This window comes from Microbacterium sp. (assembly GCF_043427715.1).
GTDB lineage: Bacteria > Actinomycetota > Actinomycetes > Actinomycetales > Microbacteriaceae > Microbacterium.
The window spans coordinates 55,988-110,522 of the sequence record NZ_JBHWTD010000065.1; the positions used below are offsets into that span (position 1 = coordinate 55,988).

At 67.8% G+C, this 54,535-nt stretch carries 55 protein-coding genes (1 of these 55 only partly in view); 10 read left to right on the top strand and 45 right to left on the bottom strand.

Features of this window, described 5'->3' with window-relative positions:
• The 7 genes from ACHFGS_RS06755 to rpsB all read right to left on the bottom strand — a co-directional run.
• A protein-coding gene (locus ACHFGS_RS06755; protein WP_394279564.1) for a transglycosylase SLT domain-containing protein crosses the window boundary here: on the bottom strand, window positions 1-333 show its 5' portion. 222 nt of this gene lie to the left of the window's left edge; only the first 333 of its 555 coding nucleotides appear in the window; its start codon is at window positions 331-333; its stop codon lies beyond the left edge, outside the window.
• 218 nt (window positions 334-551) lie between these two features.
• Window positions 552-1,109 carry a DivIVA domain-containing protein gene (locus tag ACHFGS_RS06760; protein ID WP_394279563.1) on the bottom strand — a complete coding sequence of 186 codons (558 nt, stop codon included), beginning with the start codon at window positions 1,107-1,109 and terminating at the stop codon, window positions 552-554.
• Window positions 1,106-2,128 carry a phosphatidate cytidylyltransferase gene (locus tag ACHFGS_RS06765; RefSeq protein ID WP_394279562.1) on the bottom strand — a complete coding sequence of 341 codons (1,023 nt, stop codon included), beginning with the start codon at window positions 2,126-2,128 and terminating at the stop codon, window positions 1,106-1,108. Before ACHFGS_RS06765 ends, ACHFGS_RS06760 begins: the two co-directional genes overlap by 4 nt.
• Before the next feature lie 7 nt (window positions 2,129-2,135).
• Window positions 2,136-2,690 carry a ribosome recycling factor gene (frr, locus tag ACHFGS_RS06770; RefSeq protein ID WP_394279561.1) on the bottom strand — a complete coding sequence of 185 codons (555 nt, stop codon included), beginning with the start codon at window positions 2,688-2,690 and terminating at the stop codon, window positions 2,136-2,138.
• A 55-nt stretch (window positions 2,691-2,745) separates the two neighbouring features.
• The gene (gene pyrH, locus ACHFGS_RS06775) at window positions 2,746-3,465 is read right to left on the bottom strand and encodes a UMP kinase (protein ID WP_394289297.1); all 720 of its coding nucleotides are present in this window, start codon (window positions 3,463-3,465) and stop codon (window positions 2,746-2,748) included.
• An 85-nt stretch (window positions 3,466-3,550) separates the two neighbouring features.
• Window positions 3,551-4,378 carry a translation elongation factor Ts gene (tsf, locus tag ACHFGS_RS06780; RefSeq protein WP_394279559.1) on the bottom strand — a complete coding sequence of 276 codons (828 nt, stop codon included), beginning with the start codon at window positions 4,376-4,378 and terminating at the stop codon, window positions 3,551-3,553.
• A gap of 76 nt (window positions 4,379-4,454) precedes the next feature.
• Window positions 4,455-5,309 (bottom strand): 30S ribosomal protein S2, encoded by an 855-nt coding sequence (rpsB, locus tag ACHFGS_RS06785; RefSeq protein ID WP_394279558.1) that lies wholly within the window; start codon window positions 5,307-5,309, stop codon window positions 4,455-4,457.
• A gap of 294 nt (window positions 5,310-5,603) precedes the next feature.
• Here rpsB and ACHFGS_RS06790 point away from each other — a divergent pair, with 294 nt between their 5' ends.
• On the top strand, window positions 5,604-6,101 hold the full coding sequence (locus tag ACHFGS_RS06790; protein ID WP_394289298.1) for a murein hydrolase activator EnvC family protein: 498 nt from the start codon (window positions 5,604-5,606) through the stop codon (window positions 6,099-6,101).
• Window positions 6,102-6,137: 36 nt separating this feature from the next.
• On the opposite strand, the gene ACHFGS_RS06795 is transcribed toward ACHFGS_RS06790, so the two are convergent.
• From ACHFGS_RS06795 to ACHFGS_RS06835, 9 genes are all read right to left on the bottom strand, one after another.
• Window positions 6,138-7,034, bottom strand: a complete 897-nt coding sequence (locus tag ACHFGS_RS06795; RefSeq protein ID WP_394279556.1) for a tyrosine recombinase XerC — start codon at window positions 7,032-7,034, stop codon at window positions 6,138-6,140.
• A gap of 44 nt (window positions 7,035-7,078) precedes the next feature.
• On the bottom strand, window positions 7,079-8,251 hold the full coding sequence (gene dprA, locus ACHFGS_RS06800) for a DNA-processing protein DprA (RefSeq protein WP_394279555.1): 1,173 nt from the start codon (window positions 8,249-8,251) through the stop codon (window positions 7,079-7,081).
• The gene (locus ACHFGS_RS06805) at window positions 8,248-9,777 is read right to left on the bottom strand and encodes a YifB family Mg chelatase-like AAA ATPase (RefSeq protein ID WP_394279554.1); all 1,530 of its coding nucleotides are present in this window, start codon (window positions 9,775-9,777) and stop codon (window positions 8,248-8,250) included. Before ACHFGS_RS06805 ends, dprA begins: the two co-directional genes overlap by 4 nt.
• Window positions 9,774-10,136 carry a YraN family protein gene (locus tag ACHFGS_RS06810; protein ID WP_394279553.1) on the bottom strand — a complete coding sequence of 121 codons (363 nt, stop codon included), beginning with the start codon at window positions 10,134-10,136 and terminating at the stop codon, window positions 9,774-9,776. The genes ACHFGS_RS06805 and ACHFGS_RS06810 overlap by 4 nt, the downstream gene beginning before the upstream one ends.
• Window positions 10,137-10,235: 99 nt before the next feature.
• On the bottom strand, window positions 10,236-10,559 hold the full coding sequence (locus ACHFGS_RS06815) for a DUF2469 family protein (protein ID WP_036309185.1): 324 nt from the start codon (window positions 10,557-10,559) through the stop codon (window positions 10,236-10,238).
• Between the two features lie 41 nt (window positions 10,560-10,600).
• A complete protein-coding gene (locus ACHFGS_RS06820; RefSeq protein ID WP_394279552.1) occupies window positions 10,601-11,260 on the bottom strand; it encodes a ribonuclease HII in 660 nt (219 codons plus the stop codon).
• Window positions 11,257-12,003, bottom strand: a complete 747-nt coding sequence (gene lepB, locus ACHFGS_RS06825; RefSeq protein WP_394279551.1) for a signal peptidase I — start codon at window positions 12,001-12,003, stop codon at window positions 11,257-11,259. Before lepB ends, ACHFGS_RS06820 begins: the two co-directional genes overlap by 4 nt.
• Window positions 12,004-12,142: 139 nt before the next feature.
• On the bottom strand, window positions 12,143-12,490 hold the full coding sequence (gene rplS / locus ACHFGS_RS06830; protein ID WP_394279550.1) for a 50S ribosomal protein L19: 348 nt from the start codon (window positions 12,488-12,490) through the stop codon (window positions 12,143-12,145).
• Between the two features lie 161 nt (window positions 12,491-12,651).
• Window positions 12,652-13,125 carry an MFS transporter permease gene (locus tag ACHFGS_RS06835; protein ID WP_394279549.1) on the bottom strand — a complete coding sequence of 158 codons (474 nt, stop codon included), beginning with the start codon at window positions 13,123-13,125 and terminating at the stop codon, window positions 12,652-12,654.
• A 51-nt stretch (window positions 13,126-13,176) separates the two neighbouring features.
• Between ACHFGS_RS06835 and map the strand changes: the two genes are divergently transcribed.
• Window positions 13,177-13,959 carry a type I methionyl aminopeptidase gene (map, locus tag ACHFGS_RS06840; RefSeq protein WP_394279548.1) on the top strand — a complete coding sequence of 261 codons (783 nt, stop codon included), beginning with the start codon at window positions 13,177-13,179 and terminating at the stop codon, window positions 13,957-13,959.
• A gap of 23 nt (window positions 13,960-13,982) precedes the next feature.
• On the opposite strand, the gene trmD is transcribed toward map, so the two are convergent.
• From trmD to rpsP, 4 genes are read right to left on the bottom strand one after another with little or no spacing between them, the layout of a single operon-like run.
• Window positions 13,983-14,672 carry a tRNA (guanosine(37)-N1)-methyltransferase TrmD gene (trmD, locus tag ACHFGS_RS06845; RefSeq protein WP_394279547.1) on the bottom strand — a complete coding sequence of 230 codons (690 nt, stop codon included), beginning with the start codon at window positions 14,670-14,672 and terminating at the stop codon, window positions 13,983-13,985.
• A gap of 1 nt (window position 14,673) precedes the next feature.
• Window positions 14,674-15,297 (bottom strand): ribosome maturation factor RimM, encoded by a 624-nt coding sequence (rimM, locus tag ACHFGS_RS06850; protein ID WP_394279546.1) that lies wholly within the window; start codon window positions 15,295-15,297, stop codon window positions 14,674-14,676.
• Between the two features lies 1 nt (window position 15,298).
• Entirely contained in the window at window positions 15,299-15,529 is a 231-nt protein-coding gene (locus ACHFGS_RS06855; protein WP_394279545.1) for an RNA-binding protein, read from the bottom strand.
• A gap of 4 nt (window positions 15,530-15,533) precedes the next feature.
• Window positions 15,534-15,959: a 30S ribosomal protein S16 gene (gene rpsP / locus ACHFGS_RS06860; RefSeq protein ID WP_394279544.1), complete on the bottom strand. Its 426-nt coding sequence runs from the start codon at window positions 15,957-15,959 to the stop codon at window positions 15,534-15,536.
• Between the two features lie 184 nt (window positions 15,960-16,143).
• Between rpsP and ACHFGS_RS06865 the strand changes: the two genes are divergently transcribed.
• Window positions 16,144-17,304 (top strand): glutamate--cysteine ligase, encoded by a 1,161-nt coding sequence (locus tag ACHFGS_RS06865; RefSeq protein WP_394279543.1) that lies wholly within the window; start codon window positions 16,144-16,146, stop codon window positions 17,302-17,304.
• A gap of 3 nt (window positions 17,305-17,307) precedes the next feature.
• Here the strand turns inward: ACHFGS_RS06865 and ACHFGS_RS06870 are convergent, their stop codons facing one another.
• The 7 genes from ACHFGS_RS06870 to smc all read right to left on the bottom strand — a co-directional run bounded on the left by ACHFGS_RS06870 (window position 17,308) and on the right by smc (window position 27,466).
• Window positions 17,308-18,990, bottom strand: a complete 1,683-nt coding sequence (locus tag ACHFGS_RS06870) for a glycosyltransferase (RefSeq protein WP_394279542.1) — start codon at window positions 18,988-18,990, stop codon at window positions 17,308-17,310.
• A complete protein-coding gene (locus ACHFGS_RS06875; protein ID WP_394279541.1) occupies window positions 18,987-20,141 on the bottom strand; it encodes a hypothetical protein in 1,155 nt (384 codons plus the stop codon). Before ACHFGS_RS06875 ends, ACHFGS_RS06870 begins: the two co-directional genes overlap by 4 nt.
• A gap of 138 nt (window positions 20,142-20,279) precedes the next feature.
• Window positions 20,280-21,827, bottom strand: a complete 1,548-nt coding sequence (ffh, locus tag ACHFGS_RS06880; RefSeq protein ID WP_394289299.1) for a signal recognition particle protein — start codon at window positions 21,825-21,827, stop codon at window positions 20,280-20,282.
• 13 nt (window positions 21,828-21,840) lie between these two features.
• Complete coding sequence (locus tag ACHFGS_RS06885) at window positions 21,841-22,389, bottom strand: TetR/AcrR family transcriptional regulator (RefSeq protein ID WP_394279539.1); 549 nt, start codon at window positions 22,387-22,389, stop codon at window positions 21,841-21,843.
• Window positions 22,390-22,489: 100 nt separating this feature from the next.
• Entirely contained in the window at window positions 22,490-22,990 is a 501-nt protein-coding gene (locus tag ACHFGS_RS06890) for a DUF2004 domain-containing protein (RefSeq protein WP_394279538.1), read from the bottom strand.
• A 46-nt stretch (window positions 22,991-23,036) separates the two neighbouring features.
• On the bottom strand, window positions 23,037-23,909 hold the full coding sequence (gene ftsY / locus ACHFGS_RS06895) for a signal recognition particle-docking protein FtsY (protein WP_394279537.1): 873 nt from the start codon (window positions 23,907-23,909) through the stop codon (window positions 23,037-23,039).
• Window positions 23,910-23,965: 56 nt separating this feature from the next.
• Window positions 23,966-27,466, bottom strand: a complete 3,501-nt coding sequence (gene smc / locus ACHFGS_RS06900; RefSeq protein ID WP_394289300.1) for a chromosome segregation protein SMC — start codon at window positions 27,464-27,466, stop codon at window positions 23,966-23,968.
• A gap of 441 nt (window positions 27,467-27,907) precedes the next feature.
• Between smc and ACHFGS_RS06905 the strand changes: the two genes are divergently transcribed.
• The gene (locus tag ACHFGS_RS06905; RefSeq protein WP_394279160.1) at window positions 27,908-28,165 is read left to right on the top strand and encodes a hypothetical protein; all 258 of its coding nucleotides are present in this window, start codon (window positions 27,908-27,910) and stop codon (window positions 28,163-28,165) included.
• 59 nt (window positions 28,166-28,224) lie between these two features.
• The gene (locus ACHFGS_RS06910; protein WP_394279159.1) at window positions 28,225-29,307 is read left to right on the top strand and encodes a GNAT family N-acetyltransferase; all 1,083 of its coding nucleotides are present in this window, start codon (window positions 28,225-28,227) and stop codon (window positions 29,305-29,307) included.
• 40 nt (window positions 29,308-29,347) lie between these two features.
• On the opposite strand, the gene mutM is transcribed toward ACHFGS_RS06910, so the two are convergent.
• The 6 genes from mutM to ACHFGS_RS06940 all read right to left on the bottom strand — a co-directional run bounded on the left by mutM (window position 29,348) and on the right by ACHFGS_RS06940 (window position 34,481).
• Complete coding sequence (mutM, locus tag ACHFGS_RS06915) at window positions 29,348-30,241, bottom strand: bifunctional DNA-formamidopyrimidine glycosylase/DNA-(apurinic or apyrimidinic site) lyase (RefSeq protein WP_394279158.1); 894 nt, start codon at window positions 30,239-30,241, stop codon at window positions 29,348-29,350.
• A 9-nt stretch (window positions 30,242-30,250) separates the two neighbouring features.
• The gene (rnc, locus tag ACHFGS_RS06920) at window positions 30,251-30,937 is read right to left on the bottom strand and encodes a ribonuclease III (protein WP_394279157.1); all 687 of its coding nucleotides are present in this window, start codon (window positions 30,935-30,937) and stop codon (window positions 30,251-30,253) included.
• Between the two features lie 10 nt (window positions 30,938-30,947).
• Complete coding sequence (gene rpmF / locus ACHFGS_RS06925) at window positions 30,948-31,157, bottom strand: 50S ribosomal protein L32 (RefSeq protein ID WP_018188062.1); 210 nt, start codon at window positions 31,155-31,157, stop codon at window positions 30,948-30,950.
• A gap of 2 nt (window positions 31,158-31,159) precedes the next feature.
• Window positions 31,160-31,717 carry a YceD family protein gene (locus ACHFGS_RS06930; RefSeq protein ID WP_394279162.1) on the bottom strand — a complete coding sequence of 186 codons (558 nt, stop codon included), beginning with the start codon at window positions 31,715-31,717 and terminating at the stop codon, window positions 31,160-31,162.
• Window positions 31,718-31,790: 73 nt separating this feature from the next.
• Window positions 31,791-32,288, bottom strand: a complete 498-nt coding sequence (gene coaD, locus ACHFGS_RS06935; RefSeq protein WP_394279156.1) for a pantetheine-phosphate adenylyltransferase — start codon at window positions 32,286-32,288, stop codon at window positions 31,791-31,793.
• A gap of 39 nt (window positions 32,289-32,327) precedes the next feature.
• Window positions 32,328-34,481, bottom strand: coding sequence for an ATP-dependent DNA helicase RecG (locus tag ACHFGS_RS06940; protein ID WP_394289301.1), 2,154 nt, complete (start codon window positions 34,479-34,481; stop codon window positions 32,328-32,330).
• 50 nt (window positions 34,482-34,531) lie between these two features.
• On the opposite strand from ACHFGS_RS06940, the gene rsmD reads away from it, so the two are divergent.
• Window positions 34,532-35,089: a 16S rRNA (guanine(966)-N(2))-methyltransferase RsmD gene (gene rsmD / locus ACHFGS_RS06945; RefSeq protein WP_394278244.1), complete on the top strand. Its 558-nt coding sequence runs from the start codon at window positions 34,532-34,534 to the stop codon at window positions 35,087-35,089.
• Between the two features lie 2 nt (window positions 35,090-35,091).
• Here rsmD and thiL read toward each other — a convergent pair whose 3' ends face one another.
• A complete protein-coding gene (thiL, locus tag ACHFGS_RS06950; RefSeq protein ID WP_394278243.1) occupies window positions 35,092-36,060 on the bottom strand; it encodes a thiamine-phosphate kinase in 969 nt (322 codons plus the stop codon).
• Between the two features lie 22 nt (window positions 36,061-36,082).
• Between thiL and ACHFGS_RS06955 the strand changes: the two genes are divergently transcribed.
• Window positions 36,083-36,553, top strand: coding sequence for a DUF3515 family protein (locus tag ACHFGS_RS06955; protein ID WP_394278242.1), 471 nt, complete (start codon window positions 36,083-36,085; stop codon window positions 36,551-36,553).
• On the opposite strand, the gene ACHFGS_RS06960 is transcribed toward ACHFGS_RS06955, so the two are convergent.
• From ACHFGS_RS06960 to ACHFGS_RS07000, 9 genes are all read right to left on the bottom strand, one after another.
• Complete coding sequence (locus ACHFGS_RS06960; RefSeq protein WP_394278241.1) at window positions 36,550-37,629, bottom strand: D-alanine--D-alanine ligase family protein; 1,080 nt, start codon at window positions 37,627-37,629, stop codon at window positions 36,550-36,552. The genes ACHFGS_RS06955 and ACHFGS_RS06960 overlap by 4 nt on opposite strands.
• Complete coding sequence (locus tag ACHFGS_RS06965; RefSeq protein WP_394278240.1) at window positions 37,535-38,641, bottom strand: NAD(P)H-dependent glycerol-3-phosphate dehydrogenase; 1,107 nt, start codon at window positions 38,639-38,641, stop codon at window positions 37,535-37,537. The genes ACHFGS_RS06960 and ACHFGS_RS06965 overlap by 95 nt, the downstream gene beginning before the upstream one ends.
• A gap of 25 nt (window positions 38,642-38,666) precedes the next feature.
• Window positions 38,667-39,428: a lysophospholipid acyltransferase family protein gene (locus ACHFGS_RS06970; RefSeq protein WP_394278239.1), complete on the bottom strand. Its 762-nt coding sequence runs from the start codon at window positions 39,426-39,428 to the stop codon at window positions 38,667-38,669.
• Window positions 39,429-39,432: 4 nt separating this feature from the next.
• Window positions 39,433-40,797 (bottom strand): UDP-N-acetylglucosamine 1-carboxyvinyltransferase, encoded by a 1,365-nt coding sequence (murA, locus tag ACHFGS_RS06975; RefSeq protein WP_394278238.1) that lies wholly within the window; start codon window positions 40,795-40,797, stop codon window positions 39,433-39,435.
• A gap of 65 nt (window positions 40,798-40,862) precedes the next feature.
• Window positions 40,863-41,459 (bottom strand): 3-isopropylmalate dehydratase small subunit, encoded by a 597-nt coding sequence (leuD, locus tag ACHFGS_RS06980; protein WP_394278237.1) that lies wholly within the window; start codon window positions 41,457-41,459, stop codon window positions 40,863-40,865.
• 2 nt (window positions 41,460-41,461) lie between these two features.
• Window positions 41,462-42,907 carry a 3-isopropylmalate dehydratase large subunit gene (gene leuC / locus ACHFGS_RS06985; protein ID WP_394278236.1) on the bottom strand — a complete coding sequence of 482 codons (1,446 nt, stop codon included), beginning with the start codon at window positions 42,905-42,907 and terminating at the stop codon, window positions 41,462-41,464.
• Window positions 42,908-43,048: 141 nt separating this feature from the next.
• Window positions 43,049-44,311, bottom strand: a complete 1,263-nt coding sequence (locus tag ACHFGS_RS06990) for an aromatic amino acid lyase (protein WP_394278235.1) — start codon at window positions 44,309-44,311, stop codon at window positions 43,049-43,051.
• Entirely contained in the window at window positions 44,308-45,336 is a 1,029-nt protein-coding gene (locus ACHFGS_RS06995) for a hypothetical protein (protein ID WP_394278234.1), read from the bottom strand. Before ACHFGS_RS06995 ends, ACHFGS_RS06990 begins: the two co-directional genes overlap by 4 nt.
• A 115-nt stretch (window positions 45,337-45,451) precedes the next feature.
• Window positions 45,452-46,531, bottom strand: coding sequence for a TerC family protein (locus tag ACHFGS_RS07000; protein WP_394278233.1), 1,080 nt, complete (start codon window positions 46,529-46,531; stop codon window positions 45,452-45,454).
• Between the two features lie 202 nt (window positions 46,532-46,733).
• Between ACHFGS_RS07000 and ACHFGS_RS07005 the strand changes: the two genes are divergently transcribed.
• Both ACHFGS_RS07005 and ACHFGS_RS07010 read left to right on the top strand, forming a co-directional pair.
• Window positions 46,734-47,294 (top strand): RNA polymerase sigma factor, encoded by a 561-nt coding sequence (locus ACHFGS_RS07005; RefSeq protein ID WP_394278232.1) that lies wholly within the window; start codon window positions 46,734-46,736, stop codon window positions 47,292-47,294.
• Window positions 47,291-48,373, top strand: a complete 1,083-nt coding sequence (locus tag ACHFGS_RS07010) for a DUF4349 domain-containing protein (protein WP_394289302.1) — start codon at window positions 47,291-47,293, stop codon at window positions 48,371-48,373. Before ACHFGS_RS07005 ends, ACHFGS_RS07010 begins: the two co-directional genes overlap by 4 nt.
• 391 nt (window positions 48,374-48,764) lie before the next feature.
• On the opposite strand, the gene ACHFGS_RS07015 is transcribed toward ACHFGS_RS07010, so the two are convergent.
• Window positions 48,765-50,474 (bottom strand): DUF349 domain-containing protein, encoded by a 1,710-nt coding sequence (locus ACHFGS_RS07015; protein WP_394280437.1) that lies wholly within the window; start codon window positions 50,472-50,474, stop codon window positions 48,765-48,767.
• Between the two features lie 599 nt (window positions 50,475-51,073).
• On the opposite strand from ACHFGS_RS07015, the gene ACHFGS_RS07020 reads away from it, so the two are divergent.
• Window positions 51,074-53,974 carry a DNA methyltransferase gene (locus ACHFGS_RS07020; RefSeq protein WP_394280438.1) on the top strand — a complete coding sequence of 967 codons (2,901 nt, stop codon included), beginning with the start codon at window positions 51,074-51,076 and terminating at the stop codon, window positions 53,972-53,974.
• A 17-nt stretch (window positions 53,975-53,991) separates the two neighbouring features.
• On the opposite strand, the gene ACHFGS_RS07025 is transcribed toward ACHFGS_RS07020, so the two are convergent.
• Window positions 53,992-54,342, bottom strand: a complete 351-nt coding sequence (locus ACHFGS_RS07025; RefSeq protein ID WP_394280439.1) for a hypothetical protein — start codon at window positions 54,340-54,342, stop codon at window positions 53,992-53,994.
• Window positions 54,343-54,535 lie beyond the last annotated feature (193 nt).

A 54,535-nucleotide genomic window follows, 5' to 3' on the forward strand; every position in this document is an offset into this window, starting at 1 on the left:
CGCGACCAGGCAGGCGAATTCGTCGTCGTTCCAGCCGCGGGCCCGCACCATGTCGTAAGCGATGCCCTGTGCGCTTCCCGGATCAGGGGTCACGAACGGCGGCGACCAGACCTTCGACGAACCGCTTCCGGCCGAGCGGGCCTGCTCGCTGGGAGCGGGGGTCGGTGTCGGCGTCGGCGTGGGTGTGATGTAGACGCTGTAGTCGCTCTCTCGCTCGAGGCCCACGACCGCCGCATCGCCCGCGCTGTAGACCTGCGCGTCGGCGATCGCGGATGCGTACAGCGAGGTGGGGTCGAGTGTGGCGGCCTCGGCAGGCGCAGCCAACGAGGTCAACGGGACAATGTACGCCCCGATGAAAGCGGCGGAGGCGAGGGTCGCGAAGACACTCAGTACTCCGCGCCTCCGGGACCATCGGGGCGCAGGAGCGACGGGACGGCGGACGGGACTCGCATCCCGGGTCGCTACCGTCGCCGTTCGGCGCAGCATCTCGTTTCCCGAAGTCACAATGCGTCCGATCTTATCGCCGAGCGAAGACTGCCACCACGGTGCACTCAACCCACCGACAGCATCACATCGACGACCGCGTCCAGCACGGCGTCGACCTGGGCCTCGTCGTAGCCGCCGAGCTGCATGCGGAACGCGACCGTCCGTACCTGCTCGATGGAGAGCCCCTCCCCGGTCTCGAGGTAGCGGGCGATACGTCCGGCGACGAGGTCGACCTCCTCGATCCGATAGCCGAACCTCAGCAGGGGAACGCGGCGGAAGCGACGACGCGCCGGACGCGACAGACGATCGAGGACTTCCTGCGCGAGCTTCCGAGAAGCCCCCACCCACGCACGTGCTCCCTTGCGTGAGAGGGCATCGGCGCGCTCGCGACGCGCGAAGGCATCCTCGATGCGTGCCAGTGCGGCATCCACCGGAGCCACGTCATACCCGTCGCGGACGAGCGGGAAGGCGGCAGCCCGCACCTGCGCGGCCGACACCGAGGGTTCAGCGGACTCGAACGCCGCTCGTGCCTCGGTGAGGAAGGAATCCACAGCGTCGGGGTCGTACCCCTTCGAACGGCCGCTCACGCGGGGGAAGGAAGCGGTGTCCTGCGTGTCCGTCATGCCAGAGCGCTCAGCGGGGAGAGAAGGAAGAACAGCGCGATGCCCGGCACCATCGAGGGCAGGATCGAGTCGAGTCGGTCGAGCACCCCACCGTGGCCGGGGAGAAAGGAGCTCATGTCCTTGATGCCGAGGTCGCGCTTGATGAGCGACTCCCCCAGATCTCCGAGGGTTGCGGACGCGAGGATGGCCAGGCCGAAGACGACGCCCGCCCATACGGGGAGCTGGAGCATGAACACAGCCAGCAGGACACCGGCGATGAGACTCGCGACCACCGCGCCGGCGAAGCCCTCCCAGGTCTTGTTGGGGCTGACCCGGGGCGCCATGGGGTGCTTGCCGAAGGCGATGCCGCTCGCGTACGCGCCGGTGTCCACCGAGACGGCGACGACCAGCACGGACAGCAGCCACAGTTCACCGTGATCCTGCTTCATGATGGCGAGGGCCAGCGAGCCGAGGAAGGCGACGTAGATCGGGACGAACCCGCTCAGCAGGGCGTCGGAGATGACGTCGCCGTACCGGCGCCCGTCCCGCGCCGCCATCTGTGCGATGAGGCGCCAGATGACGACGAAGACGACCGCCGCGAACGTGACGAGCCAGTGCGTCAGGTACCCCGCGAACACGGCGGCCATGATCACCACGCCCGCGAACAGCTGCGGCACGATGTCGATCCGCCGCCCCGCGTGCTGGAGCGCGCGCGAGAACTCGAAGATGCCCAGCAGGCACAGCGGCGCCGCGAAGGCGATGAACGCCCACTTCACGAACAGCAGGGAACCGAGCACGAGGGCACCGATCCCCGCGCCGATGAGGATCGCCATGAGGAGGTTTCGCCCCGACCGCTGGTTGATGCGGTCGTTGGCTTCTTCGAACTCGACCCGTGCGCGCTCGATCTGCTGCTCGAACTCCGACCGCGCCGCGCGCACATGCGCGGAGAACCCGGGATCCGCATCGCCGGAACGGCGAGCCGAACCCCGGGCGGCCGGAACCTCGGGCGCGCGCCCGGGATCCGATCCTTCGTCACTCATGAGTGGGTCAGACCTCGAGAAGCTCAGCCTCTTTGCGCTTGAGTGCCTCGTCGATGAGGTCGACGTGGGTCTTGGTGATCCCGTCGAGCTCCTTCTCGGCACGAGCGAGGTCGTCGTCGCTGACCTCGCCCTTCAGCGCGTCCAGCTCGTCCTTCGCCTTGCGGCGGATGCCGCGGACGTGGACCTTGGCATCCTCGGCCTTCGACTTGACGAGCTTCACGTACTCCTTGCGGCGGTCGGCGGTCAGCTCGGGCATCGTCACGCGGACGAGGTTGCCGTCGTTGGTGGGGTTCGCGCCCAGGTTCGGCATGTCACGGACAGCCTGCTCGATGGCCTTCAGCGCCGACTTGTCGTACGGCGTGATGACGAGCGTGCGAGCCTCGAGCGCGTTGATCGACGCGAGCTGCGCGAGCGGCGTCGGGGTGCCGTAGTAGTCGACCTGCACCTTCTGGAACAGCTGCGGGTTCGCGCGCCCTGTGCGGACGGTCGCGAAGTCCTCCTTCGCCGCCTCGACGGCGCGGTCCATACGGCTCTTCGTGTCGGCCAGGGTCTCGGCGATCACGGTCACTCCATTCGTCGGTACGTCCGGTCAAGTCTAGTCGGGGGAAGCCCGATCCTCAGACGCTGACGAGCGTGCCGATCGACTCGCCCAGCAGTGCACGGGTCACGTTGCCCGCCGGCTCCATGCCGAAGACGCGCATGTCCATGCCGTTGTCCATGCAGAGGCTGAAGGCGGTCGAGTCGACGACCTTGAGGCCACGCTGGAGAGCGTCGCGGTAGGTGATCGTGTCGATCTTCTCGGCCGCGGCATCCTTCTTCGGGTCGGCGGTGTAGACGCCGTCGACGCCGTTCTTCGCGACGAGGACTTCCACGGCACCGATTTCGAGCGCGCGCTGGGCGGCGACGGTGTCGGTGGAGAAGTACGGGAGGCCTGCGCCGGCACCGAAGATGACGACGCGTCCCTTCTCGAGGTGACGCTCGGCGCGGCGCGGGATGTAGGGCTCGGCGACCTGCGTCATCGAGATGGCGGACTGCACGCGCGTGGCGGCCCCGGCCTGTTCGAGGAAGTCCTGGAGGGCGAGGGCGTTCATGACGGTGCCGAGCATGCCCATGTAGTCGGCGCGGCCACGGTCCATGCCGCGCTGGCTGAGCTCGGCGCCGCGGAAGAAGTTGCCGCCGCCGACGACGACCGCGATCTCGACCCGGTCCACCGCCGCGGCGATCTCGCGCGCGATCTGGCTGACCACGTCGGGGTTGACCCCGAGCTGGCCGGCGCCGAACGCTTCGCCGGAAAGTTTCAAGAGGACGCGTCGGCGTCCGGTGTTCTCCTCGATCACGGAAGATCCTCTCGTCTGGTGAAGACTATCGAACGGCATGGAAAAGGGGTTCGCATCGAGTGATGCGAACCCCTTCCCGGATGACTTACGCGCCGACCTTGAAGCGGGCGAAGCCGGTGACGGTGATGCCTGCGTCGGCAGCGACCTTGGCGACGGACAGCTTGTTGTCCTTCGCGTAGTCCTGGTCGAGCAGAGCGACCTGCTTGAAGAAGGCGCCGACACGTCCCTCGACGATCTTCGGCAGGGCGGCCTCGGGCTTGCCCTCGTTGCGGGAGATCTCGGTGACGATCTCGCGCTCCTTCTCGACCTCGGCCTCGGGGACCTCGTCGCGCGACAGGTACGTCGGGTTCGCGAACGAGATGTGCTGCGCGATCGAGCGAGCGGTCTCGGCGTCGTCACCCGTGTAGGCGACGACGACGCCGACCTGCGGGGGCAGGTCCTTGCTCGTCTTGTGCAGGTAGATCTGGAAGGCGTCGCCGCTCAGCGTGCGCACGCGACGCAGTTCGACCTTCTCGCCGATGATGGCGGCCTCATCGTTGATGAGCTCGGCGACCGTCTGGCCACCGGCGTCGGCGGCGAGAGCTGCCTCGGTGGAGTCGGCGGCGGCAGCTGCGGCGGCAGCGAGGACCTTCTCGGACAGCGCGATGAAACGTTCGTTCTTCGCGACGAAGTCGGTCTCGGTGTTCAGCTCGATCATCGTGACCTTGCCGTCCTGCTCGAGCGCGGCCACCAGGCCCTCGCTCGTCGAACGGTCGGCACGCTTCGCGTTGCCCTTCGCGCCCTTGAGGCGCAGGATCTCGACGGCCTTCTCGAGGTCGCCGTCGGCCTCCTCGAGAGCCTTCTTGGTGTCGACCATGCCCGTGCCGAGCTGCTCGCGCAGAGTCTTGATGTCGGCGATGGTGAAGTTTGCCATGGGTGGCGGCTCCTCAGTTTCGGTGGTTGTTCCGGCGGGTGGCCGTCCCGGGTCATCGGGACGGCCACCGGAAGGATTACTCCGCGGACTTCTCCTCGGCCGGAGCCTCGGTCTCAGCGGCGGGGGCCTCGGTCTCGGCGGCGGGCGCCTCAGCTGCGGGCGCCTCGGCCGGAGCGGACTCGAGCAGCTCGCGCTCCCAGTCGGCGAGGGGCTCGGCGTCGGCGGACTCGTCGGTCGGCTGGTGACGCTGGATGAGGCCCTCGGCGGCGGCGTCGGCGATGATGCGGGTCAGCAGGCTGACCGAGCGGATCGCGTCGTCGTTGCCGGGGATCGGGAACTGGAACTCGTCGGGGTCGGCGTTCGTGTCGAGGATGCCGATCACGGGGATGCCGAGCTTCTTGGCCTCGTCGATGGCGAGGTGCTCGCGCTTGGCGTCGACGACCCAGATCGCGGAGGGGGTCTTCTGCAGGTTGCGGATACCACCGAGCGACTTGTGGAGCTTGTCGAGCTCGCGCTTCTTGAGGAGGAGCTCCTTCTTGGTGAAGCCGCTCTCTGCGGGGTTCTCGAAGTCGAGCTCCTCGAGCTCCTTCATGCGAGCGAGACGCTTGCTGACCGTCGAGAAGTTGGTGAGGAGGCCACCGAGCCAGCGCTGGTTGACGAAGGGCTGGCCGACGCGGGTCGCCTGCTCGGCGATGATCTCCTGGGCCTGCTTCTTCGTGCCGACGAAGAGGACGGTGCCACCGTGGGCGACGGTCTCGCGGACGTACTCGTACGCCTTGTCGATGTACCCGAGCGACTGCTGCAGGTCGATGATGTGGATGCCGCTGCGCTCGGTGAGGATGAAGCGCTTCACCTTCGGGTTCCACCGACGGGTCTGGTGTCCGAAGTGGACGCCGCTGTCGAGCAGCTGGCGAATGGTGACGACGGCCATGGCCGTTCTCCTGTTCTTTGGGTTGATTACGCCGGACCGGTGGTCTCGGCGAGCCTGGTGCCCGGCACATGCACCCGCTCCGGTGAGGGAGACCTGAGGGTGGGATGCCGCGTGTACGACGCCGAGAAAATCGGTGTCGCGCCGCTGTGGGCACGCGTAGTCACCCCGACATGCGAGGTGCCCTGCCAGTGTAGCAACATCGCGGGCTTCTCCCCGACGCTCGCCACGGCCGACTTCTCCCCCCGTCCGCCCCGGATCGCTCATCGGGAACCCGGGGTCACCGAGGGTAGCTCCATGACCACCGCTCGGGCGCTCGCAGCAGCCTTCCTCGCCACCGCTCTCGCCGTGGCGAGCGCCTCCGCACCGGATACGGAACAGCCGGATGTCGAATGGCAGTGGCCGCTGGCGGAAGCCGTCGTGGTCGAGCCCTTCGCCGCCCCGGCGCACCGCTACGGGCCCGGTCACCGAGGAGCGGATCTCCGCCCCGGCGGTGGCGACGGTGCGGTGCGGGCGACCGCGGACGGCGTCATCGCGTTCGAAGGCGCCGTCGCCGGGCGGGGTGTGATCACGATCGACCATGGTGATGGACTGGTCACGAGTGTCGAGCCGGTCACCTCCACTGTCAGCGAGGGCGATATCGTCGCGCGCGGAGACGTGATCGGGCATGTCTCGGCGGGCGGGCATGTTGCAGCGGGCATTCTGCATGTCGGGGTGCGGCACCACGGCGAGTACGTCAATCCGGAAGGGTTGGTGCGCGAGATCCCGCGGGCCGTGCTCCTCCCCTGCTGTTGAGCCCCGTCACCCTCGAAAACATCACCCTCGGCGACATCACGCCCGGGGGTGGGCGAGACGGTACGCGGACGCCAGACGCTCCGTGGAGACGTGGGTGTAGATCTGCGTGGTCCCGAGGCTCGCGTGCCCGAGCAGCTCTTGCACCGCGCGGAGGTCGGCGCCGCCATCGAGGAGGTGGGTCGCTGCCGAGTGGCGGAGGGAGTGCGGGCCGATGTTGTCCGTGCCGACCTGCGCGGAGAGTGTGCGGCGAACCACGTCGTAGACGGTGCGGGGGTTGATCCGTCCTCCCCGAGTGCCGAGGAACAGCGCCGTCCCCGAAGCTTCCGTCACGAAAGCAGGTCTCGCTCGGACCCGGTACGCCTCGATGGCGCTGAGCGCGGGAGCGCCGAGCGGGACGACCCGCTCTTTGGATCCTTTGCCGATCACGCGGACGGTCGCGTTCGACGAGTCCACGGATTCGAGATCGAGGCCGCAGAGTTCCGACACGCGGAGGGCGCCGCCGTAGAGCGTCTCCAGGATCGCCGTGTCGCGGAGCGCGTGGGGGTCGCCCCCAGCTCCGGCGATCCGGCCGGCATCGAGCACCTCAGCGAGGGTGGGCGCCGTCGCGACGGTGGGGAGGGTCCGGCCGCGCTTCGGGGTCACGAGGCGCAGGCTCGGGTCGGTGGCGCGATGACCTTCCTCGACGGTCCATGCGCAGAAGCCGCGGACGCCCGCCGTGCGCCGGGCCAGGGTGGAGCGGGCCATCCCGCGCTGCGTCGCCGCCCAGAGCCAGTCCCGGAGATGCTCGATGTCGACCTCTTCGAGCTTTCGGTCTCCGATCGTGGCGACGAGATCGGTCAGATCGCTCCGGTAGGCACGAACCGTCGCCGGCGACAACCGACGCACCGTGGCGAGGTGGTCGGTGTAGGCGGAGACGGCCGCGGAGATCAGCACCGTTCCAGGATCCCTCCCCGTCGGCGCGCAGGGGATGCATGCGCTCAGGCGTGTCGGTCGGTCTCGGCGCCGCGGAGCCACCGATCGCCTTGCCGACGTGCGAGTCCGTCGAGTTCCGCGAAACCGAGGAGCGTCTGCGCCTCGTCCTCCGAGAAGCCGGCGCGGCGGGCGACATCGCTGGTCATCCGCCCCGAGCGCGCACTGAGCGCGTCGAGGAGCCGGGTGCGGTCGTCGGTCCGGTCGGACGGGTGCTCGGCATCCGCTCCCTCGTGCCCGAGAAGCTCGAGGACCTCGTCGGGCGTCGTCACGCATCGGGCGTCGTATTCACGGAGGAGTCGATGACACCCCGCCGACGCGGCGCTCGTGACGGGCCCCGGCACGGCTCCGAGGGGGCGTCCGAGTGCCGCGGCATGGCCCGCGGTGTTCAGGGAGCCGGAGCGCCACCCCGCCTCGACGACGACGGTCGCATCGGACAGCGCCGCGATCAACCTGTTTCGCTGCAGGAACCGCCACTTCGTGGGGCTCGTGCCGCACGGCACCTCCGCGGCCACCGCTCCGCCGGCCTCGCTGATGCGCGCCAGGAGGGAAGCGTGGCCCGCGGGATACGGCCTGTCGACCCCGCCCGCCACGAACGCGACGGTCACCCCGCCTCCCGCGAGCGCGGCCCGGTGAGCCATGCCGTCGATGCCGTAGGCGCCTCCGGAGACGACGGTGATGCCCGCCCCGCCGACACCCGCCGCGAGTTCTCCGGCGACGTGCTCGCCGTACCCGGTCGCCGCCCGCGCGCCGACGAGGGCGACGGCGGCGCCCGTCGCGAGAGCCGCGGGGCTTCCCTGCACCCAGAGACAGCGCGGCGCATGCACGCCGAGATCGTCGAGGTGCCGGGGCCATTCCGGATCTGCGGGGGTGAGCAGCCGGGCTCCGCAGGTGCGAGCCCGGTCGAACGCATCGGAGATGCCGCTCCACCGAGGTGCCCAGCGGCGAACGCCCGCGACCCACGTCTCGTCGGCCGGCGCGGCGGATCCCGATCGCGCGGCATCGAGAGCACCCGCCGCCCCGAGCGCCTGGATCGCCGCTCCCGCGACGGCGTCACCGGGCTCGGTGAGGCAGGACCAGGCTGCATACGCGTGGCGTTCTCGAAGCTCGTCGGTGTCGAGTTCGGAAGCACCGGGAACGAGCCCCTCCAGCGATGCGACGAGCTGAGTTCTGGAGGTCATCGAGTGACTCCCCGCTTGAGGAAGAGCGCGCGACCGATGTCTTCCCGTGTCAATCGCTCTCGTCCGGCGAGGTCGGCGACCGACCATGCGACGCGGAGGACCCTGTCATAGCCGCGGATGGTGAGGGCACCGCGCCGGAGAGCCGTGTCAAGCGGTGCCCGTACGGCGGGCTCGGGTGCCAGCGGCCCGCCGCGGAGCCAGTCGCCGGTGACGTCGGAGTTCGTCGCCCAGCCGGTGCCGGCGAGCCTGCGGCGTGCTCGGACCCGCGCCTCGGCGACGAGCTTCCGGGCAGCAGCGGTCGTGAGACGCTCCGCATCCGGCACCGTCGTGACCGCGACCCGGGGCAGCTGCACCTCCATGTCGACACGGTCGATGAGAGGGCCGCTCAGCTTGCCGAGATAGCGACGGATCGCGAGCGAGGGGCACACGCACGCACCGCCCGGGACACCGTAGTTCCCGCACGGGCAGGGGTTGGTGGCCATGATCAGCTGGAACCTGGTGGGAAAGCTCGCTCGGAACCCTGCGCGATGGATCTCGATGCTGCCGCGTTCGAGGGGCTGTCGCAGCGCATTGAGGGTGTGCCCGCCGAACTCGCCGGCTTCGTCGAGGAACAGCACGCCGCCGCTCGCGCGGGCGATCGCCCCGGGCGCCGCCGCTCTGGTCCCTCCCCCGATCAGAGATGCCGCACTCGCGGTGTGGTGCGGCGCCTCGAACGGTGGGGTGCGGTGCAGCGCGGAAACCGGCAGCCCTGACAGTGACCGGAGCGCCGCTACCTGCAACGCGGCCTCGTCGTCCAGTTCGGGAAGGATGCCAGGCAGCCGCCGTGCGAGCATCGTCTTGCCGGCGCCCGGGGGCCCGCTCATCAGCAGATGGTGACGTCCCGCCGCGGCCACCAGGAGCGCCTCCACGGCGTCACGCTGTCCGATGACGTCTGCCAGTTCCGGCACCTGGGCCTCGTCGTCTCCCACTGCGGATCCCGCCATCGGGACGGGCTCCTGCTCCACGTGGGCGACGTCGAGTCCGTGCAGGCGCGCGACATCTCGCAGGCTCACGCACCCGTGCACGGACACGCCCGCAACCAGTCGGGCTTCCGCCGCGTTCGCTTCGGGCACGACGATGTGCTCGAATCCCGCCCTCGCCGCCGCGACGACAGCGGGAAGGATGCCGGGGACGGGGCGGAGCCTGCCGTCGAGTCCGAGCTCCCCCAGGTGCACGGTCGACGCGAGGGAGGCGCCGTCCACACCGAGCTCCGTGGCGACCGCGGCGATGGCGACGGCGACGTCCAGGCCGGTGCCGCGCTTGGGGAGGTTGGCGGGCGACAGGTTGACCGTCACGTGCCGTCGCGGCAGCGGCAGGTCACTGTTGGCGCAGGCGTTGTGGACCCGTTGCTGCGCCTCCCCGACCGCCTTGTCCGCCAGGCCGATGATCGAGAATCCCGGCACCTGGTTCGAGAGGTCCGCTTCGACCTCCACGAGGTCACCGGCGAGCCCGGTCAACACCACCGACCAGGTACGGCTGACGCTCACCGGAGATCCTCAAGATGTTCGACGACGGCCGTCGATGGATCAGGCCCGGTGACGCCGATCACATCCAGGCGCAGGCGCCTCCCCCGCGCCAACTCGGGATGGGCGACCACCCAGGCGCACGCCAGCCGCCACAGCCGATCGCGCTTGCGCGCGTCGATCGCCGCGAACGGGTGGCCGAACCATTCCGACCGGCGCGTCTTGACCTCGACGACGACGAGATGGCGCCCGCGCGCGGCGACGATGTCGAGCTCGCCGTCGCGCACCCTCCAGTTGCGGTCGAGCACGCGGTACCCGGCTCGTTCGAGATGGACGCGTGCGCGCTCTTCCCCGGCGCGTCCGAGGTCGTCTTTGGCTGCCATGCCACGACACTGGCGTCCTCAAGACCGCAGCAGCGCGCGGTGGGATCCACCGTGCACAACCGCCGGAGAGGAGAAGCTGTGGAGAAGGCGCGCGCCCGATCAGCCGTCGAGCGAGAGCTCTTCGGGGAGCTGGAAGTCCCGACGCTGCAGCTCCTCGACGTTGACGTCCTTGAAGGTGAGCACGCGCACCGACTTGACGAAGCGGTCTGCGCGGTAGATGTCCCAGACCCAGACGTCGTTCATGGAGATCTCGAAGTAGAAGTCGTGCTCGGTGTCTCGGCGGACCACGTTGACCTCGTTGGCGAGGTAGAACCGTCGTTCGGTCTCGATCACGTACTGGAACTGCCCGACGACGTCGCGGTACTCCTTGTAGAGGGCGAGCTCCAGCTCGCGGTCGTAATCCTCGAAGACTTCGTCATCCATGGTGATCCCATCCTACGAGAGCGACGCCGGCCCGGGAGCCGTCAGAACAGCGTCGGTGCGGCGGCGATGGACCACGACGCGCGATGGTGCGCGCTCAGGCCGTGCTCGGTGATCGCGGCGCGGTGCTCTGCGCTCGCGTACCCCTTGTTGCGCTCCCAGCAGTAGCGCGGGTGCTCGCCGTGCAGGGTGAGCATGTACTCGTCGCGCGCGACCTTCGCGATGACGGATGCCGCGGACGCCGACGCGCAGTCTCTGTCGGCCTTGATGACGGGACGGACCCCGTTACCGATGCGGGCGATCGGGGTGATGTAGTCGTGATTTCCGTCGAGGATGACCAGCGCATCATCCACGGCGACACCCTGCTGCCGGAGGGATTCGATCGCGCGGACCGCTGCGAGTCCGAGCGCTGCGATGATGCCGCGCTCATCCACCTCCGCGGCACTGGCCCATCCGACGGCGCTCGCCGGCACCCACGAGCGTGCTCGCTCCGCAACGGCGGCGCGGTGACGTTCGACGATGAGCTTCGAGTCCCGCAGCCCTTCCGGCACCCTGCGCCTGCTGAGCGCGGCATCCGCCACCGCGGCGCCCACGGCGACCGGGCCGGCCAGCGCGCCCCGTCCCACCTCGTCGCACGCGATCACGAGGGTGTGCTCACGCAGGAGCCTGCGCTCCAGGGTCAGCCTCGGCGCGACGACCGTCACGGCACGTCCCGGTACGGCACGCCGCGGAAGACCTCGTGATGCCCGTCGATCGGACCGAGCCGGTCGAGCGGCCACGTCTTGACGAACGCGCGCCCCACGATGTTCTCCAGCGGCACGAATCCGCCGCCGGGCTGGTCCTGATGGAAGCGCGAATCCTGCGAATTGTCCCGGTTGTCACCGAGCACCCAGACCGAATCCTCCGGGACCGTCACCTCGTAGGTGACCTCGCGGGGAGCACTCTGCGCGTCGGTCAGCTTCAGGTAGGGGGTCTCGTCGATCGGGATGCCGTTGACCGTCACCTGGCCGAGGGCGTTGCAGCAGACCACGGTGTCGCCGGGCATGCCGACGATGCGCTTGATCAGGTGCTCCTCGCTGTCGGACGCGGTGAGACCCACGAGGCCCGTCACCCATTCCAGCGCCTCCGCCAGCGGCGGCTGGGGCGGGTCGTAGGTCACCGGCAGCCAGCCACCGGGGTCGCGGAAGACCACGACGTCGCCGCGGTCGTACCCGCCGAAGCGCGGGGTCAGCTCGTCCACGAGGATCCGGTCCTGCTCCTGCAGGGTGTTCTGCATCGAACCGGACGGGATGTAGAACGAGCGCACCAGGAAGGTCTTCACGAGGAACGAGACCAGGACGGCGATCACGAGGATGATCAGCACGTCTCGGAGGAACGGCCACACTCCGCGACGCGGGCGCGCCCCCGCGGGAAGCTCCGAAGCGGGCGACGGGGAGTCCGAGGTCATGCTGTCCTTCACCAGCCCTGCCCCGGTTGGGAGGGCACATTCCAGGGTCGCACACCGGAGGGCGGGGACACGCCGCGGAGCACGGAAACGACGGATGCCCCGAGACCGAGGTCCCGGGGCATCCGTTGTGGAAAGGCGCTCAGTTGGCGCGCTTCTCCTTGATCTTCGCCTTCTTGCCGCGCAGGTTGCGGAGGTAGTACAGCTTCGCGCGACGCACGTCACCGCGGGTGACGACCTCGATGTGGTCGATCACAGGGCTGTGCACCGGGAAGGTACGCTCGACGCCCACCTGGAAGCTGATCTTGCGAACCGTGAAGGTCTCGCGCACGCCGTCGCCGGAGCGACCGATGACGACACCCTGGAACACCTGGATGCGCGAACGGTTGCCTTCGGTGATGTTGACGTGCACCTTCACGGTGTCGCCGGCGTTGAAGTCGGGAATGTCGGAGCGGAGGGATGCCGCGTCGACGGAGTCGAGGATCTGCATGATCGTCACTTCCTGCGACCGCCCCAGGTCGACCGCGAGATAAAAGGGAAAAAGGAGGTGGCGCCCGCGACGTCGAAGCGACGCCGTGCTCCCCTGAGGCAGAGACCGGTCAGGGCACAAACAACCATTCTGCCATGGATCGAAGCCCGCTCAAAACGCGGTCAACGTCCCTCTTCGCGGCGCTCCTCGATGACGACGACCCCCGCCTGCTCGCCCCTGCTGCCGGCTTCGGCCGCCGCCGTGTAGCGCCGGAACACCGCTGAAGGCCGCGCCTCCTGGAACAGCTGCCACAGGGAGGACCACAGGACGGCGATGTACACGACGATCGCACCGATCAGCAGCGGGATGAACCATGCCTCGGGGAAGAACCCCACGGCGATCGTCAGGACGTGCCACGCGGCGATGCCGGCGACGTCGAGCCAGGACACGGCGCCGCTGTGGCGCACCGTTCCGCGAGCACGGATGAGGAACAGCAGCACCAGTTCGCCGATCGCCACCGTCGGGATCGCGATGAGCAGCACCCACAGGAGCGCCCAGCCCCCGGCATCCGAAATGATCCATCCCACCAGGAGCCAGATCGGGAGGACGGCGGCGGCAGGAGCCAGCCACCGGAGCACTGCGCGACGGAGCCACATGCCTCGATGCTACGCCGACCCGTCAGAATGGAAGCTGAAGAAGGGAAACCCATGATCGAGCTGCGCACCCCCGCCGAAATCGAAGCGATGCGCCCCGTCGGCCGATTCGTCGCCGAAACCCTCGCCACCTTGCGGGACGAGACCAAGGTGGGCACGAATCTGCTCGCCATCGATCGCCGCGCGCACGATTTGATCCGTCGCGCCGGGGCGGAGTCCTGCTACATCGACTACCACCCCTCCTTCGGCGCGAGCCCCTTCGGGAAGGTGATCTGCACCTCGGTGAACGACGCCGTGCTTCACGGACTCCCCCACGACTACGTGCTCCGCGACGGCGACCTCGTCTCGCTCGATTTCGCGGTGTCGCTGAACGGCTGGGTCGCCGACTCCGCCATCTCGTTCGTCGTGGGCACGCCCCGCGACGAGGACCTGGCGCTGATCGACACCACCGAACGCGCCCTCGCCGCCGCGATCGACGCCGCCGTCATCGGCAATCGCATCGGCGACATCTCCGCCGCGATCGCCGGGGTCTCGCACGGCGACGGCTACTCGATCAACACGGACTTCGGCGGTCACGGCGTCGGACGCATCATGCACGGCGACCCGCACATCCCCAACGACGGCAAGCCGGGACGGGGGTTCCCGCTCCGGGCCGGACTCGTCGTGGCTCTCGAGCCGTGGCTGCTCCAGAGCACCGACCAACTGATCACCGACCCCGACGGCTGGACGCTCCGCAGTGCGGACGGCTCCCGCGGCGCTCACTCCGAGCACACCATCGCGATCACCGACGACGGTCCGATCGTCCTGACCGACCGTTCATTCCTCGGGGTCGACTGACGCCGACCTGAGCGGGCTCCCGATCAGTCGGGCAGCAGGTCGGGGCGCCGCAGCCGCGTGCGCTCCACCTGCTGATCCCGGCGCCACTGTGCCACACGACCGTGGTGGCCGCTGAGCAGGACGTCCGGAACGTCGTACCCGCGCCACGATGCCGGCTTCGTGTACGACGGGTATTCGAGCAGTCCGTCCTCGTGAGACTCCTCAACGAGGCTCTCGGGGTTTCCGACGACGCCGGGGATGAGCCGGCCGATGGCCTCGATCATCGCCATCGCGGCGACCTCTCCTCCGTTGAGCACGTAGTCGCCGAGGCTGACCAGCCGCACCTGACCGAGGGTCGAGGCGTAGCCGAACACGCGTTCATCGATCCCCTCGTACCGGCCGCACCCGAAGACCAGGTGATCGGCGTGAGACAGCTCACGGGCGGTCGCCTGGGTGAACCGTTCGCCCGCCGGCGACGGGAAGATGAAGACGGGCTCGGACGCGCCGCCGGCGGCGATCGCGTCGAGCGCCTCGCCCCAGGGTTCCGGCTTCATGACCATTCCGGCGCCCCCGCCGTACGGGGTGTCGTCCACCGTGCGGTGGCGGTCGTGCGTGTACTCGCGGAGGTCGTGGACGCGCACGTCGAGCAGACCTGCACCGCGCGCCTTGCCGAGCAGCGAGACCTCGAGGACGTCGAAGAACGTCGGGAAGATCGAGACGACGTCGATGCGCACGTCAGGCCTCGGTGGCGCCGTCCGCGGATTCGGATGCCGCGGCATCCGTCTCTGCCGGCGCGTCATCCTCGTCGCCGGCGAGTTCTTCGAACAGACCCGCGGGAGGGGTGACGAGGAGCCGACCGGCGGCGACGTCCACCTCGGGAACGATCGCCTTCACGAAGGGGACCAGCACTTCCCGGTCGTCGGTGGTGCGAACGGTCAGCAGATCCTGGGAGGGGAGGTGGTCGATCTGGGTCACGCGACCGATCACGGCACCATCACGGATGACGTCGAGGCCGACCAGCTGGTGGTCGTACCAGGCGTCCTCCTCGGGCGCCGCGTCGATCTGCTCCTGATCCAGCCACAGGATGGCACGGACGATCGATTCCGCAGCATCGCGGTCGTCGATTCCCTCCAGGAAGAGGACGGGGTGGGAGTTCATCCAGCGGAACTCGCGCACGGTCACGCTCTTGCCGTGCCACGGGGACGACTCGGGCACCTGCAGCGTGAAGACGGCGCCCGGAACGAAGCGTCCGTCGGGGTCGTCGGTGTAGAGCTCCAGCTTCAGCGCACCCTTGAGGCCGTGCGCTTTGACGAGTCTGCCGACTCGGAGCTGGGTGCGTGCGGGCTTTCCTGCCGACACGTCAGTCGTCCGCGACGTCGACGCGGACACGATTGCCGTCGGCAAGCGCGGACACGAGCGTCCGGAGAGCCTTGGCGGTGCGTCCGCCGCGCCCGATCACGCGACCCCGGTCATCGGGGTGCACGCGTACCTCCAGCACATCGCCACGAGGCGACGTGTGGGAACGGATGGTCACATCTTCGGGGTGATCGACGATTCCCTTGACGATGTGTTCGAGCGCGGCGGCCAGCAACGGATTACTCGGAGTCGGTCGACTCGGCCGCGGCGTCAGCCTCGACCTCGGCCGCAGCGGCGGGCTCTTCAGCCTTCTTCTCCGCCTTGGGCTTGATGACGGACTTCTTGGCGGAGTCCGCGACGAACTCCTCCTTGGCGGCCGCGGTCTTGACCGTGGAAACGGCGTTCGCGTCGCCCTTGAACTTGCCCCAGTCGCCGGTCAGCTTGAGGATCGCCGCGACCTGCTCGGTCGGCTGCGCGCCGACGGACAGCCAGTACTGCGCCCGCTCGGAGTCGACCTCGATGAACGAGGGCTCCTCGGTGGGGTGGTACTTGCCGATCTCCTCGATGACACGACCATCGCGCTTGGTACGCGAGTCGGCGACGACGATGCGGTAGTAGGGCGCGCGGATCTTGCCGAGGCGCTTGAGACGGATCTTGACAGCCACAATTCTCCCGAGTGGTGTTGTGAGGTGATGAACGACGCCTGGGCTGTGGGGTGCACACCCGGCGGAAGCTCTGCGGTGGGCCTTCTCGCCGGTTAGAGGGTCGAGCGAGCGGTCCAGCGACCTATTTTGCCAGATCATGACGGATGCCGCGAACCAGCGCACCGCGTCGTGTCAGACTGTGCCCATGACGGTGCCGTTCGCGACATCCGCCCGCTCCTCCGTGGGCGTGGAGTGGGAGATCATGCTGGCCGACGGGCAGTCGGGCGACCTCGTGCCGCGCGCCCCGGATGTGCTGGCCACACTCGAGGAGAAATCGGCGCTGGAGCGCCACACGATCACCGGCGAGCTGCTGACCAACACGATCGAGGTCACAAGCGGGATCGGCGACACCGTCGCGGCAGTGGTCGATGACATCGCCGACGCGATCGCCGACGTGCGGCAGGTGACCGACCCGCTCGGCGTCGAGCTGCTGTGCGCGGGCAGCCATCCGTTCGCGCAGTGGTACGACCAGCAGGTCACCGACAAGACGCGGTACCACAAGCTCATCGAACGCACCCAGTGGTGGGGACGCAACATGATGATCTGGGGCATCCACGTGCACGTCGGGGTGGACGACGTCGACAAGGTGTTCCCGATCATCGGGGCACTGTCGGGCTACCTGCCGCACTTGCAGGCGCTGTCGGCCTCCAGCCCGTTCTGGGCGGGCGAGCGCACCGGCTACGCCTCGAACCGTGCCCTCGTGTTCCAGCAGCTGCCGACGGCGGGACTGCCGTGGCCGCTCGACGACTGGTCGCAGTACGAGGGATACCTCACCGACATGCAGCGCACGGGCGTGATGGAGGATGCCACCGAGGTGCGGTGGGACATCCGCCCCGCGCCGCGCTGGGGAACGATCGAGGTCCGCGCGTGTGACGGCATGTCGACCCTGCCCGAGCTCGCCGCGGTCGCATCGACGGTGCAGGTGCTCGTGGAGCACTTCTCCCGCGAGCTCGACGAGGGACGTGAGTTGCCGAGGCTCCAGCCGTGGTTCGTGCGCGAGAACAAGTGGCGCGCCGCGCGCTACGGCACCGATGCGCGCATCATCGTCGATCGCGACGGCACGCAGCGCCCCGTGGACGAACATCTGCGCGAGACGATCGAGGCGCTGCTGCCGGTCGCCGAAGAGCTGCACTGCGCGCGGGAGTTCGCCGGTGTCGGCCGCATCCTCGACGAGGGACCCAGCTCGAGCAGGCAGCTGCTGGTCGCCGACGCCGCCGACGGTGATCTTCACGCTGTCGTGCAGCACCTCATCCGCGAGTTCCGCGCCGGACCCACCCTGCGCGACCACCTCGCGGAGTACGCCTGAGCGCTACGGCGCGCTACCGGTCCGGGCGATCCCCTCGGCATCCGCTTCGGGGACCCATTCCGATAATCCGTGCTCGGTCTTCTGCCAGTAGTGCGGCTTCGTGATGAGTTGCCACAGCGCCTTGTAGGACGCAATGGAGTGCAACAACCAGTAGATGGGGTTCAGCAGCGCCCACGCGACGAGCCGGAACGCCCCGCGCTTGTACGGTCCCATCATGTTCAGGTAGACCATCAGCGCGTTGCCGGCGACGAAGTTGAGAAGACAGAGCCACAGCACCAGCGGCGGAAATACCGCGCTCAACTCGGCGAGCGGAACCAGGAACGACGCGATGAGGATCACCGTGAACGGGATGACACCGAGGAAGGTGATGGGCGTTCCACCGATGAGCAGGGCGAACGCCCCGAATCGACGCCACCCGATGTTGCGCAGCAGGCGCACGGGGCGGCGGGCATGCACGAGGGCGGTCTGCATATACCCCTTGATCCAGCGGCTGCGCTGACCGATGAAGATGCCGATCCGGGAGGTCGCCTCCTCCATCGTGGTGGAGTCGACGACGCCGACGCGGTATCCCAGGGCACTCGCGCGGATCCCGAGGTCGGCGTCCTCGGTCACGTTGTAGGGGTCCCAGCCGCCGAGCTCCCGCAGCGCCGCGGTGCGGAAGTGGTTGGACGTGCCGCCGAGCGGGATCGGGAGGTCGCGCACGTCGAGCCCGGGCAGCATGTAGTCGAACCAGTAGCTGTACTCGAGGGCGAACATGCGGGTGAGCACGTTCTCCCGCGCGTTGAAGTAATTGAGCGCCGCCTGCATGACGACGGTCTCGGGGGTGCTTCGGCGGAAGGCGACCACGGTCTTCTTGAGCTGGTCCGGCTCCGGCGCGTCCTCCGCGTCGTAGATGACCAGGAACTCCCCGCGAGCCACTAGCAGCCCGACGTTGCAGGCGCGCGGCTTGGTCTGCGGGGTCCCCTTCGGAATCGTGACGACGACGAAGTTGTCGGGCGGGTTCGACAGGGCGATCGCATCCCGGGTCTCGTCGTCCTCCTCCTCGACCAGGATGAGAACCTCGAGGCGCTCGGCGGGGTAGTCCAAGCGGCCGAGGTTCTCCACGAGCCTGCCCACGATGCGCGCCTCGCGGAACACGGGCACCAGCACGGTGTAGATCGGGAGCTCGTCGTCCTCCAGCGCCCTCAGATCGTCGGCGGCGATGCGCTCGGCGAGATCGAAGCGCGAGCCGAACATCGCGATGCTGAATTTGAAGACGGTCGAGGCGAGGAAGACGATGCTCGAGGCGGCTATTGCGGTGATCAGCGTCTGTAAAGGCCAGAGGATCCCCGCGGCGACGAGAAGGATCAGGACGACGGCCGAAAACACCTGCTGCGTGCGGGAGAGGACCGTCTTGGCCGACAGCTGCTGGTCGCGCTGCGCCAGTCCCTCCGACGCCTCGAAGGCGAAGTCCGCCCCGAACTGCGCCATGACAGCGCCGACGATCCGCGACTGCAGCATCGGCTCGACCTTTATCGGCGAGCCGATCAGCCTCTCGACCCGAGCCCGTTGGGAGCGCGCGAGCGGTTGCGCCGCCCCGACGACCACCACGTCGCCCTCGCGACGCAGGGGCAGCCAACCATGCCGGACGTATTCATGACGGTGCTCGCACTCGAGCAGTGCGGAGGCGACATCCGGTCCGGTCACAGCGCGCCTCCCGTGAGAGTGGACATCCAGGTCAGGATGGTAGGGCGTCCGAACGCGCTCACCCAGCCGATGCACAGGAGCAGGAGAGCCGTCCCCCCGAGGATCCAATCGTGCGGGCGCGTGCGCGGCCGTTGCATGAGGGCGATGCCGAACAACAGCGACATGACGAAACTGTTGCCCACGGTACCCGTGGGCGCGTAGCCGACGAGGTAGGCGAGCGTGGTGCTGACGGTCAAGAGCACCCCGACGAGCCCGAGCCACAGGTATCCCAGCACGCCCAAGGTGACGGCGATCACGATCGTGGGCGAGTAGTAGAGCGCCCCGGCCGGGGTGGACAGAGCGCCGACCAGCCTGTCGGCGTGCGACTGATTCCAGACAGGCGCACCCCCGAGCATGGCGAAGGGCCCCACCCGGAAGGCGACTCCCAGCACCGCGAACGCCGCGTAGAACGCGACGGTGGGATAGGCGATCACGAGCGCATTGGCGAGACGGGCACGCTGCCGGGACTGCTCCAGGACCATGCCGGCCGCCGCGACGACGAGCACCGCGAACGCCGCGGTCGGGTCCGAGAACGCAGCCAGTGCCAGCAGCAAGCCCGCACGGAATCCCGCTTGCGTGTTGGCGAACGTGTTGAAGCGCACGAGCGCGATCATCGCGAATCCGAAGAACGTCAGGCTCAGCACGGCCTGGAAGTTCGTCGTGACGATGTAGAAGAACATCGGCGTCAGGCTGAGCGTCACCACCAGCGCCACCGCGAGCGGGCGAGGAACCGCCTTGCGCTCCAGCGACTGGACGATCAGCTGCACGAGGAATGCCCCGACGACACAGCCTGCGATCGACAGTCCGAACGCACCGCCGGGGATGACGGATGCGAGGATGCCGGTGACCAGCGGATGGAGCGCCTCGATGGGCTCGATGCCCGCCCCGAGGCGGATGCCGGCGATGCGCGCTGCCAGCTCCGCGTTGGCCGTCCCGGTCTGCTGCCCGTCGGAGGCGATCTCGAACCACACCGCGACAGCGGCGAAGATGAGGAAGAATCCGAATCGGAGCAACCATCGCTCCCACCGGCGAGCGGGGAATTTCGGCAACACGCCCGACGCGCTCTCGATGTAGAGCGGCGTATCACGGTCGAAGAGTGTCGTCTGTGTCACCGCGATATACCCGCGCCCTCTCCCGTGGGCGCCGACACGGGCCCGACAACGTTTCAATCAGACTAGTGGATGCGCGCGCCGGCCCGACGTGCGCCCGGGGCGGGCGCTTCCACTGCGCTGCCTTCGGGGCGACAGGCGTCAGGCCTTGCCGAACAGCTTCTGGATCTCAGCGAGGTCGGACTCGGACGGCTGCGGTGCGCCGCCTCCCAGACCGAAGCCCGAACCGGTCTGCGCGGCCGCGGCGATGCCGGCGTTCTCTGCCGCGCGCTTGGCCGGGTTGCCCGACCGCGAGCCGCCGCCCTTCTTCTGCTTGTTGCCGCGCTTGGCCGAGGCGCCGGGCTTGCCGCCGAGCGATCCCACGCCGGGGATCGAGGGCACGCCACCGCGCGCAACGGTCTTCATCATCTTCGCCGCCTGATCGAACCGCTGCACGAGCTGGTTGACGTCGGTGACGGTCATGCCGGAACCACGCGCGATGCGCAGCCGGCGCGAGCCGTTGAGGATCTTCGGGTTGCGGCGCTCGACCGGGGTCATGGACCGGATGATCGCCTCGGTGCGGTCGATCTCGCGCTCGTCGAAGTTCTCGATCTGCTGCTTCATCTGACCCATGCCCGGCAGCATCCCGAGCATCTTCTTCATCGAGCCCATCTTGCGGACCTGCTGCAGCTGCTCGAGGAAATCCTCCAGCGTGAACTGGTCCTTCGCGAACTTCTCCGCGACCTTCTTCGCCTCTTCCTCGTCGAAGGCCTGCTGAGCCTGCTCGATGAGGGTGAGGATGTCGCCGAGGTCGAGGATACGGCTCGCCATGCGGTCGGGGTGGAACGCCTCGAGGTCGTCCAGGCCTTCACCGGTCGACGCGAAGATGATGGGCCGGCCCGTCACTGAGGCCACCGACAGCGCGGCACCACCGCGGGCGTCGCCGTCGAGCTTGGAGAGGACGACACCCGTGAAGTCGACACCCTCCTGGAAGGCCTTCGCGGTGGCAACGGCGTCCTGACCGATCATCGAATCGATGACGAACAGGACCTCGTCGGGCTGCGTGGCCTTGCGGATGTCGGAGGCCTGCTTCATCAGCTCGGCGTCGACACCGAGGCGGCCGGCCGTGTCGATGATGACGATGTCGTGCTGTTGACGTCGGGCGTGCTCGACGCCTGTGCGCGCCACGGCGACCGGGTCGCCCACGCCGTTGCCCGGTTCGGGGGCGAAGATCGCCGCGCCAGCGCGCTCGGCCACGACCTGAAGCTGGTTCACGGCGTTCGGGCGCTGGAGGTCACAGGCGACCAGGAGGGGCGTGTGTCCGTCCTTCTCCAGCTGCTTCGCGAGCTTTCCGGCGAAGGTCGTCTTGCCCGAGCCCTGGAGGCCGGCGAGCATGATGACCGTCGGCGGCTGCTTTGCGAACTCCAGACGGCGCTGCTGCCCGCCGAGGATCGCGATGAGCTCTTCGTTGACGATCTGCACGACCTGCTGAGCAGGGTTCAGGGCCCGGTTGACCTCGTCGCCGAGCGCGCGCTCGCGCACCCTGCCGGTGAACTCCTTGACCACCTGAAGCGCGACGTCCGCGTCGAGGAGTGCGCGACGGATCTCCCGGACGGTGCCGTCGATGTCCGCCGGGGAGAGCTTGCCCTTGGTGCGGAGGGAACGGAAGGTCTCTGTGAGCCGATCGGAGAGCGTGCCGAAAGTTGCCATGATGCGGGCAAGTTTACGCGAGCGTGACGGCTGCGATGTCGAGCGCACGGGCCAGCGGGATGCTGAGGGGTCGCCGCCCCGCACCGTCCCGCGCCCAGGAGCGGATCGCGGCGAGCACCGCGCCCCCGTGCGCCGCGCCCGCGATCTCCGCAGCGAGCGGTTCGGTTCCCTCGGAGACGAGCTTGTGCGCGACGGCCGCGGCGATCCGCATCTGGCGACGCGCGGCATCCCGTTCCAGCTCTTCTCGGGCCCCCATCGCGTCAGCGTGGGCGAGTCCGAGCGCGAGGGCGTCGGGCGCGAACCCCTCGCCCAGCGCTTCGAGGGTCGCGCGGACGGACCGATCCCGCAGCGTCGCCTCGACGACGGCGATCCTCGCGTCGAGCGATGACCAGAGGATCGCTGCCTTCGAATCGAAGTAGTTGAAGAAGCTCGACCGGCTGACGCCTGCCCGTGCGGCGATGTCGGCGATGACGGTGTCGGTGTATCCGCGCTCGAGGAAGAGTTCGCACGCGGCCTCCGAGATCGTCTCCGGTGTGGTCGCCCGGGGCCGTCCGCTCGCCATGGTCCGAGCCTATCGGCGCGCGACCTCGCGACCCTCCAGCAAGCTCTCGAGTGGGCGAACGCGCACGAGATCGCAGGGAGCGCCGACGGGCGCCGGCGAGTCAGTCGGCGCTCGTCACCGACTGCACGGAACCATCGACGGTGAGGTTCACGAGGAGGACATCGTCGGTCGAGTCAGGGTCGAGCGCATACTCGAGCACGGCGAACGGATCGGCTCCGTCGTGCTCGTCCGCGAGGATCGTCATGCTCATCAGCTGCAGGGAGCGGATGACGTCCATGTGAACGTCGCCGGAGATGTCCACGAGCAGGTCTTCGAGGTCCTCGCCGAGCATCTCCTGCTGCTGGAGGATGTACTCGATGACCTCGCTCGTGCGGTCGTCGAGCTCCGAGACCATGGCATTGCGCGCCCGGAGGTCGATCGCCTCGAGCCCCGCGATCATCGCCGCCGCGACGTCGAGCGCCGCCACCGAGACGTCGTCCTGATCGGGCGCCGTCAGGTCGACCGTCACCCGCTGGTCTCCGAAGTCCACCGACTCCGACCAGAAGATCGATCCGTCGGGACCGGACTCCAAGAGCCCGAAGTAGTCGTGCTCGATCGCCATGTCCCCATGAAACCAGCCCGAGCGCGTCCGCGCGAGCGGCGCTCCGCTAATCGACGAGGGCGGAGGCGAACACGTGGGGGGTGAAACCGGTCAGGTCGCCGATGCCCTCGCCCTGACCGAGCAGCTTGACCGGGATGCCGGTGCGTTCCTGCACGGCGAGGACGAATCCCCCGCGCGCCGAGCCATCGAGCTTGGTGAGGACCAACCCGGTGACGCCGGCGTGTTCGAGGAATGCTTCCGCCTGCATGACGCCGTTCTGCCCCGTGGTCGCGTCCAGGACGAGCAGCACCTCGCTGATCGGCGCCTGCTTCTCGATGACCCGACGGATCTTCGTGAGCTCGTCCATGAGACCGCCCTTGGTGTGCAGGCGACCCGCGGTGTCGATCAGCACGATCTCGGTCCCCGTCCGGATGGCGTGGTCGATCGTCTGGTAGGCAACCGACGCCGGGTCCTGGCCCTCGTGCTGCGGTCGGACGATGGATGCGCCGCCCCGCTCCGCCCAGGTTGCGAGCTGGTCGACGGCGGCGGCGCGGAAAGTGTCGGCCGCCCCGACGACGACCGAGCGCTGGAAGCGCTTCAGATAGGCGGCGAACTTCCCGATCGTCGTGGTCTTCCCGACGCCGTTGACGCCGACGACGAGGACGACGGCGGGGCGTTCGCTGAGACGGAGCGTCGTATCGAACTTGGCGAAGTGCTCCTCCAGCGTCTCGCGGAGCATGCGCTGCAGGTCCTTCGGATCCGTCGTCCGGTACCGCTCGACCTTCTCGCGGAGCTCCTCGATGATCCGCTCGGCGATATCGGGCCCGAAGTCCGCCGTGATCAGCGCGGTCTCGAGGTCCTCCCATGTGGTCTCATCGATCGTCGGTTTCACGAACATGCCGCGCAGCGCGCGGCCGAGGGACCAAGAACTCTCCGCCATGTCTCCCAGGCTAGTTGACCCACCGCGCGGAGCCGGGCGGCCTCGCGGGCGTCGGATCACGCGGTGGCGCGCTCGCGGACGCGCTGGCCCACGACCGCGGAGACACCGTCCTGCCGCATCGAGACGCCGTACAGTGCGTCGGCGATCTCCATCGTCCGCTTCTGGTGGGTGATCACGATCAGCTGGCTGGACTCGCGCAACTGTTCGAACACCCCGAGCAGACGACCGAGGTTGGCGTCGTCGAGTGCCGCTTCGACCTCGTCGAGGATGTAGAACGGACTCGGCCTCGCCTTGAAGATCGCCGTCAGGAGCGCGACTGCGGCGAGCGACCGCTCCCCACCGGACAGCAGCGACAGTCTTTCGATCTTCTTCCCGACGGGGCGCACCGAGACCTCGATGCCGGTCGTGAGGGGGTTGTCGGGGTCCGTCAGAGAGATGCTGCCCGTGCCACCGGGAAAGAGGATCGGGAACACCTCGCCGAAAGCCACCCGGGTGTCTTCGAAAGCCGCGATGAAGATGGTCTGCATGCGCTCGTCGAGCTCTTCGATGATGGTGAGCAGATCCTTACGGGTCTGCACGAGGTCATCGAGCTGCTCGGTGAGGAAGGCGTGCCGCTGTTCGAGGGCGGCGAACTCCTCCAGGGCGAGCGGATTGACCCGGCCGAGCTGACCGAGTTTGCGCTCCGCCTCCTGGAGCCGGCGACGCTGGTCGGCGCGGTCGAAGGGAGTCCCCTCCGCATCTCCGTCACCGGGGACGGCGATGTCGGGGCCGTACTCCGCGAGGAGAATGTCTTCGGAAAGCGCGAGCTCCGAGCCGACTCTCTCGAGCAGGCTGTTCACGTGGAGACGCTTCTCGTGGATCTGCAGCTCGAGCCCGTGCACCGACTCCGTGAGACGCCCGAGACGGCCTCGGATCTCGGCGTCCTTCGCCCGCAGCGACGTGAGCTCGGCGGTCACTGCCGTGCGGGTCTGCTCCGCGCGTTCGAGTTCCACGCGTGCCTGCGCGACCGATCGGTCGACGGAGTCGAGCACCGGCGGCAGCTGCGCCGCGACCTCCGCGGCGATCGCTCGCTGCTCGCGGCGGATGACCGTCCGCCGCGCGGCCTCCTCGGCGGCCGCGCGCTCCCGCTCCCGCTGCCGTTCGAGCTGCACGACGCGCGTTTCGGCGGCCCGTACCCGCTCCTTGAGGGTCTCAACCCCCAGGCGGCTCTCCATCTCCGCCGAGCGTGCGGCCTCCAGCGCATCGAGGAGACCGTCACGTGCGGACGCGTCGAGGATCGGGCGAGGCAGGTCCTGCACCTGGGCGAGCGCATCGGCTGCGGTGGTCGCCGCCGCCTCCGCGTCCGCGACCGCGGCGGCCGCCTGACGGACGCCGCCCTCGAGGCGCTCGCACTCGGCGGTCGCGGCCTCTAACGTGACCGTCGCCCGGTTGAGCTGCTCTGCATGCGCTGCCAGCGCGGAATCGTGCTCACGGAGCGCCTGCAGCGCCGATGTGGTCTGCGCGCGGGCACTGTCCCACGCGGCTTGCGCGTCCTGGAGCCCGCCGCGGAGTGAATCCGCCAGGACGGTGATCTCGCTCAAGCGCTCCGCTGCGGCATCCCGTTCGGCGGACAGTTCCAGCCGGGAACGCGACTGACCCGAACCCGCCCGGATCGTGCTCGCGGTCACGACCTCCCCGGTGCGGGTGACCACCGACAGCGTCACCCCGTCCGCGGCTGCGGCGGAGGCGGCCGCGTGGGCTGCGTCGAGATCCTCGGCGATGCCGACCTGAGAGAGGACAGCCAGCACGCCCGGGGGTGCCGTGACGACCTCGACGGCCGGGGTGAGGCCCGTCATCGGGGGCGGTGCGATCTTCGGCCCGTGGGAGAGGGCGATGTCCAGCACGCCGAGATCGTCCGCGCGCGCCGCATCGATCGCGCGGCGTGCGGCGTCGAGGTCATCGACCAGGACGCCTTCGGCAAGGGCGCCGAGGGCGGCCGCGACAGCGGCCTCATAACCGGCGGTCACCTTCACCGCATCGCCGACGAGGCCACGGACGCCGTCTTCGCCCCGGGCGATCACGGTGGCGGCTGCGTTGCGGATGTCCAGCGCACGCCCCAGCGCTGCCGTCTCAGCCAGAAGCGATTCGCGCTCGCGCTCCGCTGCGTGCAGGCGATCGCGGATTCCGGAGAGCTCCGTCTCAGCCTCGGTCGCCTGGCGCTGAGAACGCTCGTAGGCAGCGGCGTGCTCCGCACTGCTGTCCGCCGGGGCCTCCCCCTCGGGCTCGATGGCAGCCAGCGCCGCAGCGGACTCATCGCGCCTCTCACGCGCGGCGTCCAGGGCACGTTGCTGACGGTCCACGACGGCGCGGAGGGCGTCGAGGCGCGACGTCGCGGCATCCGCCTTGCCCCGAAGGGAGGCCAGTCGCATGTCGTGTTCGGACACGAGCGCGCTCTGGGCGGCGATGTCGGCGTCCAGAGCATCGAGTTCGGCCCGCGCGCGGATCACCTCCCGCGCCGCAGCCGCAGCCGCGTCCTGGGCGTCACCGAGCCCTGCGGCGATCTCATCGATCTCGGCCCGCGCCTCGTCGATGGTGGCCTGCGTCACGGTCGCCGTCTCCTGGGCGGGCTGCGCCTCCTCCTCGAGGAGGGTGAGCCGCTGACCGGCGAGCGAATAGAGACCGCGGAGTCGTTCCTGGACCTGACCCAGCTCGAAGGTCACCGCACGGGCGCGGTCAACGGCTTCGGACCGCTGATCGGCCTCGAGCGCGGAGATGCGCTCGGCGATCTGATCGGCCTGATCCTGCAGCACGAGGCGCTCGGCGTGGCGTTCCTGCTCGCCCTGCACGTGCTCGGAGAGCTCACGGCGCAGGGTTGCCAGCTCGTCGGCGTACAGCCGGGCCTTCGCGTCGCGCACGACGGCGGCGATGGTGGCTGCCTCCCGCGCGATCTCGGCCTGCTTTCCGAGCGGCTTCAGCTGGCGACGGAGCTCACCGGCGAGGTCGCTCAGCCGCGTGAGGTTCGCCTCCATCGCGGCGAGCTTCCGGAGCGTCTTCTCCTTGCGCCGCCGATGCTTCAGGATCCCTGCGGCTTCCTCGATGAAGCCGCGGCGGTCCTCGGGGCTCGCCTGGAGGACGGTGTCCAGGCGACCCTGACCCACGATGACGTGCATCTCACGGCCGAGGCCCGAGTCACTCAGCAGCTCCTGCACATCCAGCAGGCGGCAGCTCTCGCCGTTGATGGCGTACTCGCTGGAGCCGTTGCGGAACAGCGTCCGGCTGATCGTGACCTCGCTGTATTCGATCGGGAGCGCTCCGTCGCTGTTGTCGATCGTCAGCTGCACCTCGGCTCGCCCGAGCGGGCCGCGTGTGGCGGTGCCGGCGAAGATGACGTCTTCCATCTTGCCGCCGCGGAGGGTCTTGGCCCCCTGCTCCCCCATGACCCACGCGAGCGCGTCGACGACGTTCGACTTTCCCGAACCGTTCGGTCCGACGATGCACGTGACACCCGGCTCGAGGACGAAGGTCGTCGGCTGCGCGAACGACTTGAAGCCCTTGAGCGTCAGGCTCTTCAGGTGCATACAGGTCCGCCTCCGGCTCGGGTCTCGGTCCACGGTAGCGGACGGATTCCGCGCGAGACTTGACGGCGCGCGGAAGGCAGGTCTAGTCTCAGTGCTCGCGTCAGAAGTCTGAGAAAGGAGGTTCCCGACATGATGACCGACATCACCACCACCGACCGGGCGTTCACCGCTCTGCGTCCTGGAGCGGGAACCGTCTCCTTCGGCGCCATGGCGAACACCCGCGCGTAACGCGCCGCTGTTCCGACGATTCACCTGAGCGCCTTCGCTCAGGTGACGCCACGCCCCGAGTCGCTTCCCGCGACTCGACCGGCGATCCGAGTCGCCCACCTCTCGTGGGCGACTCGGATCCCCCGTCGCCTGACCGCCACCTCCCTCGTGCTGCGGCACGATCCTCGCCGCACCCTCGCGGCATCCATCACCCCATCCGAATCGAGCACACTCATGTCAACGATCCACGCGCCGCAGCGCATCTCGGCGGTCCCCGCCGCGCTGCAGCATCCCGATCTGGCAGACCGCACCGTCCGCCCGAACCTCGTCGACCGCATCGCGATCAAGGTCGCCGTCCGACTGCTCCTGTGGAGCACCCGGCCCGGCCCCAGCCGCGACGCCCTCCGTGCACGGCGTCGAGCGGATGCCACGCGTTCGCGACGCGAACGCGTCGCGGCCCGCGCATTCCACACCTGCGCACCCCTCCGGTGACCCCCTCCCGGGGCCACGGCTCCCCCGCCGTGGCCCCGGCACACGAAAGCAGCACTCTCATGCACACCCCCATCGACTTCACGGTCCACCCGTTGGTCATCCCCGCACGCCTCGAAGACGAGGACGCGTCGGACTTCATCCAGCTCACCGAGGTCCGCAACCGGATCTACCGCGAGATCGCCGGCAACGACGACGAGACGCTGACGCCGGCGCAGCTCCTGCCGCACTACGCACCGAACCCCGACGAGATTCGCGTCGTCCACGTGGTGCGCGTCGGCGGTGAGATCGTCGGTCGCGTCGGCGTCGACGTGCCGCTCGAACCCGGTTCGAAAGTCGCCTACTGGCTCGTCGAGCTCCTCGAAGCCGTGCAGGGTCGCGGTCTCGGTCGCGCCCTCTACCCACTGGTCGAGGAGACGGCGCGCGCCCACGGGCGCACCGTCCTCGAGTCGTGGGCCGAGCACCCCGAGGCGTCGGGGCCGACACTGCCTTCGCCGACCGGGTTCGGCGAGATCCCCCGCGATCGAGCGGCGCGGTTCTACCTCGACCTCGGGTACACGCTCGAGCAGGTCGAGCGGAAGAGCACTCTCGAGATCGAGGCCGCGCTCCCGCACGTCGCCACACTCCTCGACGCTGCGCGGACGCGCTCGACCGGCTACCGCGTCGAGCAGTGGACACTGCCGACGCCACCGGAGCACGCCGCCGGCTACGCGTGGGCGAAATCGCGGATGTCGACCGACGTGCCGACGGCAGCGCTCGACATCGACGAGGAGACGTGGGACGTGGAGCGACTTGCACGCCACGACGCGCGCTTCACCGACGCCGGCCAGACGGTGCTGGTGACGGTCGCGATCCACGAGGAGAGCGGTGACGTCGTGGCCTTCAACGAACTCGTGAGCGGAGTGGACGAATCGGCGACGACGCACCAGATGGACACGCTCGTCCTGAAGGAGCACCGGGGACACAAGCTCGGCCAGCTCGTGAAGTGCGCCGGGATCCTCCGGTGGCACGAGATCGCTCCGCACTCCGGGCGCATCCTGACGTTCAACGCCGAGGAGAACCGCCCCATGCTGGACATCAACGAGGAGATCGGCTTCGTTCCACGCGCCTACATCGGCGCGTGGAAGAAGACGCTCGCCAGCTGAACGTCTGCGTGACCGCGGCTCCGGGAATCCGGCGCCGCGGTCACCGGCGTCGCTGGCACCTGGGGCAGTAGTGGCTCGAGCGGTTGGTGAAGCTCACCCTGACGATCGGCGTCCCGCACCGCGGGCACGGCTGGCCGGTGCGACCATAGGCGTTCAGGGAGTGGGCGAAATAGCCGGCCTGCCCGTTGACATTGACGTACTGCGCATCGAAGCTCGTCCCGCCTTCGATCAACGCTTTCTGGAGGACGGCGCGCACCTCGGCCAGCAGCCGGTTGGCCGTGCGCGTGGCGAGGTCGCGAGCCGGCGTCTCGGGGTGCACGCGTGCCGCCCAGAGCGATTCGTCTGCGTAGATGTTGCCGATGCCGCTGACGACGGTCTGATCGAGGAGCACCCGCTTGATCGCGGAGCGCGAGCGGCCGAGGGCAGCTCGGAACGCGCGCTCGGAGAAGGCCGGATCGAGTGCGTCGCGCGCGATATGCGCGACCTGCGAGGGCACGACGGCCTCGGGTGCGCCGAATCCCCCGGCCGCGCCATCGGGCGTCGGCAGGAGATCGTCGATCGCGAGCGAACCGAAGGTGCGTTGATCGGCGAACACGACCGCGAGTTCGCCGTGGAGCGGATGGGCGATGTCGAGCCGGACGCGTTCATGACGGTCTGCGGGCGCGCCTGACTCCCGCAACAGCATCTGACCGCTCATGCCGAGATGGCCGACGAGTGCGCGCGTTCGCCGATCGAGCGGCAGCCACAGGAACTTCCCCCGGCGCACCGCAGCGGCGACCTCTGCTCCGGTGAGCTCAGCCTCGAAGGATGCGGATGTGCCCGGATGCCGCGTCAGCGCGCGCTCGTCATGGACGGAGACCGCGACGATGCGCGCACCGACCACAGCGGGGGCGAGGCCCGCACGCACGACCTCGACTTCGGGGAGTTCAGGCACGGGAGTGCATCACGCGGACAGCTCGCGCCAGAGCGCGAGCGCGCCCGCCATCTCGGCCTGCTTCTTGCTGGATCCGGTGCCGCGCGCGGACGCGCCGCCGACACTGACCGTCGCGGTGAACAGACGATGGTGGTCGGGGCCGGCAGCCTCGACGGAGTAGACCGGGGCGGGCAGATCCTGACGAGCCGCGAGTTCCTGAAGGCTCGTCTTGGGATCCATCGCCGCGCCGTACCGCTCCGGGTCGGCGAGCAGCGGGGCGACCAGCCGCAGGACGAGGTCGGTTGCGGCATCGGCTCCCGCGGACAAGTAGGTCGCGCCGATGAGCGCCTCCGTGGTGTCCGCGAGGATCGAGTCCTTGTCGCGTCCCCCGGTCTGGTCCTCGCCGCGACCGAGCCGGAGGTGAGCGCCGAGGTCGATGCCGCGGGCCACCTGCGCCAGCGCGACGGTCGACACGACACTCGCACGGCGTTTCGCGAGCGATCCCTCATCGAGCTCGGGATGCCGGCGGTACAGGTGCACGGTCACCGCCTGCCCCAGGATCGAATCGCCGAGGAACTCGAGGCGCTCGTTGTGTGCGATCCCGCCATTCTCATAGGCGAACGACCGATGGGTCAGGGCAAGCGACAGAAGCTCGGGGTCGATGTCGACCCCGAGCTTGTCGGAGAGTGCGGAAGAGTCCGCAGCGGCGTCTGTCACGACGCGCCGATCAGATGTCGGCGACCTTGCGGCCCTTGTACTCGAGGAACAGCTCCGTGCCCTGCGAGTCGGTGACGACCTTCGCCTGGTGGGGACGGCTGTAGACGACCTTGCCGTTCTCGATGGTCTTGACGAGCGTGGGGGCCTCGGCCTTCCACTGCGCGCGACGCGAACGGGTGTTGGAGCGGGAGACCTTCCGCTTCGGGGGGTTACCTGCCATGGTCAGCTCTTCTCTGTGTCGTCGGCGGCGGGGCGTGCTGCCTCGTCGTCGTGGTCTGGGGTGTGGGCCGTCAAGGCGGCCAGCGCATTCCAGCGCGGGTCGATCTGCGTCTCCGGCACGGCGCTTTCGGTCAGCTTCTCACCCGTGTTCGGGTCGAGCCCGGGGCAATCCGGCTGACACACCGGCTGGAACGGAAGTGACAGGACGATCGCATCCCTCACCAGAGTTTCAAGATCCACGTGGTCGTCTTGAACCTGGAAGTCAGTCGCTTCGTCATCAGAATACCCGAAGAGCTCCTGAATCTCGACTTCGAGCGGGCGTGTCAGGTCGGTGAGGCACCGGCTGCACTGTCCCTCATAGCTCGTGTCGACGTCGGCGGAGACCAGGATGCCTTCGTGGACCGACTCCAGTCGGACGGCGACATCGACGCTTTCGCCGGCGGGAACGAAGGCCATGCCCTCGCCCCATTTCTCCGGCGCCGGGACGGACAGATCGAACTCGCGCATCTCGCCCGGCTTGCGGATGAGGTCGCGGACGGGAAGGACGAACGGACCGCTCACATGCTTTCTCACCACGAGGGTCAATCGTACGCGGCCTGGCGGCACTCGGCGCCCCTCCGTGCGCCGACACGTGTCAGAGTCCGCGCGCGCCGGTGTCGAGGAAGCGGGCGACCGCGGGCGGCACGTACGGGGAGACGTCCCCTCCGAGCGACGCGACCTGACGCACGAGCGAGCTGGAGACCAACGCGTGAGCCGGGTCGGGCAGGAGGAAGACCGTCTCGACGTGAGCGAGGTGGCGGTTGACGATCGCCATCGGCGTCTCGTATGCGACGTCCACCTGCGACCGGATGCCCTTGACGAGCACGCCCGCGCCCACGTCGGTCGCGTAGTCGACGAGCAATCCGACGCTCCAGGCGGCGACGACCACATCGCCGTCGATGTCACTCTCCTGGATCGACTGCTCGAGGAGGCTGAGCCGCTGAGCGATCGGAAGCATGGCTTCCTTGCCGGGGTTGTGCACGACGAGAACATGCAGACGGTCGTACAGACCCGCGGCCCGGCGGATGACATCAAGGTGGCCGAGGGTCGGCGGGTCGAACGAACCCGGAACCACGGCGATCCGATTGCTCATGCCCCGAGCCTAACCAAGATCCGGAGGGCGCCGATCACGTCAGTTCTTGGCCAGCGCCGCCCGCTCGGCACCGCTCACCCGTGCCTCGATCGCCGCGGCGAGGCCGGGGTGCGCGGCCAGGGTCGGATCGGCGGCGAGGACCACCTCCGCCTCTGCCCGGGCAGTCGCGATCAGCTCCGCATCGGCCACCACGCGCAGCAGCCGGAGGGAGGACCGCACACCGGACTGTGCGTCACCGAGCACGTCGCCCTCACCGCGCAGATCGAGGTCGATCTCGGCGAGCTCGAAGCCGTCTATGGTCGCGGCGACGGCCTCCACGCGTGCGCGTGCGGGAGATCCGGCATCCGCCTCGGTGACGAGGAGGCAGAGGCCGGGAACGCCGCCTCGTCCCACCCGCCCGCGGAGCTGATGCAGCTGCGAGACGCCGAAGCGGTCGGACTCGAGGATCACCATCGTCGACGCGTTCGGCACGTCGACGCCGACTTCGACGACGGTGGTGGCGACGAGGACGTCGATCTCACCTCGCGAGAACGCCTGCATCACGGCATCCTTCTGCTCACCGGGCATCTTGCCGTGCAGGATCTCGATCCGGATGCCGCGGAAGGACGGATGCCCGGCGAGCAGCTCCGCCGCCTGCAGGACGCCCCACCGGGTCTTGGTCGGCTCCTCGGCGCCCTCCTCGGCCGCGACGCCCTCGGTGGAGTCCGTCGCCGCGTCGATCGCGGGGCAGACGACGAACGCCTGCCGCCCCTGCGCGACCTCCTCCGCGACGCGCTCCCACACCCGGGCGAACCAGGCGGGCTTCTCTCCCACCGGTGCGACGAAGCTCGAGATGCCCGCGCGGCCCGACGGCAGCGTCCGGATGGTCGACACATCGAGGTCGCCGAAGACGGTCATGGCGACCGTCCGCGGGATCGGTGTCGCCGTGAGCACGAGGACGTGCGGTGAACTCCCCTTCGCGCGGAGGGTCTCTCGCTGCTCGACGCCGAAGCGGTGCTGCTCGTCCACGACGACGAGTCCGAGATCGGCGAAGGTGGTCGACTCGCTGAGGAGCGCATGGGTGCCCACGACGATGAGGGCTTGTCCGGCAGCGGCACGGAGCGCCGCCTTGCGCCGCTCCGCCGCGGGGAGCTGACCGGTCAGCAGGGTCGGCATGACCTCCGGCGCGAGTCGGGGGCCCAGCATCCGAGCGATGGACCGGACGTGCTGGGCCGCGAGCACCTCGGTCGGCGCGATCAACGCGGATTGACCGCCGGACGCCGCCACCTGGAGCATCGCGCGGAGCGCCACGAGGGTCTTCCCCGAACCGACCTCGCCCTGGACCAGGCGGTTCATCGGCCATGCGCCGACGAGGTCGGCGCTGATCCGCTCCCCCACGGACACCTGGTCGGCGGTCCGCTCGAATGGGAGTCCCGCGTCGAATTCTTCCAGCAGGCGGCCCGCCGGCCGCGGCGTCGCCGACATCATCCGCACGAACTGCCGCTGCTGCAGGAGGGCGGCCTGGAGGACGAATGCCTCGTGCATGCGGAGCGTGTGGCGCGCGGGTTCGACTTCTTCGATGTAGCCCGGCGCGTGGATCTGCTGCAGCGCGGTGCGCGCGTCGAGCAGTCCGTGCCGGCGTCGGAACTCCTCGGGCAGAGGTTCCGGCACGGCGCCGAGGCCCTGCAGCACCTTGTCGATCGTCTTCTTCACCATCCAGCTCGGCAGTGTGCTGGTGGCGGGATAGATCGGGATCGGCATGTTCTGCCAGGCGAGCGCGTTCATGCGCGCCGCTGCCTCGTCGTCGAACAGGTCGTAGTCGGGGTGGGTCAGCTGCTTCTGGCCCCGGTACTCCCCGACCTTCCCGGAGAAGATCCCCTGGCGGCCGGCCTTCAGCTCGTTCATGCGCCACGCCTGGCCGAAGAAGGTGAGCGACATCGTGCCGGCGCCGTCGGAGATGACGATCTCGAGCAGGTCGCCACGCCGGCCCCGCATCTGGCGGGTCGACGCCGAGCGCACCTCCGCCACGATCGTCACGACCTCGCCCAGCGGCAACTGGTCGATCGGCGTGAGCTCGCCCCGCTTCGCATAGCGCCGCGGATAGTGTCCGAGCAGGTCTCCGACCGTCACCGTCCCGAAGGCGCGGGCGAACTGCTTCGCGACCTTGTCCCCGACCACCTCGATGAGGGGCGTGTCGAGGGAATGGCCGGGCATACCTCGAGTCTACGAGCGGGATCCGACGCCGGTCGGGCTATCGTGGCGGAGTGACGAGGATCATCGCAGGGCGGGCAGGCTCCCTCACCCTGACCGTTCCCGGCGCGGGGACGAGACCCACCAGCGAGCGGGTGCGCGAGTCGCTGTTCGGTGCGCTGGAGTCGGTGGGCGTGATCCCGGATGCCGCGGTGCTCGACCTCTACGCCGGCAGCGGCGCCCTGGGGCTCGAGGCACTCAGCCGTGGCGCCCGCTCCGCCGATCTCGTAGAGCGCGCTCCGAAGGCCGCGGCGATCGCCGACCGGAACGCGAAGTCGGTCGCGCGGACCATCCCCGAGGTCCGCATCAGTGTCCACCGTGCGGCGGCTGACACCTACCTCCGGAGCACGACCCAGATGTGGGACCTGGTCTTCGTCGACCCGCCGTACGACATGACCGACGCCGAGCTCTCCGCGACGCTCGAACTGCTCGTCCCCCGACTCGAGCCCGATGCGCTCATCATCCTGGAGCGTTCGCGTCGCTCCGGCGAACCCGATCTCCCCGCTGCCCTGACGGTCGAGCGATCCAAGGCCTACGGCGACACCGCCCTCTGGTGGGTCGGCCGCGCCTGATCTCACCCGGTTCCGGCATCCCAATCCCGGTACGGATCCCAGCCGCCGAGCCGGTCGGGAGCGGCGCCGCGCAGGGTCACCGGATGCGCCGTTCGCTCGACGGCATCGCCGATGACGCGGAATCCTTCGGGCACGCGGCCGGCGCCGAAAGTGGCCAGCAGGGCGTGATCCTCCCCGCCGGTCAGCGCGAGATCACTCAGATCGGCCGTCAGATCGAGCGTCACCCCGGAGGCGTCGGCCAGCCGCGCGGCATCCAGCAGCAGTCCATCGGAGACATCCATCATCGCGGTCGCCCCGGCACGGGCGGCCACCGGCCCCAATGCCACCGGCGGGGTGGGTCGCAGCTGAGCCGCGAGGTCGAGCCGCTCCTCAGGGCTGAGCGACGCGGCATCGACCGGGATCGGCTCACCGTCCGGCGACCGGAACCGTTCGAAGAGGAGAGCGAGTCCGCGCCCGGCCCTGCCCAGCTCCCCCGCGACCGCGACCTCATCGCCCGCTCGAGCGCCGGCGCGGGTGACCGGGTCGCCCTCCAGGACGCCCAGCGCGGTGACCGCGACGGTCAGCGTCCGCGACACCGTCAGGTCTCCGCCTTCGACAGCGCAGCCCGGTGCGAGCTCATCGCAGCCCGCGCGGAAGCCCCTCGCCAGCTCTTCGACGAACGGCACGGGGATGTCGTCCGGGATCGCGAGGGCGACCAGGAGTGCCGTGGGGGTCGCGCCCATCGCCGCGACGTCGGACAGGTTGACCGCCGCGGCCTTGTAGCCCAGGTCGTAGCCGCTCGACCAGGCAAGCCGGAAGTCGGGACCGTGCACGAGCGTGTCGGTCGTCGCGACGACCCGCCCACCCGGTGTGGCCAGGACGGCCGCGTCATCGCCCGGTCCGATCAGCGCGCGGGACGAGCCCTTCAGAACCGCGAAGACACGGCGGAGCAGCTCGCCCTCACTGACATCACCCACCAGGTCTGCATCCACCCGACCACGGTAGCCTGGAGTGATGCCCCGCCCGCGCCAGACCGCTCTTCTCCTGCTGCTCGGCGTGGTCGCGCTCTCGGGATGCGCCTCCACCGTCGCGCTCGAACCGGCCGATGCCGCGGATGACCCGGCCTGCGCCGACGTGATGGTGCGGATGCCGGATGTGCTCGACGGTCAGGAGCGGCGCTGGACTGACGCACAATCGACGGCGGCGTGGGGCGAGCCCACTGCGATCATCGTGTCGTGCGGTGTCACGCCGCCCGGGCCGACCGAGGCCCAGTGCATCACCGTGGGCGGCATGGATTGGATCGTCGACGAGTCGCAGGCGCCGACCTACCGGATCACGAGCTACGGGCGAGTGCCGGCGCTCGAGATCATCACCGACAACGAATCGGTCGGCCCGACCTCCGTGCTCGACACCATCGGCACGTTCGCGGCTCCCCACCTCACGCGCGAGAGCGCGTGCGTCGAGAGCTCATCGGTCCTCCCCTAACGGGCGAGTTCGATCAGCTCGGTGATCAGTTCGGGGTAACTCATTCCCGACGCGATCCAGCACGTCGGGAACATCGAGATCGGCGTGAATCCGGGCATCGTGTTCACCTCGTTCACGAAGAACTCGGTACCGGTGTAGAAGAAGTCGACACGCGACAGCCCCTGCCCGCCGACCGCCTCGAAGGCGCGGGCGGCGATGCGCTGCATCTCACGGAGCTCGCCGTCGGCGAGGTCGGCAGGACACACCAGGTCGACGCCGTCGGCGCCGAGGTACTTCGCCTCGAAGTCGTAGAAATCCCTGCCGGAGACGACGATCTCGCCGGCGACGCTCACCCGGGGCACTTCCCCCTCGCGTCCTTGCAGGACACCGCACTCGACTTCCCGGCCCACGATTGCCTGCTCGATGAGCACGGACCCGTCCTCGGCAAAGGCGGTCTCGAGCGCGGCATCGAGCTCGTCCCATTCCGACACCTTAGAGACGCCGACGCTCGAGCCCGCGCGCGCGGGCTTCACGAAGACCGGCAGCCCCAGCGCGCGGATGCGGCGCTGCCAGAGGTCGGCAGACCGCTCGAGGTCGGATCGGGTCACCGTCACCCACGGCACAACGGGGACCCCGGCGGCCTGGAGGATGCTCTTGGTCGTGTGCTTGTCCATGCCGATCGCCGACATGAGCAGGCCCGCTCCGACGTACGGCAGGTCGAGGAGCTCAAGGAAGCCCTGAACCGTGCCGTCCTCTCCGAAGCGGCCGTGCAGGATGGGGAACACGACGTCGATCTCGCCGAGGGACTCGACGGAGCCGTCCGCGCGTCGCACCCGCAGTTCGCGCGAGCGGGCGGACTCGGGCCACAGGATACGGGTGCCGTTGTCGACGACCTCGGGCAGGTGCTCCGGGTTCAGCGCGAACTTGTCGGGCTCGTCGTCCTCGAGGACGAAGGCGCCGTCACGCGTGATGCCGACCGGTATCACCCGATAGTGATCGCGGTCAATCGCGCGAAGTACCCCGCCCGCCGTGGCGGAGCTGATGGAATGCTCGCTCGATCGACCGCCAAAGAGCAGCACCACCGCCGCCTGTGTCATTCGAAGTCCTCTCGCCGGTCGGCTCGTCGTCGTCCGTGGTCAGGTGGGGCGCGATGTCGCGGGGGTTCATCGCCCCGTCGAGCACCATCTTCACCTGCTGCACGATGGGCATCTGGACTCCGGCTTCCCGGGCCAGCTGGAGGATGGGGGCGACCGAGGCGAGACCTTCCGCCGTCTGGTCCATCTGCTTCACCACTTCGTGGAAGCTGTACCCCTGACCGAGCAGACGCCCGGCAGTGTTGTTGCGGCTGAGCGGCGACTGGCAGGTCGCGATCAGATCGCCGAGACCGGCCAGGCCCTGCAGCGTCTCGGGCTGTGCGCCCTGGGCGACGGCGAAGTCCGTCATCTCGACGAGACCCCGCGTGATGATCGACGCCTTCGTGTTCTCGCCGTACCCGACGCCGTCGACGATCCCGATCGCGACGGCGATGAGGTTCTTGAGCACACCGCCGAACTCGGTGCCGATGACGTCGGTGTTGACGAAGGTGCGGAAGTACCGGTTGCGCGCGCGACGGGCGACCGCCTCTGCCGTCTCCTGGCTCGTCGACGAGATGACGGCCGCGGTGGGCTGCTGGCGTGCGATCTCGAGGGCGAGATTGGGCCCGGATGCCACGGCGATCCGCGCGGGGTCGCACCGGAGCTCCTGCTCGAGCACCTGGCTCATCCGCAGGCCGGTCTTCTTCTCGACGCCCTTCATGAGCGAGACGATGGGCGCATCGGTGCCGGCGATGAGCGGGCGGACGGCTTTGAGGTTCTGACGCAGGGCTTGGCTGGAGATCGCGATGTACACCTGTGTGGCACCGTCGAGCGCTTCGGCGAGGTGGTGGGTGGCACTCAGCGATCGCGGCAGGTTCACGCCGGGGAGGTACTGCGAGTTCCGCTTACCCTCTCGGATCTCGTGTGCGAGCTCAGCACGCCGAGCCCACATCATCACGTCGGCGCCGCCGTCGGCGAGCACTTTGCCGAACGTCGTCCCCCAGCTGCCGGAACCGAGGACGGCGACCCGGGGCATCGAGGCATCGGCCCGGGTGGATTCTCTAGGGCTCAAGGCGACCGGTCTCCGTCTGTCCGTGCTGCGCCGGGTTCCACCGGGTGGCCGGCGGCTGCTCGCCGCGCAGACGCCCGAGCAGCTCGGCGATGTCGTGCATCACGGCATCCGTCGCCGCCGCCAGCGTCGCCGGGGTCGTGTCGGTGAAGGCTTCGAGATCGACCGGGGGGCCGAGGAGCACCCGCACCCGCCGGCGGGGCGGGAAGAACCGCAGCTTGCCGTAGCGGGGCAGGATGGTCTGCACCCCCCACGTGGCCATGGGGATCACCGGAATCGGACTCTCCGCCGCGAGCGCCAGGCGGACCGCGCCGGTCTTGCCGCGCATCGGCCACATGTCGGGGTCACGGGTGAGCGTGCCCTCGGGATAGACGATCACCCCGCGTCGCTGGGCGACCAAGGCGGTCGACTGCTGGAGGGTCTGCTTCGCCGCGGCGGAGTTCCATGCGCGCGCGACCGGGACCATGCCCGTGCCGCGCAGGAGCGCACCGAGGACGGGAACCTTGAACAGGCTCTCCTTCGCCATGAAGCGCGGCGCACGGCCCAGCCGCCACGTCGCAACGGCGACGATCAGAGGGTCGAATTCGCTGTAGTGGTTCGGGGCGAGGACGTAGGAACCGTCCTCGGGCAGGTGCTCCGCACCCTCGATCTCGATCTTCGCGAACCATCCGACCGCGGGCACGACGATCGCCGCCGCCGGCCAGAACAGGCTCGGGCGACGCTTCTCATCGGAGGCGCGACGGCGACCGCTCATGCGCTCACTCCGTCACGTCAAAGTCGGCGCCGAGATCGGTGAGCTTCTCGAGGAACTTCTCGTACCCACGACGGATGATGCCGATGTTGCGCACGGTCGATTCGCCCTCGGCTGCGAGTGCCGCGATGACGTAGCTGTACCCGCCCCGGAGGTCGGGCACGACGACGTCGGCAGCGTGCAGCGGCGTCGGGCCGTTGATGACCGCGGCCTGCTCGAGCGCGCGGCGCGGCACACGACGATCGCTGCTGGCGATGCCGTCGGGGTGGACGACGATGTCAGCGCCCATCTGCACCAGGGCCCGGGTGAAACCGAGACGGTTCTCGTACACGGTCTCGTGGACGATCGACTCGCCCTCGGCCTGCGTCAGCGCCACGATGAGCGGCTGCTGCCAGTCGGTCATGAAGCCCGGGTGCACGTCGGTCTCGACCATGACAGGCTTGAGCGGGCCGCCGCGGCGGAAGCGGATGCCGTCCTCGGCGATGTCGAAGTCGCCGCCGACCTTGCGGAAGACGTTGAGGAAGGTCAGCATCTCCTGCTGCTTGGCGCCGCCGACGAAGATGTCGCCGTCGGTCGCCAGTGCGGCGCACGCCCAGGACGCGGCCTCGTTGCGGTCGAAGATGCAGCGGTGGTCGTAGCCGCGCAGACGGTCGACGCCCTCGATGAAGATGACCCGGTTCGGCTCGTAGGAGATGATCGCGCCCATCTTCTGGAGGACGGCGATGAGGTCCATGATCTCGGGCTCGATGGCGGCGTTGCGCAGCTCCGTGGTGCCCTTCGCTCGCACCGCGGTCAGGAGCACCTGCTCCGTCGCACCGACGCTCGGGTAGGGCAGCTCGATGTTGGCGCCCTTGAGCCCGCCGGGAGCGGACAGGCGGATGCCGCTGGGCAGCTTCTCCACGATGGCGCCGAACGAGCGGAGCGCGTCGAGGTGGAAGTCGATCGGGCGGTCGCCGATGCGGCATCCGCCGAGATCGGGGATGAACGCCTGGCCGAGCAGGTGCAGGAGCGGGCCGCAGAACAGGATCGGGATGCGCGACGCACCGGCGTGGGCGTCGATCTCCTCGAAGTGCGCCGAGACGGCGCCGCTGGGGTCGAGGCGGAGGACGCCGTCCTCCTCTTCGTCGACGGTGACACCGTGGACCTCGAGCAGCGACCGGACCACGTGGACGTCGCTGATCTCCGGCACATCGCGCAGGACGCTCGCGGTGTCGCCGAGGAGCGCCGCCACCATCGCCTTTGTGGCGAGGTTCTTCGCACCCTTGACCTCGACGCGTCCGGTGAGCGGTCGCCCACCGCGGATCGTCAGCGTCTGACCGAGGCTGTCGCCGCCGGCCGGCGTCGCTGCCGAATCGCTCAGAAGTGTGTTCATCGAGGGGACCTCACCTGTGTGTCGTGATGAGTCGGGCGCGCTCCATTGTGAGGGGCGCATTCCGGCTAGAGGACGGGAATCGTCCGGGGCCGCCACGCCTCTCGGCGCGCCTCGAACTGCGCGATCTTGTCTTCGTTGCGCAGCGTGAGCCCGATGTCATCGAGCCCCTCGAGGAGCCGCCATCTAGTGTAGGCGTCGATCTCGAAGGTGGCGTGGAAGTCGCCGACCGTCACCGTCCGTGTCTCGAGGTCGACGGTGATCTCCCGTCCCGGCTCGGCGTCGAGGGCCGCCCAGATGCTCTCCAGCTCGGCCTCGGTGATCACGCCGGTGACGAGGCCCTGCTTGCCCGCGTTGCCGCGGAAGATGTCGGCGAACTTCGTGCTGAGGATGACGCGGAACCCGTAATCGCGCAGCGCCCACACGGCGTGCTCACGGCTGGACCCGGTGCCGAAGTCGGGTCCTGCCACGAGGATGGATGCCGCGCGGTAGGGCTCCTGATTGAGGATGAAGTCCGGGTCCTGACGCCAGTTGGCGAACAGGGCGTCCTCGAAGCCGGTCTTGGTCACCCGCTTCAAGTAGACGGCGGGGATGATCTGGTCCGTGTCGACGGCGGACCGCTTCAGCGGGGCGGCGATGCCGGTGTGGCTGGTGAATGCGTCCATGCTCAGGCCTCCGTGCCCACGAGTGCGTCCAGGTCGCTGGGGCTTGCGAGGCGGCCTAGCACCGCGGTGGCCGCAGCGACCAGGGGTGAGACCAGGTGCGTGCGGCCGCCCTTGCCCTGGCGGCCCTCGAAGTTGCGGTTGCTCGTCGAGGCGCACCGCTCCCCCGGGGCCAGCTGATCCGGGTTCATGCCGAGACACATGGAGCACCCGGCGAAGCGCCATTCCGCACCGAACTCGGTGATGATCTTGTCGAGCCCTTCGGCCTCCGCTTCGAGTCGCACGCGTGCGGAACCCGGAACGACCATCACACGCACACCGGGCGCCTTTGTCCGGCCCTGGATGAGCGAGGCGAACTGTCGGAGGTCCTCGATCCGACTATTCGTGCACGACCCCATGAACACGGCGTCGACTGCGACATCCTTCAGGGGCGTTCCCGGGACGAGGTCCATGTACTCGATCGCGCGTTCCGCGGCGGCGCGCTCGTTCGGGTCGGTGATGTCGGCGGGGCTGGGGACCACGCCGCTCAGCGAGACGCCCTGGCCGGGATTCGTGCCCCACGTGACGAAGGGTTCGAGGTCCGCGGCATCCAGGAACACCTCCGCGTCGTACACGGCGCCCTCATCGCTCGGAAGGGTGCGCCAGTATGCGACAGCCGCGTCCCAATCGGCGCCCTGCGGCGCGTGGGGCTTGTCCTTCACGTAGGCGAAGGTCGTCTCGTCGGGCGCGATCATTCCTGCTCGCGCGCCGGCCTCGATCGACATGTTGCACATCGTCATGCGCCCCTCCATCGAAAGGGAGCGGATGGCGGATCCGCGGAACTCGAGGACGTACCCCTGTCCGCCGTTGGCGCCGATCCTCGCGATGATCGCGAGGATGATGTCCTTCGCCGTGACGCCGGGCTTGAGTTCCCCCTCGACCGTGATCGCCATGGTCTTGAAGGGCTTCAGCGGCAGCGTCTGCGTCGCGAGGACGTGCTCCACCTCGCTCGTGCCGATGCCGAACGCCATCGCTCCGAAGGCGCCGTGCGTCGAGGTGTGCGAGTCGCCGCAGACGACGGTGATGCCGGGCATGGTCAGGCCGAGCTGCGGCCCGACGACGTGGACGATGCCCTGTTCCTTGTCACCGAGGGAGTGCAGGCGGACGCCGAATTCGGCGGCGTTGCGACGGAGGGTCTCGATCTGCGTGCGGCTGGTGAGGTCGGCGATGGGCTTGTCGATGTCCCACGTGGGCGTGTTGTGGTCTTCGGTGGCGATCGTGAGGTCGAGACGACGCACCGGGCGCCCCTCGGCCCGGAGCCCATCGAAGGCCTGCGGGCTGGTGACCTCGTGGACCAGGTGAAGGTCGATGTAGATGAGGTCGGGCTGGCCGTCTTCACCCTTGACGACGAGGTGGTCGTCCCAGACTTTCTCAGCCAGGGTGCGCGGACGATCGGGGATGGGAATGCTCATGGTCTCTGTTCTCCAGGAAGGGGATCAAGCCCGCTGAAAACCCCGCGACGGGAGTGGGCTCAGAGCGAGCTCCCGCCGCGGCCGCTAAGGAGGAGGCGAACGATCCGCATAGGCCGACAGTACCACTGCGACAGGGCACACTCAGGTATCGGCCAAGCCGATCCATCCGGCAAGTAGTTGTTCGCTCCAGGTATGCAGAAGCTCTGCATCGACCGATGACTCACCGTCCAGCGCGAGAGCATTGAGGAGGTCGTTCGTTTGGCGGAAAGGAGGCTGCCACTGATTCAAGAGCGCCACGATACGGTTCCCGAGCCTTGTGAGGAGAATCAAATGCATAGAAGCACTCAGCGACATATCGTACATATCTTCCACGCCCCCCGACTGCGCCGAAGAGTACGAGATCGTCCCCATAAGTAGATGCGCGCGCTCCACCACCGCTTGGACGACTTTTGGACGCTGCACGTTGGCTGGCTTCGCGTCCTCTGCGAAAGATCGCTCCGCGATCCTCTGAAGGTGCTGAAGTGCCACGAACACAAATTCCCGAGCCTTCACTAGCGCAGCAGATAGCTCGAAATCTAGGAAACTATTTTGACTCAAGACGCTCGGTACGTCACGCGTCGAGATGAGAGGATTCGCGGAAACTTCATTAATGCGTCGATGAATTCCGGTGAGAACGCCGTCCGATGCAGCCATAGCCGCAGATACGAAGGGCGAACAATCTCGAGCGCTGATTGGGAGCTGCGTGTGGCGGCGATCGCTACCGCCTTCCATAAGCCTCTGGACACGCGATTCGCGTGAAGACCTGGATTCTCGCCACAGTCGGTGGTCGACCGGTGGCATGAAGCTCATGTACGACGCCAGGAAGACGTCGAGTTCGGAGACGGCGACGATCGCAACGGCAGTCGAGAAGAAGGACCCGCTTGCCGCAGCTATGAAGTCACCTCGCTGCAGATCCGCCTGCGCGTCTTGCAGCACAGTCCGAAGCCACCACGCTCCCGGAACTACGTCGGCGGCGCCGTAACTGTCTACCCAGGCACCGCTGGCTGGCCTATCGTCCCCGCGCACCACGAAACCCCGGATGACGTTATAAAGTTCAGGACTGATAGCTGAGCCGCCGCATGACAGCTGAGCCAACTTCACCGCAGCGACAAGGCGGAGGAATGAGCCTGGTAGGTTGAACCGATTTCCGACCAGGTGGTCTTTGAGTAGCTCAGCCTCGAAGTCCGCAACGGGACTGTGGTCAAACTGCCCCAATCGAGTCGAGAATCCGTACACCACCTCGCCCGATTCCAACAGATTCATCATGGTGGAGCGCTCCTGGCGAATGTTGTCCAGGGATCCAAGCCAAGACGAAGGCTCCTCGCGATTCACGACAGCCCGAAGCAATGCAGATATCTCGTTCATTTACCTGCCGATCCAAACAGTCGCCGGAACGAAATCAGAAATACCAAAAGGGCGAGTAACACAAGGCCGGAAGTGATGACGAGATAGTCGGCATCCGCAGCCCTGAGGAGCTCCAGTAGGGATGATCCGCGATGGCTGTAGCCAGGCGCATCGACAATGGTGTGCGAAAGTTCGATCAAGCCGATCACGAGACCAAGTGCCGACACGACGGTTAGGGCAAGCAAAACAATTTCAACTACACGTTGATAACGAGAGTCAGCAAGACGCTCGATAAGTTGCAAGTGTTCGGTGGCACCAGCAATGTCCGCGCCGACACGGTCTCGTACCGCGCCATAATCCCACGAGGCCAGGGTCGTGTTGAAGACGGACCTCCTCCTGATCGCTGTCTCCCTCGAGAGATCGGACCACGCCAAGGTGTGCAACTGAAGCTCTGAATTCAACTGGACCAGAGCGCGCATCGAAGTATGCGCGCTGACCCCGCGACGCTGTGCGTAGGCTACGAGCACGGTGTCGTGCACCGACCGCGACAGATCTGCGATCTCACACCAGATACCTTGCGCGTGTATTAGGCCCTCGAGAACGTCGCGGTGGATTGTAGATTCGAGAGAATCCCATCCCACGATGAAACCATTTCCCCACCCAATGTTGAGTTCCCCGCCGCGTTCCAAATCGACCGTGTTCGATTCCTCCACGCTCCAAACAGGCAGATCATTTGCGTCGTCCAGCAACTGAACTCTGGCTACCCACCGCAAGCCGGACGTAGCCACGCCGATAGTTTGTGCGCATTCCTCAGCCAGGTGATCAAGCTCCTCTTCGACCTCCTGTGGACGAAGGTTGGGAAAACTCGCCTCGATAACCGCAACCATCACGGGGTATCCATGGACGATCGCTAGCTCCCGGAACGTCACCCGCGCGTTCTCTCGAGAAACGACTGCATCTGATGTGGGAGCGACCGGAGCCCAAGAAATCGCCCGATCGACTTCGACATGCCGCTTGATAAAAGGCGCAATCAGCAAGAATTTCACGATTCATGGTAAACCCAGAACGCTAGTCAATTCTCGCTACGGGGGGGGCACGTGACGACAGCGTCCTGGGCTGGCGTGACGCGGGGACCCATTGTATACGTCCCCGCGTATCGACTCAACGGTCGGCGCTGTGGCGTCCCTCCGGGTCGCCGTCGACGGTCGCCGGCGTGCCCTTCTCGTCGGCGACTGCCGCGGCAGCGCGGACCGGGGACGACTCGCGCATGCCCTCGCGGCGCACCGCGACGAGCGACGCGATCGTCGCGACGGCCATCGAGGCGATGATGACGCCCAACGACATCCAGGTCGAGATGACCGGCACCCATTCGATGTGCTCGCCGCCGTTGATGAACGGAAGCTCGTTTTCGTGCATCGCGTGGAAGACGAGCTTGACACCGATGAAGGCGAGGATGAACGCGATGCCGTAGTGCAGGTACTTCAGGCGGTCGAGGAGCCCGCCCAGGAGGAAGTAGAGCTGACGCAGGCCCATGAGGGCGAAGATGTTCGCGGTGAACACGATGAAGGCGCTCTTCGTGATGCCGAAGATCGCCGGGATCGAGTCGATCGCGAACAGCAGGTCGGTCATCCCGAGCGCGACGAAGACGATGATCATCGGCGTGAAGACCTTCTTGCCGTCGATGACCGTGCGGACCTTCGCCCCGTCGTACTCGTCGCTGATGGCCACGCGGCGGCGGATCAGACGAACGAGGAAGCTCTCCTTCTTCACCTCGTCGTCGTGCTCCTCGCCGGGGAACGCCTGGCGCCACGCGGTGTAGATGAGGAACGCCCCGAAGATGTAGAACACCCAGCTGAACTGCTCGATGATGGCAGCGCCGAGCAGGATGAAGATGCCGCGCAGGATGAGCGCGATGATGATGCCCACCATCAGCACCTTCTGCTGGGACTTCCGAGGCACCGAGAACTGGCTCATGATGAGCACGAAGACGAAGAGGTTGTCGATAGACAGGCTGTACTCCGTGAGCCACCCGGCGACGAACTGACCGGCGTACTCACCGCCCGCGAAATACCACATGAGGAGCGCGAAGATGAGGGCGAGCGTCACATAGAAGACGACCCACAGGCTCGACTCCTTGGTGGAGGGGATGTGGGGCCGCTTGATGATGAGCAGGAGGTCGACGACCAGGATCAGGGTCAGGACGATCAGCGAGCCGACCTCGAAAGCGACAGGGAGCTCCATATGAGCCTTTCACGTGGGGATGCCGAGAGTCTCTCCCCCGCCGGTGGCGGCGCGTGCCCGGACCACCGCGGAAGGCGGTCGTGATGACGGACACGCGAGAGCGGGATACTCCCTCTCGGGTGACCAGCGTACTCGCCGCTTTCGGCCTGAGACGATCCCGCGCCGTCCGACACTCCAACGTTGACAGACGAACGAGGAGGCCATGAGCACACCGGTCACCGGATCGGACGCGGACCTGGTCGCGGCTGCCGCCCGCGGCAGCCAGGCCGCCTTCCGCGAGCTCTATCGCGCCTACGCGCGCCCAGTCTTCTGGGTCGCGCACGGGCTCGTCGGCAATCGAAGCGATGCGGAGGACGTCATGCAGGAGACCTTCCTCGTCGCGTGGCGGAAGATCGGCGCACTCGATCTGGTGAGCGAGTCGCTTCTCCCGTGGCTCGTCACCATCTGCCGTTTCCAGAGCGCCAACCGTGTGCGGCGATTGCAGCGCGACCGCGTGAACACTGCGGGATCCGTCGAGGAGAACCTTCCCTCGACCGTTCAGGTCGAGGACCAGGTCCTCGGGAGCATGCTGGTCGAGCGGGTGATCGCCGAGCTCGGCACCCTGTCGCCCCTCGACCAGGCGATCTTCCGGCTGTGCGCGAGCGAGGGCTTCGCCTATCAGGCCGCGGCCGAGCAGCTCGGCGTCTCGCACGCGACCGTCCGCAATCGCCTGTCGCGGGTGCGCACCCGGCTGCGCGCCGTCGTCGACTCGGAGGGATCATGAACACCCACATCGAGCTTCCTGAGCTCTCTCAGGAACGCCAAGATCAGATCGAACGCGAGATCTTCGCGGCGATCGCGCAGGGTGCCCCTGCCCCGGCGCGCCCACGGTCCCGGCGTCGGGCGATCTGGAGCACGGCGGCGGCCGCCGCCGTCATCGTCGTCGCCGCAGCCGTGGTGGGACCGGCGCTGACCGGCTCTTTCGAAACTCCCGGCGCGGTGACCGCACGCGAATCAGCGGGCGACGGTGACGCGGGAGGGAGCGGGAGTGATCTCGCGGACACGTCCGCGGAGCAGGGGGCCTTCGTCGTCGGTGCTGACGCCGGCCCCGCCGCATCGGAGGAAACTGCACGCGAGGTGATCGCGACCGCCTCGGTCAGCCTGCAGGTCGACGACGCCGACGAGGCAGCCGCCGACATCGGTCGGCTCGCCGAAGATGTCGGGGGCTATGTCGAATCGCTGAGCCTGGTCAACGGCGGCTCGACGGTGCCCTCGGATGAGGGGTACGTCGAGACCATGCCGTACGCCGGTGACGCCTGGATCTCGGTGCGGGTGCCGGCCGCGGAACTGACGTCCGTCACCGCGGCCCTCGCCGACATCGGCGAGGTCCGCTCCTCCGAGATCTCCCGTCAGGACGTCACCACCGAGGTGGTAGACCTGCGCGCGAGGGTCGCTGCGCTCCAGGCATCCGTGGATCGACTTCGTGAACTGATGGCGGATGCTGCGACCACGGCCGACCTGTTGACCGCAGAGGACGCATTGGCCGACCGGCAGGCCGACCTCGACGCTCTGAAGGCCCAGCTCGCCGTCATCGACGACCAGGTCGCCCTGTCCAGCCTTTCGGTGTCGATGATTCCGCCGTCGCCGACGGTGACCGCTGATCCGACCGGTTTCGGCGACGGTCTCGGGGCGGGATGGAATGCTCTCGTCGCGACCCTCAACGGCATCGTCATCGGCCTGGGCTTCCTGCTCCCCTGGCTCGCCGTCATCGCGATCGCCGCCCTGGTCGTGTGGCTGATCATCCGGGGGCGCCGCCGCGCCCGCGGGCGTCGGACCCCAGCGGACGAATCACCGGCGCCGTAACGGCGTCGACGAGGCGTTCCGATCGTGGCCCCGCATCGGCGGCGGGCCTGAAATGCACGAAACCCCCGACCACGAAGCGGTCGCCGTCCGCTGCTGATCGCGCGTGGGAGCGACACGAGCGCTTCCTGCGCTCGATCAAAGCGACACCGGGGACGAACCCGGAGATCGCGCGACTTCAGCTTGCACGTCTAGAGAGCGCGACGCTCCACGATCCGTCGCGCGCCTGGGTGCGAGAGGCGATGCCTGCGGGTGTCGCGCATGGTGACATCGACCCGACTGCGGTGCGACGCGCGTTCACGGACGAGACCGTAGATGAGCGCGATGCGCAGCACTTCGCGGTCGTGTTCGATGCGGTGGTCGCGGAGCGCGCGCGGGTACTCGCTACTGCCGCTTAGCGAAGAAGTTCGTCACGTCGCTGCCCGAGCGAGATCAACTTCTGCTGCAACGACGACCGCCTCATCTCCATGTCGCGAATCTTCGCGTTCGTTCGATCGCGGGCGTCGGATTGCTTTCGAATGATGTCCCAGTAGTGGGGGTGCGTGAACGATGGCTGGGGTCGCATGCTCTGCTCTTGAAGTCGCGAGTATGCGTTGCGAATCGCGTCGTCGGTTCGGTAGATCGAATCGTTTGTGCGCCGGATCGCTTCCTCGACGTTCTGCAGCTTCTCTCGCTTGCGCTGCTGCCACTCCGCCTGCTTACGCTCCCGATCTCGATTGATCGCATCGAAGAGCGTCTGCTTCGCCGACGAGAACTGCTCCTTGAGCCGCTGGTTGTGCTCGCGCCCTGCCGAGCCCGCCGCAAAGAACGCATCCGAGAATGCCCGAGCTTGATCACGAGCCGCCTTGAAGTCGGATGTGTTCGCCAGCGAACGCATCTGTGAGATCAACCCCTCCTTGACACTCTTCGCCTGCGCCGCGTCGCGGTCGCGTTTGTCGCGCTCCGCCTTCGACTTCGCGAACAGTGCGTCCTTCGCCTTCGAGAACTCGCGCCGCAGACGATCCTCATCATCCCTCGACGCCCGACCAGCCTTCTTCCACTCCTCCGTCAGAGCGCGCATCTGTTGACCCGCCTCGCGCAAGTCGGTTGAGTGAACCAGACCCTGCGCACGAGAGACGATCCCCTCCTTCGCCGCCTTGGCGTTCGCCGCGTCACGGTCGCGCTTGTCACGCTCTGCCTTCGACTTCGCGAACAGCGCGTCCTTCGCCTTCGAGAACTCGCGCCACAGACGATCCTCATCATCCCTGGACGCGCGACCAGCCTTCTTCCACTCCTCCGTCAAAGCACGCATCTGCTGACTCGCCTCACGCAGATCGGAGGCATGGACGAGACTCTGCGCGCGCGAGACGATCAGCTCCTTGGCAGCCTTCGCTTGGTTCTGCGCGTACTCCCGCTGCTTTCGCTCTTCGTCGCCCTTGGTTCTGAGCCGCGTGCGGGCGTCGTTGAATCGCTTCCATAGGCGATCCTCTGCTTCGCGCGGTGCGCGCCCTGCCGCCTTCCACTGATCGCCGAGCTGTCGCATCTCCTGGCTCGCGGCACGCAGGTCACTCGACGACGCCAAGGTCTCTGCTCGCGAGACGATCCGTTCCTTCTCGCGCTGCCCCTGCGCTTCGTTGCGCTCACGTTCCTCACGGCTCCGTGTCTGTGCATCGCGGAACTGGTTCTTCGCCGCGTTGAACGACTCCCAGTAGGCGTCCTTCTCCGCACGGGTCTTCAGCGGACCGACAGTCTTCATCTTCTCCCGAAGCTCGCGGAGCCGGTTGCTCGTCGTTCGCCAGTCCGTCGATGACGAAAGTCTGCGCGCTTCATCGACGATCCCTCGCAGGGTCGCCTCGTTCGCCTGCCAGTCGTCCGCGACCCCCGGATACAGCCGTTCACCCCGACGCATGTCGTGATGCCCCGGCTGACCATCCTCACTTCGCTCGTAGTAGTGCGCGTGGTCCTTGCCGAGCTTCTTCCCGCTCACATGACCGGGCGCGACGTACCCTTCACGCGGACGAGACCCGGACTTGTGCGTGACTGGCTGCCCTTCGTCGTCAAATCCCCAGACCAACTCGCCCGAGGCATCGTTCACATCCGCCGGATCGCGCTCTTCGTTCCCCATGAAACAGATCGTGCCGACGAACCGTCGTGAGCGTCAACTGTCACGACACAGAGAAGGGGTTCCGCATGACTCCCGACCATGATGCGGTGATGGTCGATCGCCCCAAGTTGATGTTGCCTCTCTGGTTCCGGGATCAAGATGAAGGGGAATCCCCCGGCGCGATGTACGGGATGTACCGCCGCTTCGACAGACTCTTCTCGTGGGATGGGATCACCCGCTACACGCACCTCGACGACGAGCGCGAGGCGTTCGATCCTGTATTACTCAGCCCGCGCGCTCGGTACCTACTGCACCACACCTTCCGACTCCAGATCGGACGCGATGGAGCGCGGTGGAGGGAGATGCTGACGCGTTACCCGAAACTGCGTGGGCTTGGGGACATCGAGCCGATCGACGAGCCGATCGTATGTACGACGAAGCCGCCGCCCTACGCCTGGAGCTACCTGACGCGGAAGGGCATCTGCCATTTCGCCAGGTTCGGCTCCGCGCCCAGACGCACCTCCCGCTTCTCACCCTCACATGCCGAAGACCAAGACGAAGGTCGACCCGCTGGCGTCACGTCCCGAGGAGGTCGTACCGAAACCGGTAGCTTCGGAGGTATGCCATTAGCCGTGCCGCTGACACTCAACGAAGTTCGCGAGAACCTGTCGAAGTTCTCTGTGGAGTGGAAGGGCGCGGACTACGAGCGCGGTCAGGCTCAGGGCTTCTGGCGCGAGTTCTTCGCGTGCTTCGGCATCGGCGGCAAGAGCGCCGTCCTGTACGAGCACCAGGTCAAGAAGCTCGGGGGCGCGAAGGGCTACATCGACTCGTTCATCCCGGGCAAGCTCATCGTCGAAGCGAAGAGCAGCGGGAAGAACCTCAACTCGGCGTTCGACCAGGCATCCGAGTACGCACTCGCGCTCACGGAGGCGGAGCGCCCTCGCTACGTGATCGTCTCCGACTTCCAGCGGTTCGTTCTTACCGACCTGTCGAAGGACAAGCTCACCGAGATCACCCTCGGCTCTCTGGCATCGAACGCCGAGAAGTTCCGCTTCCTCATGGAGGACGCGCCCGAGGAGATCGCCGAGGAGCGTGAAGCCGATCGCGCGGCTGCCTACCGCGTAAGCAAGCTCCACAAGATGCTCCTCGACGGTGGGCTCAGTGGAGAAGCCCTTGACGTGTTCCTCACGCGACTGCTGTTCCTGTTCTTCGCCGATGACACGGGTCTGCTGAACGTCAACGGATCGTTCCACCGGCTGCTCAAGAAGACCCCAACGAGCGTGCTCTATGGCACCCTCTCGCTGCTCTTCCGCACTCTCGATCAAGACCCCGCGAAGGGTGAGCGTCCCGCCGCACTCGACGAGGACATTGCGCGGTTCCCGTACATCAACGGTGCGCTGTTCGAGAAGCCAGGTGACTTCCCTGTGTTCGACGAGAAGACCCGCAACTTGCTCGTCGAGTGCTCGTCGCTCGACTGGTCGACGATCTCCCCGGCGATCTTCGGCGCGATGTTCCAAGGCATCCTCGAAGGCGAGTTCAAGACCGAGGGCGACGAGCCTGTCAGCCGTCAGGCGACTCGTCGCGAGATGGGTGCTCACTACACGTCCGAGCGCAACATCATGCGTGTGATTCGACCGCTGTTCCTCGACGAACTGCGCGGAGAGTTCGAGGCGGCGAAGGGTGACGCCACTGCGCTCAAGAGTCTCTACGACCACCTCCCGACGATCACATTCCTTGACCCCGCGTGCGGTTGTGGTTCGTTCCTCGTGGTCGCGTACCGCGAACTGCGGCGGCTTGAAATGGACATCATCGACACGATGCTGCACGACAAAGACCTCTCGGGGGTCGATGTCGGTGCATTCATCCGCGTGCGCGTGAAGCAGATGCACGGGATCGAGTTGTTCGACTCTCCCGCACAGATCGCGAAGGTCGCGCTCTGGATCACCGATCACCAGATGTCGATGGAAGCTGCAGCCCGATTCGGCTCGTCACGTCGATCACTGCCGCTCTCCGTCTCTCCGACGATCAAGGTAGGCAACGCACTACGGGTGCCGTGGGAAGAGGTCATTCCGGCTACCTTCTGCGACTACGTCATCGGCAACCCGCCGTTCCGTGGGAAGCAGTACCAGACCGACGAGCAGAAAGCCGATCTCGACATCGTGTTCGGGAAGGGCAAGCGCGAACTCATCAAGGGTCGTGGCGTGCTCGACTTCGTCACGGCTTGGTTCGTGAAGGCGGCGCAGTACATCGAGAAGTCGTCCTCGACCGCGCGTGAACTCGACCTGTTCGCCACAGACGAAAGCGCATGGGGATCGCGCGGCAACGACGCGATGATCGACATCGACGCAGGCTGGCAGAACTGGAAGCCGACCCGCGTCGGTCTCGTCTCGACAAACTCGATCGTGCAGGGCGAGCAGGTCAGCATCCTGTGGGATTGGATGCTCGGGCAGGGTATGCAGATCACGTTCGCGCACCGGACGTTCTCGTGGGCGAATGAGGGCAAGGGAAACGCGGCTGTCCATTGCGTCATCATCGGATTCAGCAGTGAAGCCGCCGAGACAAAACGGCTCTACTTCTACCCCGATCTCAAGGGTGAGCCGGTGGAGACGAACCCGTCCAACATCAGCCCCTACCTGGTCGACGCTCCGAACGTCGTCGCAGTGGGTCGCACGACACCGCTGTCGCCTGTTCCTGTGCTTCGATTCGGCAGTATGGCGAACGATGGCGGGCACCTCGTTCTGAACGCTGAGGAGCGCGTTGCGGCGATCGCCGCCGACGCGACTCTGGAACCCCTCATCCGACCCTTCGTCGGCGCTCAAGAGATGCTGAACGGCGACGAGCGATATGCGCTCTGGCTCGCCGATTCCACGCCTGAGCAGCGTAACCGCCCGCTCGTGATCGAACGGGTCAAGGAAGTGCGCATCTACCGTGAGAAGTCGAAGCGAGACACGACCCGCAAGCTCGCGGCAACGCCGTTCCTGTTCGGTGAGATCAGGCAGCCGAAGACCCCGTACCTGATGATCCCGCGTGTGTCGAGTGAGCGTCGGCAGATCATCCCGATCGCGTACTGCGAGCCGGAGATCGTCGCGAGCGAGCAGGTCTTCACGCTCCCAGATGCGACACTCGCGCACTTCGGTGTCCTCACATCCACGATGCACAACGCGTGGGTGCGTACGGTCGCCGGTCGTCTCAAGAGCGACTATCGGTACAGCGCAGGGCTCGTGTTCAACACCTTCCCGTGGATCGACCTCGACAACGACCTCACGACGATCGAGGTGGCGGCGCAGGCGGTGCTCGACGCTCGTACGCTCTACCCGGACTCGACGCTGGCGACGCTCTACGACCCGAACCTGATGCCCGCCGAACTCGTGAAGGCGCACGCGGCTCTCGACCGGGCAGTGGACAAGCACTACGGCTACAAAGGGGAGCAGAACGATCTCGCTCGGGCGTCATTCCTCTTCGACAGGTACGCCGCGCTCATTGCGACCGCAGCCGCCAACGCGGACGGTGCCGCAGAGTAGGGCGCTCTCTACCTTGTTCAGGGCGACGGCTCGAACGGCTCCTCGTCCTGCAACTGCTCGATCGGGGTCTCAGGGAAGCTCATCAGCGCCTTGTAGGCAGCCACCTCGTCTGCGATCAGGCGACCATCGAACCGATCACCGACCTCGACGATGAACTCTCGCACGCGATCTCCGTGCAGGTCGTACTGGAAGCGACCCTCGGGGCGGCTGAGCCCGTCCGGTCGTACATGCCAGAGCATTCGAGTGCGCTGCCGCTCGGTGACGGTGTAGCCACGCGTTGAGACGCGCAGTCCTTCGGTATCCATGTGCACTCGAATCCCCTTGCCGTAGGTCGATAGCGCGGTGTCTTTTGTGAAGAGCCAGATCACTTGCGCCTCGGGGAGCCATGCAGCAACATCCAGGTGGAGGGCAACTGCATCCAGTGGAGTCCCGCATAGTGGTGTAGCGCGCGGTGGCCCGGGCTCGTCGGATGCGACGTAGACGCGGTCACCGTGTGATCCTTCGAGAAGTCTCTTACCTCCACTCGAAAGGCATCATCACGATGACCGCTCCTCACATTGT

Coding starts and splice junctions, on each gene's coding strand:
- ffh (WP_394289299.1), bottom strand. CDS start 21,827: ATGGCAACTTTCGGCACGCTCTCCGATCGGCTCACAGAGACCTTCCGT.
- ACHFGS_RS06810 (WP_394279553.1), bottom strand. CDS start 10,136: ATGGCAGCCAAAGACGACCTCGGACGCGCCGGGGAAGAGCGCGCACGC.
- dprA (WP_394279555.1), bottom strand. CDS start 8,251: ATGACCTCCAGAACTCAGCTCGTCGCATCGCTGGAGGGGCTCGTTCCC.
- ACHFGS_RS07015 (WP_394280437.1), bottom strand. CDS start 50,474: ATGGGGAACGAAGAGCGCGATCCGGCGGATGTGAACGATGCCTCGGGC.
- lepB (WP_394279551.1), bottom strand. CDS start 12,003: ATGACCTCGGACTCCCCGTCGCCCGCTTCGGAGCTTCCCGCGGGGGCG.
- ACHFGS_RS06885 (WP_394279539.1), bottom strand. CDS start 22,389: ATGGCGAGCGGACGGCCCCGGGCGACCACACCGGAGACGATCTCGGAG.
- ACHFGS_RS06765 (WP_394279562.1), bottom strand. CDS start 2,128: ATGAGTGACGAAGGATCGGATCCCGGGCGCGCGCCCGAGGTTCCGGCC.
- ACHFGS_RS06990 (WP_394278235.1), bottom strand. CDS start 44,311: ATGAACGAGATATCTGCATTGCTTCGGGCTGTCGTGAATCGCGAGGAG.
- ACHFGS_RS06940 (WP_394289301.1), bottom strand. CDS start 34,481: ATGCCCGGCCATTCCCTCGACACGCCCCTCATCGAGGTGGTCGGGGAC.
- ftsY (WP_394279537.1), bottom strand. CDS start 23,909: ATGGCGGAGAGTTCTTGGTCCCTCGGCCGCGCGCTGCGCGGCATGTTC.
- rpsB (WP_394279558.1), bottom strand. CDS start 5,309: ATGGCCGTCGTCACCATTCGCCAGCTGCTCGACAGCGGCGTCCACTTC.
- ACHFGS_RS06905 (WP_394279160.1), top strand. CDS start 27,908: ATGTCAACGATCCACGCGCCGCAGCGCATCTCGGCGGTCCCCGCCGCG.
- ACHFGS_RS06760 (WP_394279563.1), bottom strand. CDS start 1,109: ATGACGGACACGCAGGACACCGCTTCCTTCCCCCGCGTGAGCGGCCGT.
- ACHFGS_RS06865 (WP_394279543.1), top strand. CDS start 16,144: ATGACGGTGCCGTTCGCGACATCCGCCCGCTCCTCCGTGGGCGTGGAG.
- ACHFGS_RS06960 (WP_394278241.1), bottom strand. CDS start 37,629: ATGACACAGGCGGCGGTGGTGCTGCTCTTTGGCGGTCGATCGAGCGAG.
- coaD (WP_394279156.1), bottom strand. CDS start 32,288: ATGAGCAATCGGATCGCCGTGGTTCCGGGTTCGTTCGACCCGCCGACC.
- ACHFGS_RS06890 (WP_394279538.1), bottom strand. CDS start 22,990: ATGGCGATCGAGCACGACTACTTCGGGCTCTTGGAGTCCGGTCCCGAC.
- ACHFGS_RS06790 (WP_394289298.1), top strand. CDS start 5,604: ATGACCACCGCTCGGGCGCTCGCAGCAGCCTTCCTCGCCACCGCTCTC.
- tsf (WP_394279559.1), bottom strand. CDS start 4,378: ATGGCAAACTTCACCATCGCCGACATCAAGACTCTGCGCGAGCAGCTC.
- ACHFGS_RS06910 (WP_394279159.1), top strand. CDS start 28,225: ATGCACACCCCCATCGACTTCACGGTCCACCCGTTGGTCATCCCCGCA.
- leuC (WP_394278236.1), bottom strand. CDS start 42,907: ATGAGCATTCCCATCCCCGATCGTCCGCGCACCCTGGCTGAGAAAGTC.
- ACHFGS_RS07020 (WP_394280438.1), top strand. CDS start 51,074: ATGCCATTAGCCGTGCCGCTGACACTCAACGAAGTTCGCGAGAACCTG.
- leuD (WP_394278237.1), bottom strand. CDS start 41,459: ATGGACGCATTCACCAGCCACACCGGCATCGCCGCCCCGCTGAAGCGG.
- map (WP_394279548.1), top strand. CDS start 13,177: ATGATCGAGCTGCGCACCCCCGCCGAAATCGAAGCGATGCGCCCCGTC.
- rpmF (WP_018188062.1), bottom strand. CDS start 31,157: ATGGCAGGTAACCCCCCGAAGCGGAAGGTCTCCCGCTCCAACACCCGT.
- murA (WP_394278238.1), bottom strand. CDS start 40,797: ATGAACACACTTCTGAGCGATTCGGCAGCGACGCCGGCCGGCGGCGAC.
- ACHFGS_RS06815 (WP_036309185.1), bottom strand. CDS start 10,559: ATGGATGACGAAGTCTTCGAGGATTACGACCGCGAGCTGGAGCTCGCC.
- ACHFGS_RS06955 (WP_394278242.1), top strand. CDS start 36,083: ATGCCCCGCCCGCGCCAGACCGCTCTTCTCCTGCTGCTCGGCGTGGTC.
- rplS (WP_394279550.1), bottom strand. CDS start 12,490: ATGCAGATCCTCGACTCCGTCGACGCGGCATCCCTCCGCTCCGACATT.
- ACHFGS_RS07000 (WP_394278233.1), bottom strand. CDS start 46,531: ATGGAGCTCCCTGTCGCTTTCGAGGTCGGCTCGCTGATCGTCCTGACC.
- ACHFGS_RS07010 (WP_394289302.1), top strand. CDS start 47,291: ATGAACACCCACATCGAGCTTCCTGAGCTCTCTCAGGAACGCCAAGAT.
- smc (WP_394289300.1), bottom strand. CDS start 27,466: ATGCACCTGAAGAGCCTGACGCTCAAGGGCTTCAAGTCGTTCGCGCAG.
- ACHFGS_RS06835 (WP_394279549.1), bottom strand. CDS start 13,125: ATGTGGCTCCGTCGCGCAGTGCTCCGGTGGCTGGCTCCTGCCGCCGCC.
- ACHFGS_RS06965 (WP_394278240.1), bottom strand. CDS start 38,641: ATGCCCCGGGTCGCCGTCCTCGGTTCCGGCAGCTGGGGGACGACGTTC.
- ACHFGS_RS07005 (WP_394278232.1), top strand. CDS start 46,734: ATGAGCACACCGGTCACCGGATCGGACGCGGACCTGGTCGCGGCTGCC.
- ACHFGS_RS06970 (WP_394278239.1), bottom strand. CDS start 39,428: ATGAGCGGTCGCCGTCGCGCCTCCGATGAGAAGCGTCGCCCGAGCCTG.